50 protein-coding genes (1 of these 50 running past the window's edge) are annotated in these 57,671 nt (G+C 56.4%); 26 read left to right on the forward strand and 24 right to left on the reverse strand.

Annotation, left to right across the window (positions count from 1 at the left end):
• The 4 genes from PHD44_RS04420 to PHD44_RS04435 all read right to left on the reverse strand — a co-directional run.
• A partial coding sequence (locus PHD44_RS04420; protein ID WP_300188443.1) for an LLM class flavin-dependent oxidoreductase occupies positions 1-693 on the reverse strand: 693 nt, incomplete at its 3' end.
• Positions 690-1,736, reverse strand: coding sequence for an ABC transporter substrate-binding protein (locus PHD44_RS04425; RefSeq protein ID WP_300188445.1), 1,047 nt, complete (start codon positions 1,734-1,736; stop codon positions 690-692). The genes PHD44_RS04425 and PHD44_RS04420, both read right to left, overlap by 4 nt.
• Positions 1,733-3,631 (reverse strand): TonB-dependent receptor, encoded by a 1,899-nt coding sequence (locus tag PHD44_RS04430; protein ID WP_300188447.1) that lies wholly within the window; start codon positions 3,629-3,631, stop codon positions 1,733-1,735. The genes PHD44_RS04425 and PHD44_RS04430 overlap by 4 nt, the downstream gene beginning before the upstream one ends.
• Positions 3,632-4,245: 614 nt before the next feature.
• Complete coding sequence (locus tag PHD44_RS04435; protein WP_300188449.1) at positions 4,246-5,427, reverse strand: methyl-accepting chemotaxis protein; 1,182 nt, start codon at positions 5,425-5,427, stop codon at positions 4,246-4,248.
• 228 nt (positions 5,428-5,655) lie between these two features.
• On the opposite strand from PHD44_RS04435, the gene PHD44_RS04440 reads away from it, so the two are divergent.
• The 8 genes from PHD44_RS04440 to PHD44_RS04475 all read left to right on the forward strand — a co-directional run bounded on the left by PHD44_RS04440 (position 5,656) and on the right by PHD44_RS04475 (position 15,983).
• Positions 5,656-6,528 (forward strand): squalene/phytoene synthase family protein, encoded by an 873-nt coding sequence (locus PHD44_RS04440; RefSeq protein WP_300188452.1) that lies wholly within the window; start codon positions 5,656-5,658, stop codon positions 6,526-6,528.
• Between the two features lie 34 nt (positions 6,529-6,562).
• On the forward strand, positions 6,563-7,318 hold the full coding sequence (locus PHD44_RS04445; protein ID WP_300188454.1) for an SDR family NAD(P)-dependent oxidoreductase: 756 nt from the start codon (positions 6,563-6,565) through the stop codon (positions 7,316-7,318).
• A gap of 42 nt (positions 7,319-7,360) precedes the next feature.
• Positions 7,361-7,543: a PLDc N-terminal domain-containing protein gene (locus tag PHD44_RS04450; protein ID WP_367182004.1), complete on the forward strand. Its 183-nt coding sequence runs from the start codon at positions 7,361-7,363 to the stop codon at positions 7,541-7,543.
• Between the two features lie 49 nt (positions 7,544-7,592).
• Entirely contained in the window at positions 7,593-9,065 is a 1,473-nt protein-coding gene (locus PHD44_RS04455; protein WP_300188457.1) for a helicase HerA-like domain-containing protein, read from the forward strand.
• A gap of 262 nt (positions 9,066-9,327) precedes the next feature.
• Positions 9,328-11,997, forward strand: coding sequence for a pyruvate dehydrogenase (acetyl-transferring), homodimeric type (aceE, locus tag PHD44_RS04460; protein WP_300188459.1), 2,670 nt, complete (start codon positions 9,328-9,330; stop codon positions 11,995-11,997).
• An 84-nt stretch (positions 11,998-12,081) separates the two neighbouring features.
• Positions 12,082-13,404 (forward strand): dihydrolipoyllysine-residue acetyltransferase, encoded by a 1,323-nt coding sequence (aceF, locus tag PHD44_RS04465; protein ID WP_300188461.1) that lies wholly within the window; start codon positions 12,082-12,084, stop codon positions 13,402-13,404.
• A 180-nt stretch (positions 13,405-13,584) separates the two neighbouring features.
• Complete coding sequence (gene lpdA / locus PHD44_RS04470; RefSeq protein WP_300188463.1) at positions 13,585-15,357, forward strand: dihydrolipoyl dehydrogenase; 1,773 nt, start codon at positions 13,585-13,587, stop codon at positions 15,355-15,357.
• 428 nt (positions 15,358-15,785) lie between these two features.
• Positions 15,786-15,983: a transposase gene (locus PHD44_RS04475; RefSeq protein WP_300188465.1), complete on the forward strand. Its 198-nt coding sequence runs from the start codon at positions 15,786-15,788 to the stop codon at positions 15,981-15,983.
• On the opposite strand, the gene PHD44_RS04480 is transcribed toward PHD44_RS04475, so the two are convergent.
• Positions 15,967-16,137 carry a hypothetical protein gene (locus PHD44_RS04480; RefSeq protein ID WP_300188468.1) on the reverse strand — a complete coding sequence of 57 codons (171 nt, stop codon included), beginning with the start codon at positions 16,135-16,137 and terminating at the stop codon, positions 15,967-15,969. The genes PHD44_RS04475 and PHD44_RS04480 overlap by 17 nt on opposite strands.
• Before the next feature lie 488 nt (positions 16,138-16,625).
• On the opposite strand from PHD44_RS04480, the gene PHD44_RS04485 reads away from it, so the two are divergent.
• Complete coding sequence (locus PHD44_RS04485; protein ID WP_300188471.1) at positions 16,626-17,111, forward strand: low molecular weight protein-tyrosine-phosphatase; 486 nt, start codon at positions 16,626-16,628, stop codon at positions 17,109-17,111.
• Between the two features lie 22 nt (positions 17,112-17,133).
• Here PHD44_RS04485 and PHD44_RS04490 read toward each other — a convergent pair whose 3' ends face one another.
• A complete protein-coding gene (locus PHD44_RS04490; RefSeq protein ID WP_300188473.1) occupies positions 17,134-18,543 on the reverse strand; it encodes an amino acid permease in 1,410 nt (469 codons plus the stop codon).
• 238 nt (positions 18,544-18,781) lie between these two features.
• Here PHD44_RS04490 and PHD44_RS04495 point away from each other — a divergent pair, with 238 nt between their 5' ends.
• The 5 genes from PHD44_RS04495 to folE2 all read left to right on the forward strand — a co-directional run bounded on the left by PHD44_RS04495 (position 18,782) and on the right by folE2 (position 23,292).
• Entirely contained in the window at positions 18,782-19,111 is a 330-nt protein-coding gene (locus tag PHD44_RS04495; protein WP_300188476.1) for an exodeoxyribonuclease VII small subunit, read from the forward strand.
• Complete coding sequence (locus tag PHD44_RS04500) at positions 19,104-20,033, forward strand: polyprenyl synthetase family protein (protein WP_300188477.1); 930 nt, start codon at positions 19,104-19,106, stop codon at positions 20,031-20,033. Before PHD44_RS04495 ends, PHD44_RS04500 begins: the two co-directional genes overlap by 8 nt.
• A complete protein-coding gene (dxs, locus tag PHD44_RS04505; RefSeq protein ID WP_300188480.1) occupies positions 20,033-21,964 on the forward strand; it encodes a 1-deoxy-D-xylulose-5-phosphate synthase in 1,932 nt (643 codons plus the stop codon). Before PHD44_RS04500 ends, dxs begins: the two co-directional genes overlap by 1 nt.
• Entirely contained in the window at positions 21,961-22,407 is a 447-nt protein-coding gene (gene queD / locus PHD44_RS04510; protein WP_300188482.1) for a 6-carboxytetrahydropterin synthase QueD, read from the forward strand. Before dxs ends, queD begins: the two co-directional genes overlap by 4 nt.
• Before the next feature lie 90 nt (positions 22,408-22,497).
• Positions 22,498-23,292: a GTP cyclohydrolase FolE2 gene (folE2, locus tag PHD44_RS04515; RefSeq protein ID WP_300188485.1), complete on the forward strand. Its 795-nt coding sequence runs from the start codon at positions 22,498-22,500 to the stop codon at positions 23,290-23,292.
• Between the two features lie 210 nt (positions 23,293-23,502).
• Here the strand turns inward: folE2 and PHD44_RS04520 are convergent, their stop codons facing one another.
• Complete coding sequence (locus PHD44_RS04520; protein ID WP_300188488.1) at positions 23,503-24,309, reverse strand: TatD family hydrolase; 807 nt, start codon at positions 24,307-24,309, stop codon at positions 23,503-23,505.
• Between the two features lie 134 nt (positions 24,310-24,443).
• Between PHD44_RS04520 and PHD44_RS04525 the strand changes: the two genes are divergently transcribed.
• The 4 genes from PHD44_RS04525 to PHD44_RS04540 all read left to right on the forward strand — a co-directional run bounded on the left by PHD44_RS04525 (position 24,444) and on the right by PHD44_RS04540 (position 29,566).
• Positions 24,444-25,262 carry a MotA/TolQ/ExbB proton channel family protein gene (locus PHD44_RS04525; protein ID WP_300188490.1) on the forward strand — a complete coding sequence of 273 codons (819 nt, stop codon included), beginning with the start codon at positions 24,444-24,446 and terminating at the stop codon, positions 25,260-25,262.
• A gap of 11 nt (positions 25,263-25,273) precedes the next feature.
• Positions 25,274-26,254, forward strand: a complete 981-nt coding sequence (locus tag PHD44_RS04530; RefSeq protein WP_300188493.1) for an OmpA family protein — start codon at positions 25,274-25,276, stop codon at positions 26,252-26,254.
• A 20-nt stretch (positions 26,255-26,274) separates the two neighbouring features.
• Positions 26,275-26,754 (forward strand): HIT family protein, encoded by a 480-nt coding sequence (locus PHD44_RS04535; RefSeq protein WP_300188495.1) that lies wholly within the window; start codon positions 26,275-26,277, stop codon positions 26,752-26,754.
• 205 nt (positions 26,755-26,959) lie between these two features.
• The gene (locus PHD44_RS04540; protein WP_300188498.1) at positions 26,960-29,566 is read left to right on the forward strand and encodes an EAL domain-containing protein; all 2,607 of its coding nucleotides are present in this window, start codon (positions 26,960-26,962) and stop codon (positions 29,564-29,566) included.
• A 93-nt stretch (positions 29,567-29,659) separates the two neighbouring features.
• On the opposite strand, the gene polA is transcribed toward PHD44_RS04540, so the two are convergent.
• Entirely contained in the window at positions 29,660-32,467 is a 2,808-nt protein-coding gene (gene polA, locus PHD44_RS04545) for a DNA polymerase I (RefSeq protein WP_300188500.1), read from the reverse strand.
• A 136-nt stretch (positions 32,468-32,603) separates the two neighbouring features.
• On the opposite strand from polA, the gene PHD44_RS04550 reads away from it, so the two are divergent.
• The 4 genes from PHD44_RS04550 to PHD44_RS04565 all read left to right on the forward strand — a co-directional run bounded on the left by PHD44_RS04550 (position 32,604) and on the right by PHD44_RS04565 (position 35,786).
• Entirely contained in the window at positions 32,604-33,323 is a 720-nt protein-coding gene (locus PHD44_RS04550) for a TIGR00730 family Rossman fold protein (protein ID WP_300188501.1), read from the forward strand.
• Between the two features lie 134 nt (positions 33,324-33,457).
• Entirely contained in the window at positions 33,458-34,423 is a 966-nt protein-coding gene (locus PHD44_RS04555) for a homoserine kinase (RefSeq protein WP_300188504.1), read from the forward strand.
• Positions 34,416-35,432, forward strand: coding sequence for a tRNA dihydrouridine synthase DusB (gene dusB / locus PHD44_RS04560; protein WP_300188505.1), 1,017 nt, complete (start codon positions 34,416-34,418; stop codon positions 35,430-35,432). The genes PHD44_RS04555 and dusB overlap by 8 nt, the downstream gene beginning before the upstream one ends.
• 30 nt (positions 35,433-35,462) lie before the next feature.
• Positions 35,463-35,786, forward strand: coding sequence for a helix-turn-helix domain-containing protein (locus PHD44_RS04565; RefSeq protein WP_300188507.1), 324 nt, complete (start codon positions 35,463-35,465; stop codon positions 35,784-35,786).
• A 213-nt stretch (positions 35,787-35,999) separates the two neighbouring features.
• Here PHD44_RS04565 and PHD44_RS04570 read toward each other — a convergent pair whose 3' ends face one another.
• Entirely contained in the window at positions 36,000-36,737 is a 738-nt protein-coding gene (locus PHD44_RS04570) for a ThiF family adenylyltransferase (protein ID WP_300188510.1), read from the reverse strand.
• 168 nt (positions 36,738-36,905) lie between these two features.
• On the opposite strand from PHD44_RS04570, the gene PHD44_RS04575 reads away from it, so the two are divergent.
• Together PHD44_RS04575 and PHD44_RS04580 are read left to right on the forward strand one after the other, a co-directional pair.
• Positions 36,906-40,166, forward strand: coding sequence for an EAL domain-containing protein (locus tag PHD44_RS04575; protein WP_300188513.1), 3,261 nt, complete (start codon positions 36,906-36,908; stop codon positions 40,164-40,166).
• Entirely contained in the window at positions 40,166-41,434 is a 1,269-nt protein-coding gene (locus PHD44_RS04580; RefSeq protein ID WP_300188516.1) for a multifunctional CCA addition/repair protein, read from the forward strand. The genes PHD44_RS04575 and PHD44_RS04580 overlap by 1 nt, the downstream gene beginning before the upstream one ends.
• 337 nt (positions 41,435-41,771) lie before the next feature.
• Here PHD44_RS04580 and PHD44_RS04585 read toward each other — a convergent pair whose 3' ends face one another.
• The 3 genes from PHD44_RS04585 to ampD form a co-directional block, all read right to left on the reverse strand.
• Positions 41,772-42,356: a histidine phosphatase family protein gene (locus tag PHD44_RS04585; protein ID WP_300188518.1), complete on the reverse strand. Its 585-nt coding sequence runs from the start codon at positions 42,354-42,356 to the stop codon at positions 41,772-41,774.
• Positions 42,357-42,376: 20 nt separating this feature from the next.
• On the reverse strand, positions 42,377-43,264 hold the full coding sequence (ampE, locus tag PHD44_RS04590; protein ID WP_300188521.1) for a regulatory signaling modulator protein AmpE: 888 nt from the start codon (positions 43,262-43,264) through the stop codon (positions 42,377-42,379).
• Between the two features lie 63 nt (positions 43,265-43,327).
• Positions 43,328-43,888, reverse strand: coding sequence for a 1,6-anhydro-N-acetylmuramyl-L-alanine amidase AmpD (gene ampD, locus PHD44_RS04595; protein WP_300188523.1), 561 nt, complete (start codon positions 43,886-43,888; stop codon positions 43,328-43,330).
• Between the two features lie 494 nt (positions 43,889-44,382).
• On the opposite strand from ampD, the gene PHD44_RS04600 reads away from it, so the two are divergent.
• Together PHD44_RS04600 and PHD44_RS04605 are read left to right on the forward strand one after the other, a co-directional pair.
• Positions 44,383-45,291 carry a DMT family transporter gene (locus tag PHD44_RS04600; protein ID WP_300188525.1) on the forward strand — a complete coding sequence of 303 codons (909 nt, stop codon included), beginning with the start codon at positions 44,383-44,385 and terminating at the stop codon, positions 45,289-45,291.
• A 56-nt stretch (positions 45,292-45,347) separates the two neighbouring features.
• A complete protein-coding gene (locus PHD44_RS04605; RefSeq protein WP_300188527.1) occupies positions 45,348-45,743 on the forward strand; it encodes a carboxymuconolactone decarboxylase family protein in 396 nt (131 codons plus the stop codon).
• Positions 45,744-45,753: 10 nt separating this feature from the next.
• On the opposite strand, the gene PHD44_RS04610 is transcribed toward PHD44_RS04605, so the two are convergent.
• The 12 genes from PHD44_RS04610 to PHD44_RS04665 form a co-directional block, all read right to left on the reverse strand.
• A complete protein-coding gene (locus PHD44_RS04610) occupies positions 45,754-46,314 on the reverse strand; it encodes a CinA family protein (RefSeq protein ID WP_300188530.1) in 561 nt (186 codons plus the stop codon).
• 17 nt (positions 46,315-46,331) lie between these two features.
• Entirely contained in the window at positions 46,332-46,739 is a 408-nt protein-coding gene (locus PHD44_RS04615; RefSeq protein ID WP_300188531.1) for a YchJ family protein, read from the reverse strand.
• Positions 46,732-47,022, reverse strand: coding sequence for an MTH1187 family thiamine-binding protein (locus PHD44_RS04620; RefSeq protein WP_300188534.1), 291 nt, complete (start codon positions 47,020-47,022; stop codon positions 46,732-46,734). The genes PHD44_RS04615 and PHD44_RS04620 overlap by 8 nt, the downstream gene beginning before the upstream one ends.
• A gap of 207 nt (positions 47,023-47,229) precedes the next feature.
• On the reverse strand, positions 47,230-48,123 hold the full coding sequence (locus PHD44_RS04625) for a nuclease-related domain-containing protein (RefSeq protein WP_300188537.1): 894 nt from the start codon (positions 48,121-48,123) through the stop codon (positions 47,230-47,232).
• 48 nt (positions 48,124-48,171) lie between these two features.
• Positions 48,172-49,674 carry a class I SAM-dependent DNA methyltransferase gene (locus PHD44_RS04630; protein ID WP_300188540.1) on the reverse strand — a complete coding sequence of 501 codons (1,503 nt, stop codon included), beginning with the start codon at positions 49,672-49,674 and terminating at the stop codon, positions 48,172-48,174.
• A 68-nt stretch (positions 49,675-49,742) separates the two neighbouring features.
• Entirely contained in the window at positions 49,743-50,585 is an 843-nt protein-coding gene (locus tag PHD44_RS04635; RefSeq protein ID WP_300188543.1) for a DUF3037 domain-containing protein, read from the reverse strand.
• Positions 50,582-51,325, reverse strand: coding sequence for a HipA family kinase (locus PHD44_RS04640; RefSeq protein WP_300188546.1), 744 nt, complete (start codon positions 51,323-51,325; stop codon positions 50,582-50,584). The genes PHD44_RS04635 and PHD44_RS04640 overlap by 4 nt, the downstream gene beginning before the upstream one ends.
• Entirely contained in the window at positions 51,322-52,767 is a 1,446-nt protein-coding gene (locus PHD44_RS04645) for a restriction endonuclease subunit S (RefSeq protein ID WP_300188549.1), read from the reverse strand. Before PHD44_RS04645 ends, PHD44_RS04640 begins: the two co-directional genes overlap by 4 nt.
• Positions 52,764-53,396: a hypothetical protein gene (locus PHD44_RS04650; RefSeq protein WP_300188551.1), complete on the reverse strand. Its 633-nt coding sequence runs from the start codon at positions 53,394-53,396 to the stop codon at positions 52,764-52,766. Before PHD44_RS04650 ends, PHD44_RS04645 begins: the two co-directional genes overlap by 4 nt.
• A gap of 80 nt (positions 53,397-53,476) precedes the next feature.
• Positions 53,477-53,806 carry a GIY-YIG nuclease family protein gene (locus PHD44_RS04655; RefSeq protein ID WP_300188554.1) on the reverse strand — a complete coding sequence of 110 codons (330 nt, stop codon included), beginning with the start codon at positions 53,804-53,806 and terminating at the stop codon, positions 53,477-53,479.
• 51 nt (positions 53,807-53,857) lie between these two features.
• Positions 53,858-56,728, reverse strand: a complete 2,871-nt coding sequence (locus PHD44_RS04660; protein ID WP_300188557.1) for a type I restriction-modification enzyme R subunit C-terminal domain-containing protein — start codon at positions 56,726-56,728, stop codon at positions 53,858-53,860.
• 476 nt (positions 56,729-57,204) lie between these two features.
• Positions 57,205-57,671, reverse strand: partial view of a lytic transglycosylase domain-containing protein gene (locus tag PHD44_RS04665; protein ID WP_300188560.1) — the 3' portion only. Its footprint extends 55 nt past the window's final position; the window shows 467 of its 522 coding nt (coding positions 56-522); the start codon falls outside the window, past its right edge — the gene reads right to left on this strand; it ends in the stop codon at positions 57,205-57,207.

Raw genomic sequence — 57,671 nt, forward strand, 5'->3', positions numbered from 1 at the left:
ACGGGCAATGTCGATCTGTTCGTGCACATAAATGCCACGAACCAGCATCAGATTTGGTGCGTGTCCGGCCATGCGCTGATAGGTTTGCACCGACTCGGCTACGCGAGCCTGTTGCCAAAACTGAGCCGCCATCAAACCCATGTGCCAGCGGGCGGCCTGTGCAATCGCCAGCGGGTCGCGCGTGGCGAGATACAGCGGCACGGTTGCAAGCCCTTGGGGATATGGCGTCAGATAGACCGGCTGGCGCTTGTCGTGCAACACTACCCCCTTCCCTTCAAGCCAGTCATGCAACGCAGGTAACGAAGAGATCAGCCGTTCAGCGCGAATTTCATTTGCCTGCCAGATATTTTGATGCGCCAGAAACGGCCCGCCTTTTGCCAGACCGATTTTGATGCGCTGCGGCGCGAGCACCCATAACATCGCAATGATTTCGGCAATATCCAGGGCATCGCGCTGCCCCAACAGGAGTGCTGCGGTGCCAAAGGCAACTCGCTGCGTTCTGGCAAGCGCATGGGCGATAAAGAGCTCGGGGCGCGGCGTGGGGCTGTCTGGCTGACCATGATGCTCGGTCAGCCAGACGCAATCGATACCGACCAGTTCGGCATACTCGACGAGGCTCAATTGCTCTTGATAGCGGCGGGTCACATCAGGAATATCGTCGGCATCCACATGTAAAATTAATCCGATCTTCATCCGGCGGATATTCCTGCTTGTTGTCCTGGATTTAACATGTACGACAACTGATCAGGCGTCATGTCCACAGCAAAAAAAGCGTGCATAAACGTTTTTGTCAGCTCGCGCAGATCAAAGCGATGATGCGCGGGGTAGAGTTGATCGTAAAGCCAGAAAGCGGCCAGTATCCGCATGAACGACGGCGGCCGATCAATCCAGCGAAACGGCACCTGGGGAGCAAGCAACACCTGATTTGCCTTGACTGCCATCAGATCGGCATATCTCGGATCGGCGTGAAACGCACGGTAGGCGGCAACGTCCTGCGTGAGCACCCAAGGCGGATTCATTCTGAACAGTGTTTCTATCGAAATACGCACCATGCCGAAGCCATCATTTTTCTGTCCGGGGCAAACCATCGGATTGGTGACATGCAGCAAATCCAGCACCTCGGCGTGCAGGGACCCCGGGCACTCGCTCGCCAGGCCATCGTTTTGTTCAGCGTAATAGATGACCGGCGCGGGCTTGGGCATGGGCAAGGTTTTAAGCTGGGCAAGCAGGTTTTGGCACATATCGGCGACCGGTTGCACCCGATCTGAAATACCGAGCCAAACGCCGAGCTGTCGGATAGCATCCGGGTAATCATAAACCGTGTTCAAAACCAGATTCTTAACAGGAATGCCCAGCTTTTTCAGCTGGCTTTCGCTGACATTCGTCCCGACGGAAACGGCACCGGAAACAATCGCCAGATCAGGATGATTCGCCAGCAGCACTTCCACATTCGGCGTTTTACCCTGCCCGAAAAAACCGCCAATAACGGGTTTATTCAAGATGGCATCGGCAAAATAACCCCGGCTTTGCGTTGGTGGCGGAAAATTCCAGCCAATGAAGGATTCCGGCGCCAAAGCGGCCAGGAGGTAACTGACGACCGGATTGGCGCCATATACCCTTTGCGGTGTTGCCCCGAATCCAAGACGAGGCAAAGCCAAGAAAGGCGCGGCAACCAACCCGCGCAAAAATACCCGCCGTGTGTGCAGGCTGGCTGATGTTGCGTGGCGCTTACTCAAAACCGGGCCTCGATGTCGCCGTAGAAGGTGCGTCCTGGTTCCGGAAAGCCCTCGGTGATCTGGTAATTGCGATCGGTCAGATTGCTCACACCGGCGCGAACCGTCCAGTTCGGGTTAATGTCATACCGTGCACGCAAGGCCACCGTGGCATAGCCTGCTGTCGGTTGCAGTCCATTGGTCGCGGTTTGACGCGAGGAATAGGCATGCACTTCAGCGTCAAACGTCCACTTAGCAAGCGGGAACCAGGACAAATCAACAAATCCGCTATGGCGTGGGGTGCCCGTTGCAACCAACCCTGCCGCGCCGAGTGTGCGCGCAAGATAACTGTAATTACCAGAGAGCGCGAACTGATTACCCAACGGCGTGGATAAGGTCAGTTCCGCCCCGCTGTTTTTGGCATTGCCCACATTCTGGTTCTGACCCACGTCCGGCGTCAGTGCGACCATTTCAATCGCATCGGAAAGACGGCTCGTGAAAATCGTCGCGGAATACCCTGTGGAACCGAACACCGTTCCTTTAACACCGGCCTCGTAGGTCGTCACCGTTTCCGGGCCAAGGTTTGGATTGGGTATGGAGCTTCCCAAACGATAGGAGAAAATATCCTTGATGGTCGGGAAATGGGTTTTGTGCGCCACGCCGACATGGAATTCCTGACCAAAGGCGTCATGTGTCAATACCGCCTGAAGGTTATTGGCTCCGCGTGCATTGGCGACTGCCATATCCCTGACCTGGGTTTGCGCTTTGTTCGCGTACTCCTGCGCCTGGGTGATTTTTTGGCGATCGTAGCGATAAGCCAGCGTTAAATGCGTTTTATCACCCAATGCGATGCGGTCCTCGATCCCCGTGCTGTAAATATGGCTTTTGAACTCAAGCCAGGCCGAATCGTATTTTTGTGCGTCCGTTGCCAGATCACGTTCCCGGTGAACATCGTATTTTGCCTGCCCCATCAGTTTGATTTCGTGAGTACCAAACTGTCGATCCCACTCCAGGCCACCGCCCGTGCTGTGGTCGTCGTATTGAGAGTTGAAGGCATACTTTTTGGTTTGCGTCGTGTAGCTATTGTTATCAAACGACCGCAGAGCGTTTTTGAAGGTGTCGTAATACAAACGGGTTTTGAGCACACCGCCCGCCACGGCTGTTTTGCCTAAGTAGTAATAACCGTTTTTCTTCCATTCGGGCCATTGCCAGTACCGCGTGGGACCGACCGTACCGGTGTATGGCGGCGATCCTTTATCCCCCGTAGTACCGTAATAAGAAAGCGTGTACTCATCGTTCGCATTGGGTGTGAACCCCAGTCGTAAATTACTGTTCGTAATTCGTGAATAGGCATTCAAACGGGAGCCGTCTGGCTGAATCGCATTGGCCTGATAGGCGCTCGAAAGTGGGAAATTGCCTGAACTGGCATGCTCGATGCCACCTTGAACGTAAAAAAGATTATTCGGACGACTCGATAGCTGAACACCCTCGTGCCGTGAAAAAACACCATCCTTACCCATGCTGCCACCGGCATCGACACGGCCGGACAAAGGCTGCGTGGGGCGCTTGGTGACCAAATTGATACTGCCGCCCATATTGTTCGGCCCGTACATCAAGGAACTGAGCCCCTTTGAAACGACCACCTGCGATAAATCCCCTGTCAAAAAGCGGGAAAGATCGATGTTGCCGTCATAGGGCACATACACAGGCACCCCATCGATGTTCAGTGTGGTTTGCGTGGAATCGAACCCGCGAATATAAACCTGATCTTCATTGCGCTGCCCGCCACTGGACATAACAACGCCGGGAACATCCTTGAGCGCTTCAGCCAGATTCAACTGATTGCGATCCCGCATCGTCGAGGCATCAATCACCGTGGCGCTGGGATCTCCGGCGGGCAGCATGTGATTGGCATTCACATCCACCTGACCCAGGTCAAAAACATCATCAGCCCATACTGAAGAGGGTGCGAGCGTGGCGAAAACCGCCGTGGCAATCAACCGTTTATTCAACAAACGGGGCAAAAAACGAAAACAAGTTGCACGACAATTTGGCAAGCGAATCATAGCTACGGAACATCCTGGTCAGTGATGGTAAGAAATTGGCCTTTATTCGATATGTTTTAAAGTATATATCGAAATATAAAGCGGAGGCTAGCTTGCTGTTTGCCATGACCTCGTCGTTGCACCAGGAGCTTGTCGGACTTTAGGGAAGCGCTGATTTATTCCAAGGATGGAATAAATCAGCATTTACTTTGGAATCGAAGCAAACATCCAGTGTACTGTTTCGCTCTTGGAGGCATATTCAGTGAATCACTGGCCTCAGGACACGATTTTTTATAGATATTCAGTAACTTAACTAATCAAGAAACCCATTAGAGACGGCGCGTTCAATGAAGCAATGTGCTGACCTTTGTCCATAAATAAAAAACACCTCGAATAACCTCATGGATGGGTTTTTTCGAGGTGCCTTGACAGTTTGTTGAATCGAATGACGATGACCACAAACGGAAGATTTATACCGAAACGGTGTGTTAAATCCTGAAACCGCTGACCAGTGAACCCAGCTTTTGCGCATCCTGCTGCACGCTGGATACCGCAACCTGCGCCGCCGACATATGTTCGGCGTTGGCAGTGATCACGTCGATCAAGGCGTGCAGATCGGCATTGAGCTGCTCGATGGTTTCCTGATGTTCCTGACTGTTGCTTTCCACGCTCAACGTGGCCGACACGGAATCGTCGATGGCAACCAGGACTTGCGCCAACTCACCTTGCGCCGCGCTCATCGCCGCTTCGGCCTGCCGGGAATAATTCACGACTTCACTCATGGTCTGATCCGTTTGACCCACCTCGCGGGTCAAGCGTTCCATGACTGCCGAAATCTGCACGGTGGCATCCTGACTGCGCAGCGCCAACGCACGAACTTCTTCAGCTACCACAGCAAATCCCCGCCCATGCTCACCCGCGCGGGCGGCTTCAATCGCCGCATTCAGTGCCAACAGGTTGGTTTGGTCGGCTACCGAGCTGATGGTGCGTGTCATGGATTCGATTTCTTCCTTGGCCGACACCAGAGAATGGATGTGCCGGGTGGCCGTATCAACGCGGGCAAGTGCGGAATGAATCGAATCGACACTGCGGCTGATCTGCCCCTGACTCTGCTCGGAACGGGACTGCATCGCCACCGCCTGCTGGCCCACTCGTTGCAACGCACTGCGCAGTTCGCTCCCGCTCTCGGCGAGCCTGGAAACCTCAACCAGCACCCGATCACGTTGTGACTGCACACGATTCTGCTCGGTCATCACCTGACTGATGCGGTGATCGAGCGTATTGGCCGCTTCCTGCATCGATGCACTGCCGTGGTTGATGTCGCCGATCTGGCGATGCAGCGTGTCGATCATGCCGTTGAAACTATCAGCTATTTCGCCGATGGCATCGTGGCTCTCCAAGTCGCATTTACTCGTCAGGTCGCCTTGCCGTACAGAGCTGGCCAGAATGGCCATTTTCGATAACTGCCGCAGCAATACGAGTTCTGCCACCCAGTAATTCACAAAGCCGACGGTAATGCCCGCTGCCACACAACCCAACACGAACCAGCTCAGCATCCCTTCCCGGAAGTTGACGAAGAAACTCGCAAAAACCGGGAATACGGCGCCCATACCAAACCCCATGGCGATAAAGGACCATTTAAGGCGCCGCAAGATACTCTTTTTTTTCATGGATACTCCGATAAAAACCTGACGAAGCAAATGGATACATCAGCTTGACGCCCACATCCGGATGCCGATGCCCCAATCCAATTGTGTGTGATGGTGTCAGAGCGTTATCGTCACACAGGCGAAATACTTTAGCCAATTGATCGGCTATATCCTGCATCATCCAAGCCTGATCCCGCGCTTGGACATTTCTGGATGCCCCCGAACAGCCTCGTTGCTATGATGCCCGCCATGAATCTACACAACCCCACGAGTCACGATGCCGAGTGCGAACGGATTGCCCGCCCGATTGGCAGCGGCTTTCGTTATGCCAGCCTGCCGCTGCGTGGCCGGGATCTGTACGCGATTACGGCGATCAAGGCGCTCGACAAAAGTTTGGAAGAGATCGTTCAGACCGTGGCCGAACCGCAGGTTGCCCGATCCAAGCTCGATTGGTGGCGTGCCGCCTTGCATCAGGCGACCACCGAAGCCAGCAGCAACCACCCGGTTCTGATTTCACTGCTTGAATCGACGCCCCCCGCCACCCTTGAAAAAATGGTTCCGCATCTGGAATCTCGACTGGGTAGCGCGCTTTTGGCGCTGGATTATCAGGGATTCGATACCGAAGCGGATCTGACAGCCTATCTCGATGCCAAAGGCGGCGCCCTGTTCCGGCTGTACGCCCAGGCGCTCGATCTGCCTGAGGAAACGACGATCAAGCTCGGCGCACTCGGCGCCCTGGGTCATCGCATCGACAACCTGCAGTGGCTGGGGCGCAATGTCGCTCGTGGCTTCATTTACCTCTCTGCGGAGCAACTTCAAAAGCACGGCGTCAATGAGGCGGATTTTCACCGCCCAGATCGATCCACTCGCCTGGCACCCTTGCTGCAAGCGGAATATGAACACATCCGTGCAGAGCACAACCGGCATCTGCTTGAACTCAAACAAACCTGTCGTCGGCCACCCGCTTTTTTCCGCGCGCTGATCGCACTCGACCAAGCCCGCCTTGTCCACCTTCACCGCAGTGGATTGCGCCTGCTGGACGAGCGTCCCGAACGTTCCCCTTTTGCACAACTGCTCACCGCCTGGTGGGCCACCAAGCGGTCGCCGCGGCCATTGCGTTGAACCGCCTGAAAAAACATGGAATTGAGATAACAATATGCACAGCGAAAAAACAGAAGCATTTGCCGGTCGAATCGTCGTCATCAACGGCGCCACCGGCACGATCGGCGAAGCCATGTCATTCGCGCTGCAACGACAAGGCGCGCAGTTGATCCTGTTCGGGCGCAAAAGCGACCGACTCAACCACTTGGCCGATGAACTCACCGCCGAGTTGGGTGCCGAGGCCGAACACCGCGCGCCTGTCATTCAAACCGTGGATTTTTCAGGTGCCGCCGTTGAGGATTACCAGACACTGACCGATGCAATTGAAAACAACTTTGGCCGGATCGACATCCTGATTCACGCCATGGGCCAAGGCGGGCAACTGAGCCCGTTGGCCTACAGTGATCTGATGAAATTCCAGGAAAGCCTGCACCTGAATCTGATTGCCCCGTTCGCACTCACCCGCAGTCTCTGGCACCTGCTGGAGCAACCCGGGAAACAGGCACAGGCCAATCGCGCTCAGGTTTTGTTTTTCACGGATCGAGGCACCCCCGCCTTCGGCAACGCCTACACACTTGCCCACGCCGCACTCGCCCGCATGATCGATCAATGGGCGAATGAAACGACCAGCGTGCGCATCAATGGGCTGGACCCCGGCCCGACCCATAGCGGCCTGCGGCAGTACCGATTCCCCGGCGAAGCGCAATCGGAACGCGCCGATGTTTCGGCCATGCTGCCCACCGCGCTCGCTTTGCTGGCCGACGAACAGGCCCACGGACAATTGATTCGTCTGCAACCGGATCGGATTTGATATATTGCCAATGCTTTTTAATAAAAGATGAAGGGAAATCCCATGTTTTCAATGCAAGTCGGCGGTCTGTTTGGCTTTATTATTCTCGCGCTCGACATCTGGGCCATAATCCGCGTGATCCAGAGTAATGCAGGTGCGGGCGTTAAAACGCTTTGGGTGTTACTGATCCTCTTCCTGCCCGTTTTGGGCCTCATCCTCTGGGCACTGCTAGGCCCCAAAGGATAAAGCCGATCCGATTGAATCGAAGCGCCCTTGCACTGAAAGGACCAGACAGATGAGCGAACACGCCCCCTCGATTCTGCTTGGAGCCGGAACACAGCCGGCCACCATTCAAACCCGCATGATCAACCGGCACGGTTTGATCGCAGGGGCCACGGGCACTGGCAAGACCGTGACCCTGCAAGTATTGGCGGAGCAGTTTGCCCGGCTCGGCACCCCCGTGTTCGTGGCGGACATCAAAGGCGATTTGTCCGGCATCGCGGCCAGCGGCAAGCCCCACCCCAAAATCAGCGCCCGTGCCGAAAAGATGGGCCTCGAGCCCATGCACTTCCAGGCCAATCCGGTCATCTTCTGGGATGTGCACGGTGAAAAAGGTCACCCCTTCCGACTGACGATTTCCGAAATCGGGCCTGTTGTTCTGGCCCGGCTGCTGGGTTTGAATGAGCTTCAGGAAGACGTGCTCAACATGGCATTCCAGATTGCCGACGATCAAGGCCTGCTGCTGCTCGATTTCAAGGATTTCGAGGCCTTGCTGCGCCACCTCGATGAAGCGGGCGATGAATACCAATCGCAATACGGTCGCATCTCCAGCGCCAGCTTGGGCGCCATCATGCGCGCCGTCACCGGCTTCAAGCGCGAAGGGGCGGAACATCTCTTCGGCGAGCCGGCCATCGCCCTCGATGATCTGCTCATTGAATCCGACACGGGCGCGGGCATGATCCACGTGCTGGCGGCGGATCGGCTTTATCGGGAAAGCCCCAAGGTCTATGCCGCCTTGTTGCTCTGGCTACTCTCGGAATTATTCGAGCAGATGCCCGAGGTCGGCGATCTCGATGCACCCAAATTCGTACTGTTCTTCGACGAAGCGCACCTGTTGTTCGACGATGCCCCCAAACCGCTGATCGACAAAATCGAGCAGGTGGTTCGTCTGGTTCGTTCCAAAGGCGTGGGCGTTTATTTCGTCACGCAAAATCCGCTCGATCTGCCCGAAACCGTATTGGGCCAACTCGGTAACCGGGTACAACATGCGTTGCGCGCGTTTACGCCGCGCGACCAAAAAGCCGTGCGTGCCGCCGCGCAGACCTTCCGCAGCAACGAGGCGGTCGACGTGGAAACGGTCATCACCCAGCTTGGCGTGGGCGAAGCACTGGTTTCCTGTCTGGATGCCAAAGGCATGCCGACACCGGTTGAGCAGGTGCTCATGCGCCCGCCCATGAGCCGTATCGGCCCGCTCACCGATGAAGAACGCGCGGCCATCATGCAACGCTCACGTTACCGGGGGCGGTTCGACACGCCGGTGGATCGCGATTCCGCGTTCGAGATGCTCAAAAAACGCACTGAAGAAAAGCACCAACAGATCCAACTCAGCGCACAAAACGCCCAAGACGAAAAAAATGCGCAATCCACCGCTCGAACCAGCCGCCGACAAACGCCGATGGAGGCGTTCATCAGCAGTACGGTTCGTGCCATCGGCAGCCAGATCGGACGCCAACTGATCCGCTCGCTCCTCGGCAGCTTGAAACGCTAAAAATGGCAAACCGGTAACGGGAAATACACAGCGGCGAGGGACAATCGGCAAAAATTTCCGCATAATGCGACCCGATGCGCCGACAGAATCGACCGTTCGAGTTTGAGGCTGCCTGTTTACCCCAAGGCGAGGTTATATGCCCCGCCCAGTACCGAATGTCTGCAGCGAGCGCCTGTTGCGCCGTCGACATCGCCCCACATGATGATATGAGTGCTGTGCCTGTCACCTGCAGGTGACAGGCCGATTCCAAAGGAGTATCCGAGTGACTGCATACCAAGATCAAGACCCGCAAGAAACCCGCGAATGGCTCGAAGCCTTAGAGGCGGTCGTGGCCGTCGAAGGCACAGACAAGGCGCGGCACCTGATCGGCAACCTGATCGAGGCGGCTCGCAAACACGGCATCGACACACCCTATTCGGCGACCACGCCGTACATCAACACCATTCCCGCAGAAAAAGAGCCGACCTACCCCGGTGATCGCCAACTGGAACAGCGCCTGCGCGCGTTGATTCGTTGGAATGCCATGGCCATGGTCGCTCGGGCGAACAAACACACCTCCGTAGGTGGCCATATCGCCACCTTCCAGTCCAGCGCCACCATGTACGAAGTGGGTTTCAACCACTTCTTCAAGGGTCACGATCACCCCGATGGGGCCGACATGGTGTTCTTCCAGGGTCACGCCTCGCCGGGCATGTACGCACGCGCCTTTCTCGAAGGCCGCATCAGCGAAGAACAACTCGCCAATTTCCGTCAGGAAGCGCATCTCGATGGCGTTTCCTCCTATCCGCACCCCTGGCTGATGCCGACCTTCTGGCAGTTCCCGACCGTATCGATGGGTCTTGGCCCATTACAGGCCATCTATCAGGCGCGCTTCATGAAATACATGGACGCCCGCGGCATGGCGAAGATGAACACCCGCAAGGTCTGGGCATTCCTCGGTGACGGCGAGATGGACGAACCGGAATCCACCGGCGCCATCGGCTTGGCCGTGCGCGAAAAACTCGACAACCTGGTGTTCGTCATCAACGCCAACCTGCAACGCCTCGACGGCCCGGTGCGCGGGAACGGCAAAGTGGTTCAGGAACTGGAAGGCAGCTTCCGGGGTGCGGGCTGGAACGTCATCAAGGTACTTTGGGGGCCGGGCTGGGACGTCCTTCTGCAAAAAGACACCTCCGGCAAGCTCATGCAGTTGATGATGGAAACGGTCGACGGCGAATATCAGGCCTACAAGGCCAAGGATGGCGCTTTTGTCCGCAAGCATTTCTTCGGCAAGTACCCGGAAACCGCTGAACTCGTCAAGAACATGACCGACGAGGAAATATTCGGCCTGACCCGCGGCGGTCACAGCCCACGCAAGATGTATGCGGCCTACAAGGCGGCCACCGAACACAAAGGCCAGCCGACCGTCATCATCGCCAAAACCATCAAAGGTTATGGCATGGGGCCATTCGGCGAAGGCGCGATGACGGCGCACAACCAGAAGAAGCTGGATGTCGACGGCCTCAAATACTTCCGCGACCGCTTCGGCCTGCCCATTTCCGATGCGCAACTGGAAAACGACGTTCCCTTCTACAAACCGGAAGATAGCCACGAACTGATCAAATATCTGCACGAACGTCGCAGCGCGCTGGGCGGCTACCTGCCCAGCCGAGTGGATCGCGCAGCTGCCCTGCCGACACCGGAACTGTCTGCTTTCGACATGATTCTCAAAGGCACGGCCGATCGCGAAATGTCGAGCACCATGCTGTTCGGCCGGATTCTCGCCATCATCTTGCGTGATAAAGAACTCGGCAAACGCGTCGTCCCGATCATCCCCGATGAAGCCCGCACCTTCGGTCTGGAAGGCCTGTTCCGTCAGGTCGGCATTTACGATCCGGCGGGGCAACTGTACGAACCCGTCGACTCCGATCAGGTGTCCTGGTACAAGCAGGCCACCAATGGTCAGGTATTGCAGGAAGGTATCAACGAAGCCGGCTCCATGTCCTCTTGGTTGGCCGCGGCGACCGCCTACGCCAACTACGGCGAGGCCATGATTCCGTTCTATATCTACTACTCGATGTTCGGCTATCAGCGCGTGGGTGATCTGGTCTGGCTGGGTGGCGACATGCGCGCGCGCGGCTTTATCGTTGGCGGTACCGCTGGTCGCACCACGCTGGAAGGCGAAGGCCTCCAGCATCAGGACGGCCATAACCTCGTCTTCTTCAGCGCGGTGCCCAACTGTAAGGCCTATGACCCGACCTACGGCTATGAGATGGCCGTCATCATTCGCGCGGGCCTCAAGGAAATGTTCACCGACAAGAAGGACGTGTTCTATTACATCACCGCGATGAACGAAAACTACCCGCACCCGGCCATGCCGGAAGAGAACCGGGATCAAATCGAGCAAGGCATCCTGCGCGGCTTGTATCCATTCAGCAAATCCAAGGCGAAACACAAGGCGCGTGTTCAGTTGCTCGGCTCCGGCACCATTCTGCGTGAAGTGGAAAAAGCCGCTGCCATGCTGGAAGCGGACTGGAACGTGGCTGCCGATGTCTGGTCGGCCACGAGCTTCAGCGAGCTGGCACGGGATGGCCAAGCCTGCGTGCGTGAAAACCGCCTGAACCCGGAAGCACCGCAAAAAGTACCCTATGTGACGGCTGCACTGGAGCCGACCCAAGGCCCCATCATCGCGGCGACCGACTACATCCATCTGTATACCGAGCAAGTGCGCTCATTCATGCCGCGCCGTTACGTCACGCTGGGCACGGACGGCTTCGGCCGTTCCGATACGCGTGAAGCATTGCGTAAATTTTTCGAAGTGGATGCAGCCAACATCGTGATCACGGCGCTCAAGGCACTGGCGGACGAAGGCACCATCGCCGCGTCGGTTGTCACGCAAGCCATCAAGAAGTACGACATCAACCCGACCCTGGGCATGCCTTCTTCACGTTAAAACGGGATCGTCGATCGCCCCGCTACATGCAACGGGGCGCATCACATGGAACAATTTTGGATTGAACATTTTTGGAGCACGCGTATGACCGTGAAATCAGTCCCCTTGCCGGATATCGGCAACTTCAAAGACTTGCCTGTCATCGAAGTCCTGGTTGCCGTGGGTGACCGGGTTGAAGCCGAGCAATCACTGATTACCCTCGAATCCGACAAGGCCACCATGGAAATCCCCGCGCCGTTCGCCGGCGTGGTGAAAAAGGTGCTGGTCAAAACGGACGACACCGTCAACGTGGGCGACATCATTGTCGAAATGGATGCGGAAGACGCTGCCAGCCCGGCACCGGAACCTGCCAAAGCTGAACCGGCCGCCTCAAGTGTTCCGGCGCCTGAACCAACCGCGCCTGCCCCCGTAGAAGCTGCGCCTGCGGCAGCTGTGGCACCAACACCCGCAGCGGCTCCGGCGAACGTTGAAAACACGCCCATCAACGCACCGACATTTGGCGCCGCGTTCCACGCCAGCCCTTCGGTACGCGCGTTTGCCCGCACGCTGGGCGTGGACCTCGCCAAAGTTACCGGCACCGGTGTGAAGGGACGCATCCAGAAAGACGACGTCACGGCCTTCGTCAAGAATGCACTGACTCAATCGGCAGGCCCTGTGGCAGCGGCTGGCGGCTCCATTCCGCCCCTACCCAGCATCGACTTCAGCCAGTTCGGCGAAATCGAGACCGTGCCGTTATCCCGGATTCAAAAGCGTTCGGGCAAGCATTTGTCTACCTGCTGGCTGAATATTCCGCATGTCACCCAGTTCGATGAAACCGACATCACCGATCTCGAAGCCTTCCGCCAATCGTTGAAAGCTCGGGCGGAAAAAGCCGGCGTCAAGCTCACCCCGCTGGTGTTCATTCTCAAAGCCGTGGCGCGCGCACTCGCCGACTTCCCCAAATTCAACGCCTCACTCGATGCCAGTGGCGAGAACCTGATTCTCAAGAAATACATCCACATCGGCGTGGCTGTCGACACACCCAATGGCTTGGTCGTCCCCGTGATCCGCAACGTCGATCAAAAAGGCCTGTTCGAACTCTCAGCCGAACTCGCCGAAGTCAGTGCCCGAGCACGGGACGGCAAACTCAGCCCGGAGGATATGTCCGGCGGCTGCTTCTCGATTTCCAGCCTCGGCGGCATCGGCGGCACCCAGTTCACTCCGATTGTGAACGGGCCGGAAGTCGCGATTCTCGGCGTTTCGCGCTCGAAAATGAGCCCGGTCTGGAACGGCGAAACCTTCGAACCGCGCCTGATGCTGCCGCTCGCCCTGTCCTACGATCATCGCGTAATCGATGGCGCTCAGGGTGCCCGCTTCATCACGGCCCTCTCGGCTGTGCTGAGCGATTTGCGCGAACTCATTCTCTAAGGAGCCTCTGATGAAATCAGAGGTTCCGTGCGGCACAAGGACGTGCCGCCATTTTCAATCACGTAGGTGGTTGAAAATGAAGCAAGGCAAAAGTCACACCTTTTGCTTTGCGTTCTCTGAGAATTCCAGGATGGAATTATTCAGAGCTTCTCTAAACAGATTCTCACAAGGGACACCGACATGGCATCACTTGAAACCATCAAACTGCCCGACATCGGCGTGTCCGGCAAAGTCGAAATCATCGAAGTGCTGGTTGAAGCCGGGCAAACCGTCGAGGCCGAAACCTCGATGCTCACGCTGGAATCCGACAAGGCCACCATGGAGATCCCGGCGCCAAAATCCGGCAAGATTGTCGAACTGCTGGTCAAGGTCGGCGATCAAGTCGGCACGGGCGACCCCATCGCCACCATGGAATCCGCCACTGAATCCCCGGGCGAATCAGCCCACGCAGCCGCAGAACCGGCACCCAGCGCACCCAAGGCCGAGGCGACTGCTGTCGCAACGGCAGCACCCGTCGCAGCGCCGTCTGATATAAATGCAGATCATCAATGTGAAGTGATCGTTCTGGGCGCAGGCCCCGGCGGCTACACCGCCGCCTTCCGCGCCGCAGATCTGGGCAAGAAGGTCATCCTGATCGAGCGCTATGAAAAAATCGGTGGCGTGTGCCTGAACGTGGGCTGCATCCCGTCCAAGGCCCTGCTGCACGTATCCGGCATTCTCAACGAAACCCGCGAAATGGGCAGTCACGGCATTACCTTTGCCGAGCCGAAAATCGATCTCGATGGCCTTCGCGGCTTCAAGAACGGCGTGATTGACAAGCTCACCGGCGGCCTCAAGCAATTAGCCAAACAGCGCAAGGTCAGGATCCTGCAAGGCGTCGGCCAATTTGCCAGCGCCAACCATATCCGCATTACCGCCGCCGATGGCAGCCAGACGACCGTTCAATTCGAACACGCCATCATCGCCGCCGGTTCACAACCGGTGAAACTGCCCTTCATTCCCCACGACGATCCCCGCGTCATCGATTCGACCGGCGCGCTCGAACTGGCGGATATCCCCAAGCGGATGCTGATCATCGGTGGCGGCATCATCGGGCTGGAAATGGCACAGGTGTATGCGTCGCTCGGCAGCAAGATCACCATCGTCGAACTGGCGGACAACATCATCCCCGGCGCGGACAAGGACCTGGTTCGCCCGCTGCTCAAAGACATCAAGAAACGCTACGAGAACATTTATCTCGGCAGTAAGGTCACCGGCGTCACCGCGACCACCGAAGGCTTGGATGTGACCTTCGAAGGCAAATCCGCCCCGGCAACCGATCGCTTCGACAAGATTCTGGTCGCTGTCGGCCGCTCGCCGAACGGCCGCAAGCTCAACCTGGAAGCGGCCGGTGTCACCGTCGATCAGCGCGGCTTCATACCCGTTGACGCGCGGATGCAAACCAATGTGTCGCACATCTTCGCCATCGGTGACATCGTCGGCCAACCCATGCTGGCCCACAAGGCCGTGCATGAAGGCAAGGTTGCAGCAGAAGTCATCTGCGGCATGAAATCCGCCTTCACGCCCATCACCATCCCGAGCGTGGCCTACACCGACCCGGAAATTGCGTGGGCGGGCAAAACCGAAGATCAACTCAAGGAAGAAGGCATTGCCTATGAAAAAGGCGCCTTCCCCTGGGCCGCATCAGGCCGCTCGCTCAGTATCGGTCGAGATGAAGGCCTGACCAAGGCCCTCTTCTGCGCAGAAACCCACCGCCTGCTCGGCGTCGGCATCGTCGGCCCCAACGCGGGCGAACTGATAGCCGAAGCCGTGCTCGCCATGGAAATGGGCGCAGACATGAGTGATATCGCCCTGACCATCCACCCGCACCCCACCCTTTCTGAAACATTGGGTTTCGCAGCGGAAATGGCCGAAGGAACGATCACGGATTTACTGCCCCCCAAGAAGCGATAAGCCCTCAGTACGCGAATGCCGATGAGGACTAGCTTTTCCCGGCTCAGTTACGATCCAGCCATTCCGGTGACTATCACGGAAAACATTGGCTGATCATCCGCGAAATTTTAGGTTTCCCTAAAAGGTAATAAAAGAGAGGAACATCATGAAAACAAATAGTCGTGCAAAACAACTTCGTTTTGGTTAGCACAGCCAGCCAATTTTCATGCTGCTTAAATTACGTTTAGACCACCAATAGATCTCTCAAATGAAAGTCCGAATTTCACTTTAGAGTAATACTTGTGGCCGAATCCGGCTCAAATTCCACAACAAACGGCCATCTTTCCAAGCAGCATTGCCAGATTTTTGTAAGCTTCCGGCCGCCCCACCTGTTCTGACAGGTAAAGAGTAGGGCACAAAGTTTCCACCTATTTTTAGTGGACACTTTTATGAACCCGACACCATCTGCCCGCCAACGGCGCTACCATCCCGCTGAAATCAAGGCGCAACTGATTACCCTATGTCAGCAACCCGGTGCATCGGTTGCCGGAGTGGCACTGGCGCACGGGGTGAATGCCAACCTATTGCGTCGCTGGATTCCCAGTCTGTCTACACTGTTGTCCTGCAATGTCACCGATGACCGGTAGCCAGACCGGTGAGGTGTAGGTGGTTGATGTGGTGTTCGATGGTGACGTGGTTGGTACTGATGTGGTCGAGGACGAACCCCCCATTGCACGCAGCCAAGCCTAATGACAGTGCCACCAGTGCGCTGGTAGCACAGACTCGAAAATCTTGGGTCATGGTTCATCCACGCGTTATTAATAAGATGAGCGCGTTATGACCGTGCTCCATTGAATTTTGCAATCAATATGTAAAACAGCGTGCAAACTGAGCAGGAAGCCGAGGGAAACAACGTCCAAATTTGACCACCGCCGTTTTGGCGGAAGTCATCCTGGAGTGCTTTGCACGGAAACCATCGGCAAGATTCGCCGTCGAAATCATGTGGGTGGGGAGCCCTTTCTATTTGCTATGTCTCGGTCACTGCGCTCAGGCCGCCTTGCACTCAAGCCGCTAGCGCGGGCTCACGCCTGCTTCGCATTGAGCTGGCGTCAGCCCGTGACGGTTTTTCGAGATACCCACTTATCGGGACATTTGTGGTTCGGAATGGGGGAAACTTTCGACAGATGTGTTCAAAACACCATGATAAGCTACTGATTCAAATAGAGTGAAAACGCATGTTTTTGTGCGTTTTCACGAGGCGAAAAATATACAACAAGATATTGACTTATATGAAAAAAACATCAGTTTTATTCGTCTGCATGGGCAATATTTGCCGCTCACCGACTGCCGAAGCCGTTTTTCGAAAATACGTGGAAGACGCCGATTTAGCAGATGCGGTCGTGATCGACTCGGCGGGCACGCACGCCTATCACATTGGTAATCCACCCGATCAACGCTCGACTACGGTGGCGGCCCAGCGCGGTTATCGAATGGATGTGCTGCGCGCGCGCCAGGTCAGCGCGGGCGATATCGAACAGTTCGATTATGTTCTGGCGATGGATCACGAAAATCTTTCGATTCTCAGGCAATTGGCCCCAAGCCATTTGCGGGACAAGCCCCAGTTGTTCATGTCGTTTGCGCCCGATTACGGGCTGAGCGAAGTACCCGACCCGTACTATGGTGGCCCAAGAGGATTTGATCAGGTACTCGATATGGTCGAGGCGGCCTGCGATGGTTTGGTTCAAGCCATCCGCCAGCACTCGGGCGGACGCTGAGCCAACCGAAGATAAGCCGGAATCAGGCCTTGGGCTCTGCCCCAAGGTGTGAGTGGCGATAGGAATAGGCGAAATAAATCACCATGCCGATGGCCAGCCAGCCGAGGAAACGGATCCAGGTCACAACGGGCAGGAACATCATCAAGGCCCCGCAGGACAGGATGCCCAGAATGGGCAGGGTGTAACCGAAGGGGTTCTTGAACGGGCGCGGCAGCTCGGGCTGACGCATCCGCAAAACAATCACACCGAGGCTGACGAGCACAAACGCGGCCAGCGTGCCGATATTTACCAATTCGGCCAATTCGCCTAACGGCACCAGACCGGCAACGAGTGAAATCACCACGCCACAAATCACGATGATGCGCACCGGAGTCTTTGTATTGGGATGGACGCGCGCCAACTTGGCGGTGAGCAGGCCATCGCGGGACATGGCAAAGATGATCCGCGTCAGTGCGTAATACAGCACGAGCATCACCGTGGTCAGACCGGTAATCACACCCGTCGCGACCAGAGCAGAGGCCCAGTTGTACCCAAGCAATTGCAACGAGTAGGCCACAGGCGAAGAAACATTAAGCTTAGTGTATGACACAACACCCGTGAGCAACCCCGAAACCACAATATAAATGAGCGTACAAATAATCAGTGAAGCGATAATGCCGATGGGCACATCACGCTGGGGGTTGCGCGCCTCCTCCACCGCCGTCGAAACGGCATCGAAGCCCACATAGGCAAAAAACACGATCGACGCCCCGGCCAGAATACCGATCGGTCGGCCATCGTCCGCGTGCTCGAACCAGCCAAACGGGATGAAGGGCGTCCAGTTCTCCGGATGCACATTGAACCCCGCTACTGCGATGAATACGGTGATGGTCAAAAGCTTCACGAATACCATGGCCACATTGACGCGCGCCGATTCCCGCACGCCGATAATGAGCAGAACCATCAGCATGAGGATAATCAGCGACGCGGGCAAGTTGATGATGCCGCCCATCGATGGCGCCTTGGTGAGCGCGGCGGGCAACCCCAATCCGATCGCCGTCAGCGCATTTTCGAAATACCCCGACCAACCGTTGGCCACTGCCGCGACCGAAACGGCATATTCGAGAATCAGATCCCAACCGACCATCCAGGCGATGATCTCGCCGAAAGCGGCATAACTGTAGCCGTAGGCACTGCCGGAACCACCCACTGAGGCGGCCAGTTCGGCATAGGCCAAGGCTGCGAAACCGCTGGCCAGACCCGCCAGAATGAAGGAGATAATGACGGCCGGGCCGGAATAAACGGCGGCCGCAATGCCGGTCAGCACGAAAATACCAGTACCGATAATCGCGCCGATACCCATGAATGTCAGGTCGAAGGCGCCCAGACAACGTTTCAGACCCGAATCACAAAAGGCGGCAGGGCTGGCAGGTTTGGTTCGGAATAAATTCATAAGGCGGCGGGTTCCTTAAATCAAAAATGACCATTGAATTAAAAGATGACCATCTGACGACAATCCCTGTTCCGTCCGATTCTAGCCCGAAAAATGGTGAATTGGTTCAATTTTGTCCCGCACACCACTCGATATCTGCCTTATAACAATCAAGGAATTAATCAGAGGTTCCTTAACGTCCACCCGGTTGACAGCTATAATTGTCGATCCTCTATCATCGACCAGCAGCGAGATTCTCATGGCCGTCCGCAAAACCTCGACCGCCGCGCACACGATTGAAGCCGGGAATCCGGATGTGATCGCTCAATACGAACGTAGCATGAGCGAGCTGGAACAAATCGTCGCCCGGCTGGAACAGGGTGAAACCTCATTGGAGCAATCCCTGGCCGATTACGAGCGCGGAGCCCTTCTGGCCCGACAGTGCGAACAGGCGCTCAAGGCCGCAGAACAGCGAATTGAAGCACTCATGCAGTCCGACGAGGAAGAATCACCGAGGAAAAACGGTAAGAAAGACAATCCAAAACCACAGCCCGACCTGCCGCCAGCCGATGCCTTCTTTGATGTTTGATCACCTCAGGCTTGATATCGCCACCTTCCAATCGTGGCAGCGGGATTTTCAGGCAGCGTTCGAAATCCGGCTCAAACAGCGGCTGGACGACATTCTGGGCGAATCCCCACAGCGGTTGAAAGATGCCATCGGCCACGCCGTCATCGACGGTGGCAAGCGGCTGCGTCCGATGCTGGTGATTCTGGGCGCCAGTCTGGACAACACGCCCGGCGGCCTCCCCGACCCGAACGATCCCCGGCTCGAACAGTTATGGAATGCTGCCGTCGCCATTGAGTTGATCCACGGCTACTCGCTCATCCATGACGACTTGCCAAGCATGGACAACGACGATCTGCGCCGGGGCAAACCCACCGTCCACCGCGCTTTTGATGAAGCCACCGCCATTCTGGCTGGCGATGCGCTGCAGTCTCTGGCTTTCAGTTTGCTTGCAGATGCGCCGAAAACCGATGTTGAGACCCGTCTTCACTGGGTTTCACTGCTCAGCACCGGCGCGAACCGGATGGTGTTCGGCCAGCAACTCGATTTGAATCCACCTGCGCAGATACCGGCATTGGCTGAACTCACCCGGATGCACGAACTGAAAACCGGCGCCTTGCTGTATGCCGCCCTGATGATGGGGGCGAGTGGATGCTCGGCCGAAGATCGCGCAGCGCTGGAAGCATTCATTCGCCCGCTCGGGCTCGCCTTCCAGATCCAGGATGACATCCTTGACGCCACCGGCAGCGCCGAACAACTGGGCAAAACGCCCGGCAAAGATGCGGCCGACCATAAATATTCTTATGTGACAGTGTTGCGACTGGACGCAGCACGCGCCCATCTTAACGCCACCATGCGTGATGCGCTCAATGCCCTCGAACCCATGGGTGCACGTGCCTGTGGCCTGCGCGCCTGCGCCCGCTTTGTTTTGATGCGGGATCATTGATGAGTCACGTGCCCAACGAACCGACCGATTTCAACCTGCTCGATTTGATCGACCAACCGGCCGACCTGCGCCGCCTGCCCAAGCGGCACCTTGTCCAGCTCGCCGCCCAGTTGCGCGCCGAACTGATCGAGCGCGTCGCACAAACGGGTGGTCATCTGGCGGCCAATCTCGGCGTCATCGAACTGACCATCGCGCTGCATTACGTTTTCAACACGCCCGATGATCGACTGATCTGGGATGTCGGTCACCAGAGCTATGGACACAAGATGCTCACCGGGCGCCGCGAAGCCATGTCCGGACTGCGTATGCGGGATGGCATATCCGGTTTCACACGCCGTGCGGAAAGTGATTTCGATCCCTTTGGGACCGGGCATTCCAGCACCTCGATCAGTGCCGCGCTTGGCATGGCAGTCGCGGCCAAATTGCGCGGCGAGGACCACCATGCCGTCGCGGTGATCGGTGATGGCGCACTCACGGCCGGGCAGGCCTTCGAAGCGCTCAACCACGCGGGCGACATGAAGGCGAATCTCTTGGTCGTGCTCAACGATAATGAGATGAGCATTTCCAGGAACGTCGGCGCGCTCAATCAGCACCTCACCCGACTTCGCAGCAATCCGGTTGTGAACAAATTGCGCCAGGGTGGTCAGAACCTGCTGTCTCAAACCGGGCCCTTGGGTGAAATCCTTAACACCACCCGCGTCGGCTTGCGCGATGGCATGAAACACTTGCTGGGCGTTACCAGCCTGTTCGAAGAATTGGGCTTTGCCTACTTCGGCCCGATCGACGGCCACGATCTGCCCCTGCTTGTTGACACGCTGGAGAACCTGCGGCGCCAGACCGGTCCGCGCTTGCTGCACGTTGTCACTCAAAAAGGCCGGGGATTCAACCCGGCAGAACTCGATCCGGTCCGTTATCACGGCGTCGGCAAATTCGATCCGAAAAAAGTAATCAAGCTCGAACCGCAATCCGTCAGCCAAGGCACGGCTCAAAAAACACCGCCACCCAAAACCTGGACAATGGCATTTGGTGACTGGCTCGATACGCAAGGCAGCGATCCGTCGGTCGTCGTGATCACGCCCGCCATGATCGAAGGCTCCGGCCTGGCCGGTTTTGTCGCGCGTCATCCGCAGCGCTGCTTCGATGTCGGCATTGCCGAGCAACACGCCGTCACCTTCGCCGGTGGTCTTGCGGCAGAAGGCATGCGACCTGTCGTCGCCATTTACTCCACCTTCCTGCAGCGCGCCTGGGATCAGGTCATTCACGACATAGCCCTGCAAAACCTGCCGGTACTGTTCGCCGTGGATCGGGCCGGACTGGTCGGGCCGGATGGCGCAACCCATGCCGGCAGCTTCGATCTAGCATTCGGGCAGGCCGTGCCGAATCTGAAAATCGCCGTGCCCGCCGATGCCGCCGATCTTCATGCCGCGCTGGATTGGGGCATTGCTGCCGATTCACCCGTACTGGTGCGTTACCCTCGCGGCGAATGTCCGGCCGATCTCGGTGGCGAAGCCGCGCGCACCCCGTTGGGGCTACGCGTCCGGCGACGGGCAGACGAACCCCGGCGCAGCCTGCTGGTCATCGCGCTGGGCTCCAAGGTGCAAACGGCATTGAAAGCCAGCGCCGATCTGGCAGCCACCGTGGTTGACCTGCGCTGGGCCAAACCCGTCGACTGGCCTGCCCTGCTGCCGCTGATTGAGGAACACGCCGCCTGGATGATTATTGAAGAAGGCAGCAAACTCGGCGGCATCGGCGCCAGCATGATTGCGCACACGACCGAATTGGGCCTGTTCAAACCGGTCAAACACATGGCGCTGCCCGACACGTTCATTGAGCACGGCACTCGTGGAGAATGCCTTGCCGATTGCGGACTTGACGAACGTAGTCTAAACAGTACGATGTCCGATTTTTTACGGCAGGTACTGCCCGCATGAACACCATCGCCTCAACAGCCGCACTTGAGCCAATTTTTGATCGCGTAAACAATCAGTTGGCCGCACCAAACGGGCAATTTTGCCTCACGGTCACCGCGGATTTCGCCGCCGCCCATCAATTGCACGGCTACGAGGGCAACTGCGCGCGATTACATGGCCATAACTGGAAGATCATCGTCGAAGTAACCGGCCAAAAGCTCGATGACGTCGGCATGGTCATCGATTTCAAGGCCATGAAAAAAGCCGCGCGGGAAGCAGCCAAGACACTGGATCACCAGTTTCTGAACCAGATCGAACCGTTTGACCGGATCAACCCGACCGCCGAACACATCGCCGTCTGGTTCTTTGTGGAGTTGAGCCGGATGCTCAACCAGCCCTACGCCCGCGTGAGTGCCATTACGGTATGGGAAAACGATTATTCCGCCGTCACCTACCGTGCCTGACCCAGATGTTATCCAAATCGGGTTCTTGACACGTTTGCTATCCTTTATCCCTTCGTCTTCACCTTACGAATCTGACAGGAATCTTCTCCCATGACCCAGAGCGCCATGCCTGATGTGCAATCTTCATTCGATCCACGCAATATCGAGATCGACCGTGTGGGCATCAAGGCCATCCGGCATCCGCTCACCGTGGTTGATGGCGATTATCGTCAAGCGACAATCGCAGAATGCGAACTGACCGTCGCTCTGCCTGCAGACAAGAAAGGCACGCACATGTCCCGGTTTGTCGCGCTGTTGAATGCCGAGCCGCTGGTTTTATCGCTGGCCACCCTGCCTGACTGGATACGCCGCATGGCCGAATTACTGCACGCGAACACCGCCGATGCGCACTTCAATATGCCGTTCTTCGTGGAAAAATCCGCGCCCGTCAGCGGCCAGAAAGCCCTGATGGACTATCAACTGAGCCTGAGCGGTCATCTGGACGCTCAAGGACAGGTTGAAACCCGGCTTGAACTCGTTGTACCCGTCACCAGCCTGTGCCCCTGTTCCAAGGAGATTTCAACTTATGGCGCGCACAACCAGCGCTCACATGTGACCGTCACGGCCTGCGTCACCGATGCGTCCCTGTCGATTGTCGATTTAATCGGCAAGATTGAAGATCAAGGCTCCTGCGCATTGTGGGGATTGCTCAAGCGACCTGATGAAAAGTTCATTACCGAATATGCCTTCGACCATCCCAAGTTCGTCGAAGACATGATCCGCGACGTGGCAGGCACCTTGGCTGATTACCCCGGCATCGCGGGCTATCGGGTCACCGTAGAAAACTTCGAGTCGATTCACAACCACTCGGCCTGGGCTGTGATCGATCGCCTAGGGAAGCGCTGATTTATTCAGTGCTTCCCGCTTGGGGCAGGATGCCCCAACACGAATAAAGACGTAAGTCTTTGATTCGTGGGAGCCAGCGCGGGCGTGTACCGCGATGAGCGAGCTGATTTGTTCCATGGATGGAATAAATCAGCATTTACCTAGGATCATAATTGCGGGCTTCTCGATAAATTTTCTGGCAGCCCCTGCGCCTTAGTCGCTGCATTTCGGCTAATGGCTACTCAACGCCCCCGGTTGCAGACGGCCACCGAACAGGTCGTTCGCGTTGGCGTCCAGTCGTTCCACGAGCGCGTCTACTTCCATCACAAACAATTTTGCAAGCACATCGAGCTGTTCGACAATGAAGGCAGGTTCATTCGCCTCGCCCCGGTGCGCATGTCCGGGCTGGTTCGGCGCATCGGATTCGAGCAACAATGCCTCGATGGGCAAAGCGCCTAACATGGCCCGCAATCGTGTGGCGCGCGGATGGGTGATTGCCGCGCCGACACCGATATAGAATCCCTGCTCGATCAACTGACGGGCCTGCTGCAACGAGCCGGTAAAACCATGCACGACGCCCCGAAGCGTGGGATGGCGCCGGATGACGGACAGCAACTTATCCGCGGATTTGCGTTCATGCAGAATCACCGGCAGCCTGTGCTGCAAGGCGATATCCACCTGCCCGAGAAAGAGTTCGGTCTGACGCGCCGCATCCGGCATCTTGGGCGCAAAATCCAGCCCGATTTCACCGATCGCCAGCACCCGGTCGCCTTCCTGTTCAATCCAGCGCGCTAAAGCCTTCAGCGCGGCGCTCGGTTCGAGCCGATCCGCCCACCAGGGATGCACGCCATACGCGAGACCAACCGAGACTCCGAGGTTACGAGCCATCTGCGCCACTTCGTTCTGTTTTCCCCACTGATCGGGTGCGACACCCACGCAAAGCAGGCCATCAACACCTGCCTGTCGCATACGCGCCACCACGTCGGCCAATGATCGTGATGCAACCAGATCTTCAAGGTGACAATGTGTATCGAACATCAAATACCAGTTTTGTTATCTATTGAAACCATCACACCGGCACCCTCCACACATTCGGCTCAATAAATCGAGTATTCTGCCGATGACAGAGAACAACCCTGTGATCCCTGAGCACTTGAAATGAGAGCACTGTTTTGAATCCAGCAACCCTGTTAGGCATTTTTGGCGGATTTGGCATTGTCATCGGTGCAATTTTCCTGTCATCGAACCATGTGTCGGACTACTTCAGCCCAACGAGCCTGTTCCTCGTGCTGGGCGGAACGATTGCGGCCACGCTGATCAGTTATCCGTTGCACGAAGTGTTGCGGGTTTTCCGCGTTTTCACGATTGTACTGCGCAACGAGCGTCTGTATACCGAGCGCGATATTGCAGAATTGGTCGATGTGGCCAAACTCAAGTTTCAGGGGCAGATCAACCGAGCAGATGAGAGGCTCACCAAAATCAACAATCCCTTCCTGAGAACCGGGATGCAGATGGTGCTGGACGGCGCATCGAATGAGGACATCATGACCCTGCTGCAATGGCGAATCGGCCGGATGCGCGCCCGCGAACGCGCCGAGGCGCAGATTTTTCGCACCATGGCCGCCTTCGCCCCCGCATTCGGCATGCTGGGCACCCTACTCGGGCTGATCAACATGCTCCATGCCATGGACGCCGCGCACTTCGCGGACATCGGCGTGAACATGGCACTGGCGCTGATCACAACGCTCTACGGCATTCTCCTCGCCAACATGATTTTCAAGCCCATTGCGCTCAAACTGGAACGCCGGACCGAGCAAAGGGTGATGGTCATGAACATGATGGTCGAAGGCGTGATGCTGATGCAGCAACAACGCTCCCCTGCGTTCATCCGCGAAACGCTGCAATCCTTCCTCGCACAGAGCGAAGATGAACTGCGCGAGGGAGCCAGCCAGCCCGGCAAACGTACGGGTTCGGTACGCGGCACACGCTAAGCGCAACAGCCATGAATAGCCAGAAGCCTCCGCCTGATGACACGCTGAACGATCAAGTGACTCAGAGCATCCAGTCGGAGATCGAACTCGCCGAAAAAACAGGCGTGTTTTCACGGCCATGGCACGAAGGTTGGGAAGAAGATGCCCATCTGATCGAAGATGACCAATCGTTCTGGTTGCTTACCATGGTCGATTTGATGACGCTGCTGCTGACGATGTTTGTCCTGCTCGCCGCCTACGCGTATCAGAGCAAGGACAATACCGTCACCATGGTTGCCAGCAGCGGCAGCACGCAGCAGGCACAAAAAGTGGATAAAACCCCCACGCCCCAGACCGGCCCGATGCCAACCACACAAATCTCGCCGGGAGAAACGCCGACCCAGGGCAATATTCCGCAGACTGGCAATGCGCTGATTGGCAAAGCGGGCACACAACCACCGATCAGTCCGAATGAACCCACGGCTAATCCGCCCGTGCCTGCCATGACGGACGAGTCCGTTCAGAATCAGGCCCGTGCCCTGTTCTCGGGCTTAGGCAAAGATGTCGATGTTTCTGTGGTCAAAGGGCGCATTAATCTTCGCGTTAAAGACAATATCCTCTTTTCCTCGGGCAATTCGGCGCTCTCGGCTGCCGGCATACAATTGCTCAAACGTTTGGCTGACCGCCTCAAGGCAGGCGATTATCCCATTGCCGTTCAGGGCCACACGGACAACGTGCCAATCCATACCCTGCAATTTCCCTCTAATTGGGAACTCTCCGCGGCGCGGGCGGCGGCTGTGGTACAAGCACTGATCGCCAGTGGCGTTCAACCGGAGCGGCTTTCGGCCATTGGCTTTGCCGACACGCACCCGATCGCCTCGAACGACACAGCCAGCGGCCGGGCGGAAAATCGCCGGGTCGATCTGGAATTACAACTGCCCGCCAGCATGCTGTCCAAAGTTTTAGCGGGAACCAAACCCGCATCCGCGGCCCAGCCTGCAAGTCAGCCATAAAAGCGAGCAAGGAAAACCCCATGATGCAGCAGACCGATCACCCCCCCGCCAGCACTACTTCCAATGAGGCTGCCTGGAAACTCCATCCGCAATTGCTGGCCGATTCCATACCGGTCACAGAACTGCCCACCTGCGCCATACGTCTGCTCGACGATGCCCGCTTCCCCTGGATTCTGTTGATCCCGCGTGTTGCCGGGCTCACACAATGGTTGGACATGCCACAGGACATCGCCCATCAGGTGCTCGATGAGGTGCACGAAGTCCAACAGGTATTGCAGCAAATATTTACCCCCATCCGCATCAACTTCGCCGCAATCGGCAATCGGGTGGACCAGTTACACATTCACTGCGTCGCCCGTTTCAGCAATGATGCTGCGTGGCCGGATGTTGTCTGGGGGCATGGCGCACGCCAACCCTACAATCCGCTTGATCGACTGACCCGGGCAAACGCAATCGCCGCTGGACTCAAAAGCCACTCTCGGCGACACTCTAGCAATTGAAGGAATGACTGAATAAACTGCTCGCACCGAGCCAATCGAAATTTGTGTTTCAGATTGATGCCATTTCCCTGACGACTGATCGTCACGCGGAAATAACGGCACCTGCCTGTGCCGCAGAACCTCTAGGAAAGGCCTGCACAAATGCAGAGATTCCCTAGGCTTTTCAGAGGTTTCTTGGTCGTAAAACCCATAAGGACAACCGGTTATGCGCATCGTGCCTTTATCGCTCCAATTTTTGATGTTTCTCGGCCTCCAGGTCGCCTTGAGCCTCGGTTTGGTTTTCTATCTCAACACACTCGCCAACAGTAACTTCCAGACGTTCCAGCGTGCGAGTTCGGGGTTTGTAGAATCCAGTAAAACCATCGAAACATTACGGAAATCATTCGCAGCCACCAGTGCCCAGATCGAGCAGATCACAAGCCAGTTTTCGGCGGGGCAGCGAGTAGACGTACGCGATCAGGTACTGGCTCTTCAGCAGGTTGCTGCGGCCATCCGCACCGATACCGCGTTGGCCGGTCTGCGGGGTGTCGCCGGTGCCCAGATCAATGCGCTGTCCAGAAGTATCGATCAGCAGGCACAAGCATTGATCAATGCCGCTGCGGCAACGGCATCTGCCACACCCGCCGAAGTCAAAGACATACAAAGTCAGCTCCGCAAGGAACGCAGTCGCATCATGGTGGACGATTTCGGTGCGTTGATCAGCGCCGCCAATCAGAATCTGGAAGATACCATGGCGCTGTTACGCGGTTCGACCGAATCGTTGAGCAGCCAGTACCAGACCCTGTTGATCCTGTTTATCGTGTTGCAGATCGCCCTGATGATGACGGCTCTGTGGTACTTCAACCACCAGATCAAGCAGTTGGCGGATATTACGGATCGACTGATCGATGGCGAGGCCACCGCTGCCCTGCCCCAGCAAAAACGTCACGATCAGATCGGTCGTCTGGCCCGAGCTGTCCAGCATTTTAGAACCACGCTGATCACCCTTTCCGATTCACGAGAGCAACTCAAAGCCATCCTGAAGAAACACGATCAGGAAACCCTGAGCCGTCGCAAGGCGGAAAAACAGCTCGCACTGACCGCTTCGGTGTTCGAAAACGTGCAGGAAGCCGTTCTCCTGACCGATATTTCAGGGCACGTGACCCGGGCCAACGCGGTGGCTCAGGAGATGCTGCACAGCACGGAGAAACAACTAGCGGCCAAACCCCTGCTCGAATTCCTGCTGGGACATGATGCCGCCGTGCTCGAACCGCTCTGGCGTCAGGTACTGGAACAGGGTTACTGGTCAGGCGAGGTGGAGTTCACCCCGGAAAATGCCCCCACCATCACAGCATTGATCTCGATCAAGCTCATGGGCGAAGCGCGTGAAGGCCGGGGCCATGTGATCTTCGTACTCAGCGATCACACTGAAATTCGGGCACGTGAAGCAAAAATGCGTTTCCTCGCCGAGCAGGACACGGTAACCGGGCTATACAACCGTCACTATTTCATGACACAGGGCGAAAAACGGATTGCGCAGCATCCAAATTCATCGTTCAGCATCGTTTTGATCGGTATCGATAATTTCCGCTCTATCAATGATGCATTGGGTCACCACGATGGCGATCAAGTCCTTGTCGAGATCGGGCGTGCCCTTGCTGCCCTGCTGCCCGCAAGCGCGGTACTGGCGCGTGTCGATGGTGATGAATTTGCCTTCTACTGGACGCCAAAAGATGAACAGAACCAGGAAGAAGAACTCCGCGCATTCGCCGAGCGTGCGCTGGCTGCGGCTCGCCAGCCTATGCATATCAACAGCTATCAGATCACGTTGAAAATCAGCGCGGGGACGAGCACCTATCCCAACGATGGCGACAATATCGAGGATCTGATCAAAACCAACGATATCGCCCTGTCGATGGCGAAGTCAGAAGGCGGTGATCGTCTCTATATGCACGGCGCACAGGCTCAAAACCTTGCGCGGCGACGGTTCATGCTGCAACAGGCTTTGGACAAGGCGCTGGGTAAACGCGAGTTGCGTCTGAGTTACCAGCCACAGGTTTCGCTGGCGAATGGTCAAATCTCCGGCTTCGAGGTTCTGATGCGCTGGCGTCATGGCGGCGAATGGGTTTCCCCGGCAGAATTCATTCCGCTCGCAGAAGAAACCGACACCATTGTGCGCATCACCGAATGGGCCTTCACCGAGGCCTGTAACCGGATTCGCGAGTGGCAGCGGCAAACACAGGATACATTTACGGTCTCGGTTAATTTACCGCCACGCCTGCTGTTAATCGATAAAATCAACGAGCGGCTGGTCAACATTGCAAAGCAGGCCGGCTTACCCCTTTCATCGATCACACTTGAGGTTACCGAGAGCAGCTTCGGCAGCGATCCGAGTCTGATGTCAGACCAATTGCATCGCTTGGCCATGCAAGGCTTCACGATCGCAATCGACGATTTCGGCACAGGCTATTCTTCGTTGGCCTATCTGAGCACGCTGCCCATTTCCAAGATCAAGATCGACAAGAAATTCGTGGATCTGATCAGCGAAGATGCCGAGTCGTGCAAACTCCTCAGATCCATTTTTGCAATGGCCGAATCACTGGAGCTGGATATCGTGGTCGAGGGCGTGGAGACTGTCGACCAATTGGTTCTGCTCAAGAAATTTGATGTGCGCATGGATATTCAGGGATTCGTTTTCGAACCGGCGCAAAACGAGGACTTCTGGGAAGGTTTGTTTCTGGAAGGCAAGCCCCATGTCTATGAAGTTCCGGATTTGCGATCACCCAAGCAGAAGGCTGCCCCGGAGGGCAACAATCCAGTTACATTCAATTAGCAATCCAATTCAACCGATATGGACACGGGGCGAATTTGTTCGTGTTGGGGCATCCTGCCCCAAGCGGGAAACACTGAATAAATCAGCGCTTTCCTAGTGCGCTTCGGCCCAACTTTTACCAACCCCCATACCCACCTCGATGGGCACATTCAATTTTGCAGCCCCTGTCATTTCTGCGCGGATGATCGGCTCGATCTCGGCAACATCAGACTCGGGCACCTCGAAGATCAATTCATCGTGCACCTGCAAAATCATCCGGGCTCGCCCGGGCACCACCAACAGCTTATGCAAGGCGATCATCGCTATCTTGATGATGTCCGCGGCCGTACCCTGCATCGGCGCGTTGATGGCGGTACGCTCGGCGTATTGGCGTCGCTGGCCATTGCGACTGTGAATCTCCGGCAAATACAGGCGGCGACCGAATACGGTTTCCACATAACCCATTTGACGCGCCTGTTGCCGCATCCGCTCCATGTACTTCGCCACCCCGGGATAGCGGGCAAAATACAGATCGATATAGGCCTGTGCCTCGCCACGTGAGACATCAAGCTGCTTGGCCAACCCGAAGGCGGACATGCCATAAATCAAACCAAAATTAATGGCTTTGGCCGCACGGCGCTGATTGTCCGACACCTCGGCTTCCTTGATGCCGAACACCTCCGCCGCCGTGGCACGGTGAATATCTTCTCCGGCGGCAAAGGCTGCGCACAGACGCTCATCCTCGGACAGATGCGCCATAATGCGCAATTCAATCTGCGAATAGTCTGCTGAAATGAGTTTATACCCCGGATCGGCGACAAATGCCTGCCTGATCCGCCGCCCTTCTTCACTGCGAATCGGGATGTTCTGCAGGTTCGGATTGGATGAAGAAAGCCGCCCGGTCGCGGTCACGGCTTGATGAAAGGCACTGTGTACCCGTCCGGTATGGGCATGGATGTCTTCGGGCAATCGGTCGATATAGGTTGATTTGAGCTTCGTGAGCCCGCGGTAATCGAGAATCAATGCGGGCAAGGGATGGCTACCTACCAGCTCGCCAAGCGCCTCTTCGTCGGTCGAAGGCTCGCCTTTTGGCGTTTTCTTGCCCACGGGCAGCTTGAGTTCATCGAACAACAATTCCTTGAGTTGTTTGGTCGATCCCAGATTGAATTCGCGCCCGGCCGCCTTGAACGCGGCCTGCTCCACCGCGGCAATCCGCGCACCGATGGCTTTGCCCTGAATTGCAAGCTCGTCCCGATCCACCCGCACCCCCGCGCGCTCCATGGCCACCAGAACTTCAATCAGCGGTTGCTCGATCTGCTCGTAAACAGAGCGCAAACCAGGCTCGGCGGAGAGTTTCGCCCAGAGGCACTGCTGCAATTGCCGGGTAACATCCGCATCCTCAGCCGCATAAGGGCCTGCCTGCTCAAGGTGAATCTCGGGGAAGCTCAGTGCCTTTGCGCCCTTACCGGCAATATCTTCGAACGTGATGGTCGAACGCCCAAGGTATTTTGCCGCCAGTGAATCCATGTCATGCCGTGTGGCGGTCGAATCCAGCACATAGGATTCGAGCATCGTGTCGAATTTCACGCCACGCAGCGTGATGCCATGATTGGCCAACATGTGAGTGTCGAACTTGGCGTTCTGCATCACCTTGATACGAGATGCGTCTTCGAGCCAGGGCTTGAGATCGGCCAGCACCGTGTCCCGATCCAGTTGCGCCGGTGCGCCGGGATAGTTGTGCGCCAGCGGCACATAAGCCGCGTGATTGTCTTCAATCGAAAACGAAACCCCGACGATCCGGCCATCGAACAAATCCAGTGCATCGGTTTCGGTATCGAAGGCCACCCATTGTGTTTTCTTGTCCACGTTTATGATTTGTTCCAGCCAACGCTGCCAGTCCGCGTCCGTCAGGATGGTTTCGTACATCGGCGGATCATTCAGAGCCAATTGCCCATCATCCGAAGAAGTTTGCTTGGCATCCTGCCCGGGTGCAGGATCGGAAGCCGGGTCCGAAGGCGCTGGTGAAAATTGTCTGCGTAGGGTATTGAGTCCGAACCGCTCCGCCAGCGCCAGAACCTTGTCGACATCCGGGGCCTGCACGGCAAGATCGCTCAAGGAAATGGGCAAGTCGCAATCGGTACGAATCGTCACCAGATCCCGGCCAATGGGCAGAAAATCACGGGCAGCCCGCAATGCCTCGCCCACCTTGCCCTTGATCTGATCGGCATGGGCCATCAGGTTATCCAGCGATTGCCATTCGTTGAGCCATTTGGCGGCTGTTTTCGGGCCGCATCCCGGCACACCGGGGATGTTGTCGACAGTATCGCCGACCAGCGTGAGGTAATCGATGAACTGAGCGGCGGTAATGCCGTATTTCGCCTCGATGGCCGCTTCATCCAGCACCGTGTTGCTCATGGTATTGACCAGACGAATACCCTCGGTCACCAACTGCGCGAAGTCCTTGTCGGCGGTCGCCACCAGCACCGATTCGCCTTTCTGCCGCGCCTGATGCATCAAGGTGCCGATCACGTCATCCGCTTCCACGCCCGGAACGCACAGCAACGGAAAACCCAGCGCACGCACCAGTTCATGCACCGGCTCGATCTGCACGCGCAGGTCGTCTGGCAAGGGTGGGCGCTGTGCTTTGTAGGCAGGATAGATCTTGTCGCGAAAGGTAGGACCGGGCGCATCGAACACCACGGCCATGCGCTCGGGATTTTCCTCTCGCCGAAGTTTCTGCAACATATTGATCACGCCGTGAATCGCACCCGTCGGCGTGCCATCCGGTGCCGTCAGAGGCGGCAGCGCATGAAAGGCGCGGAACAGGAACGAACTGCCATCCACCAGAATCAGCGGACTGGATGGTGCTGGCGAGGCGGGCTCGGCCACAGAGGCCACTTGCGAGGAAAAGAGATCATTCATGGTTGGTCATCGAAATTTGGCTTCAAGGTCGGTACTATGCCACATGCTCTTGGGCATAGGCTGCTGCCACGGGCGATTCGCCCGAGACGGCTCATTCAACCGGGCTAAAAAATAAACCACCAGATGACATCCACGCATGAGTCCAAAAATACCCAATCACCCCTCCCGCCTCGATAAGAGCGAACGACTGAGCCTCGAATCGTGGAAAATCTTCCAGATCATGGCCGAGTTCGTACAGGGCTATGAGACGCTGGCCAGCATCGAACCTGCGGTCACTATTTTCGGCTCCGCCCGATTTGCGCCCGATCATCCCCACTATCTGATGACCGTCGAAATCGCCCGGCTCCTCTCGGACGGCGGTTTTGCGGTTGTCTCCGGTGGCGGCCCCGGCATCATGGAGGCCGCGAACAAGGGTGCGAAGGAAGGTGGTGCGCCGAGTGTCGGTTTGAATATCACCCTGCCGCACGAGCAGCACGACAATCCTTATCAGGATATTTCCCTTCATTTTCAGCATTTTTTTGCGCGCAAGGTCATGTTCGTAAAATACGCCTCTGCCTATGTCGTCATGCCGGGTGGCTTCGGCACGCTGGATGAAATGGCGGAAATTCTCACCCTGGTACAAACCGGCAAGTCCCGCCGCATTCCCATCATTCTGGTGGGCACGGCGTTCTGGAGCGGCCTGCTGGATTGGTTCCGCCAGACACTGCTGCCCGAAGGCACCATCGGGGCGGATGATTTGGATCTGATGACCGTTTGTGATGAGCCACAAACCGTGGTCAATACCATTTTCGATTTCTACCGCAACCGAAATCTGGGCGCGACCGCCGAAGAACAGAAGAAACTGCTCGACCTGTAAGCGACGGAATAGGACGATTCACAGAAACCATTTTTCACATGGGCAGTTTTCGCATACGCTGCCCGCAAAACCAAGAGACCGTCGAACTCGACGCGTCAACGTCTCGCAAAGACCCCAGACCGGAACGAAAGACCATGTCGGTTTTCACCACAGTACACGAACATCAACTCACTCAATTCCTGACGCAATTCGATTGCGGTCGGCTCGTTTCCTTCGTGGGGATCGCGGCGGGTATCGAGAACACCAACTACTTCGTCACCACCGATCGGTACGCGCTGGTGCTGACGCTGTTCGAGCATCATCAACCGGATGAACTGCACTACTTCCTCGACCTGATGGCGTATCTGGCCGAACATGACATTCCGACCGCCCACCCGATGTGCAGCAAAAGCGGCTCCTATCTCGGCGAACTCAATGGTAAACCGGCAGCACTCGTCCGCCGCCTGACGGGCGGATCGCTGGAACACCCCAATACCGAAGAATGCCGCACGATGGGCACCGCGCTCGGACGGATGCATCGTACCAGCCCAGGTTTTGGCGGCTACCGCGCACCCGATCGGGCGTTGCCGTGGTTGCAACAAACCGGTGCAATCCTGGCGAAACATCTTGCCAAAGACATGGAAGGCGAAACCGTCGCCCTGCTTGAGGACGAGCTCAGCTTTCAGCAAAACCACCCGCGCGACCATCTGCCGCAAGGTGCCATTCATGCCGACCTGTTCCGGGATAATGCCCTGTTTGAAAACGGCCGTCTGACGGGCATCATCGACCTCTACTACGCCTGCAACGACGCCTTGGCCTACGATCTGGCCGTTACCGTCAACGACTGGTGTCGCAACGAGCAGGACGGGATTGATGAAACGCGCGCGCGCGCAATGCTGGCCGGTTACCAGGATGAACGCCCGCTCAATGATGACGAACGCGCCGCCTGGCCCGGACTGCTCCGTGCCGCCGCCATGCGTTTCTGGCTTTCGCGACTCAAGGATCAATGCTTCCCCCGCGAAGGCGAAATGACTTATCAGAAAGATCCCGAAGTCTTCCGTCGCCTGCTGATCACCCATCGGGCACAGGCAGACGCCACCCGCGCCTGGCTCAATGGCTGAATCGCTTCCGGTCGGTTCGCATCCTCTGTCGCCCATCATTCTGCACGGGCGAACCGGGGAACCGGTCATCATCGACCCACCGCTGGCGCTCGCCCCCATGGCCGGTGTGTCCGATCGCCCTTTTCGCCAGCTCTGTCGCGAATATGGCGCGGGGCTGGTCGTCACGGAAATGATGAGCGCCAAACCGGAACTACAATCCAGCACCAAAAGCCGCCTGCGACAAATCGACAGCAACGACATCGAACCCCGGGCGGTGCAACTCTTAGGCAATGATCCGTTTGAGCTGGCCGAAGCCGCCCGATTTGCGGTCGCGCAAGGCGCGCAACTGATCGATCTCAACCTCGGTTGCCCCGCCAAAAAGGTGTGCAAGAAAGCGGCAGGATCTGCACTCATGGCCGAGCCCGACACCGTCGCCCGTCTGCTGGACGCGCTGGTGGCCGCGGTCGATTGCCCGGTCAGCATGAAAATGCGTACCGGCCCCGACCGCAACTGGCGCAATGCCGTTGCGATCGCAAAAATCGCCGAAAATGCCGGTATATCCATGCTGTCGATCCACGGGCGCACCCGCGCAGACCGCTACGAAGGTGAAGCGGAATACGACACCATTGCCGAAGTGGTTGCCGCCGTCGACCTGCCCGTGTTTGCCAATGGCGACATCACCACACCGCAAAAAGCGCGGCAGGTAATCGCTCATACGGGCGCTGCGGGCATCATGGTCGGGCGAGGCGCATTCGGTCAGCCCTGGATTTTCTCTGCGCTGAAAGCAGAGCTCACCGGCCAGGCACTCCCCGGCGCACCAGATCGTGCCGAACGCTTTGCTGTCGTCCAAAAACAATTTGAAAAAATCTATCAACATTACGGCGACTCATTAGGAATTCGCATCACCCGGAAGCATCTGGGCTGGTATGCTGCGTCCCTTGATTTGGGTGAAGAAGATCGAGCTGTGTTCAACCGCTTCGAGCACCCACAACAGCAACGCCAATGGTTAGCGCGTCACGCTAACGGATAACCTCCCTTACCCGGCTGAACTAATCCGCTTATGAATGCAAAACCACCCACGGAAGAAATCCCCCTAGCCAACGGCCACTGGCAGTGTCTGAACACGGATGAAGCTCATGGCGACAACCCCGTTCAGCAAGCCGTGCGTGCAGCGCTTGATGCCTTGTGGGAAACGTTGGAAGGCGACCAGCCAAACAATCTCTATGACCTCGTCATCGCGCAGATCGAACGCCCCTTGCTGGAAACGGCGATGATGCGCTGCGATCAAAACCAGTCCCGCGCGGCCGAATGCCTTGGCATCAATCGCAGCACCCTGCGCAAGAAACTCAAACAGCATCAATTACTGCCTGGCGAAGGAATCTGAGACGAGAGCGATTTGACCCGACCCCTTTGCAAAAAGATAGGTCTCCCCCTTTGCAAAAGGGGGAACAAGGGGGATTTGCTGGCCTCGATTTACTGTGGTAAATCCCCCCTGCCCCCCTTTTCCAAAAGGGGGGGGGAAGGATGTGGCTTTTTAAAGGGGGGAGGAAGTAGCTTTGAAAAAGAGATGGACGAGAGGGATTTCATAGCGACGCGCTCAGCTGCAATTCCCCTGCGCCAATAACCGCCGGATAATCTCCCCGGCCACAATGTGACCGAAAATATTCGGCATGTAACTGATCGTGCCATTGACGGCTCTTGGGCGAATGCCGGTGTCGGTGGGTACATGCGGGGCTGGTTTGCTTGGCAGTTCAGTGGAGTACACGACCGGGATATCCAGTGTGCAATCGAGTCGACGAAGGCGCGTGCGCAGTACACGGGCAAGGCCACAACCCTGCACTTCGGCCAGTGTGCCAACCCGCACGGCACGCGGGTCGAGGCGGTTGCCAGCGCCCAGCGCCGTCATGGTCATAATGCCCCGTGCCCGGGCTTCGGCCAACAATACCGCCTTCACGCCAATCGAATCAATGCAGTCGGCAATCGCGTCCATGGGGTGCTGTTCCAGCAATTCGACCACGCCGGATTCTTGCAGGAAATAAGGCAAAGGCACGGTGGTGATGTCATTACGGATCGATGCGAAGCGCGCTACGGCGACCTTGGCCTTGCTTTCCCCGATCACCGCTTCGGTGGAGAGCATTTGCCGGTTGAGGTTCGAACGGCCGAATTTGTCGTGGTCCAGCAGGTACACCGTGCCCACACCGGCCCGCACCAGCGATTCGGCGCACGCGCCACCCACCCCACCCAACCCGGCGACCAGAACCCGTGCCTTGCGCAGCGTTTCCAATCCCCGCGCACCGATCAACAACTCGGTGCGCTCTTCCAATCGTTCCGACATCACTGGTTTTCCAAACAAAAGAAGATCATTATGCGCAAAATTCGCCCGCCTCGGCGACTAACAACTAGAATCAACAATCGTCATGGCTTTTATTGATGGTGTTGATTAAGCTTCACCCATGAATTTTTTTCGCTCAATATAGGCTCTTTATAGGACCTTGACTGCACAATGACCGCTCCCTCGACAAAAAACCAAGACCGGACAGAACCCGATGATCACGGGACCGTTCAGCCCCTTGTCGAGCAGATGGAACGCCAGCAGGCTTTGTTGCAATCCTTGCTTGGGCAGATCGACATCCTCATCTCTGCCGCCGACGAGCATGAGCTGCTGGATGTCGTTTGTACGCAATTATTAGCTTCCGGTTTGTTTGTCGGGGCCTGGCTCGGTCAGGCGGCATCACCCAAAGCAAATGATTTTACGGTGCTCGCGGCGGGCAGTAATGGGCAAACCATTCTGGATGGGCTTACCCAAGATCAACGATCGGCGTTGAGTTCATATCTCGCGAGCGCTCAATTTCAGGATCAAGTACTGATCGAGGAATCTGATCACACCGAGCTCACCGAAGCCTGGCGTCCGTTCGCGCCGGATGATGCACATCTGAGCATATTTTTCATTCCTGTCTTTCGCAATGAATTGCCCTGGGCCGTCCTGGTGGTGGTTCATAGTCACAATCAGGCTTTGGACCGTCTGGTGAGCGGCACCCTGATTCGCCTGGGCGAATTGATCGATACGGCTCTGGGCCAACTGGATTTGCGCAAACAGCTGAGCGAAGAATACGAACGCACCGCGTATCTGGCCTATCATGACGCGCTGACTTCGTTGGCGAACCGCCGTTTTCTCGACGAAGAGCTACCCAAGGCGATGGCACGCGCCGGGCGACATGACCAGTCACTCGCGGTCGTGATGCTGGATATCGATGATTTCAAACCAATCAACGACGAATATGGTCATGCCGTCGGCGATGAACTGCTCGTCTGCTTCGCCAAACGTTTACACAAAACCTTGCGGTCTTCGGATTTGGCCGTTCGCCAGGGCGGCGATGAATTTATTTTGCTCATTGAAGGCATCAACGCCAAAAATGAGCTGACACAGGGGCTTCAGCGCATTCAGGAAAGTCTGGACAAACCCTATGACCTGCCCGAAGGCAGAACCGGCGTCCGGTTCAGCATGGGAGTCACCGTGTTCCCGGAAGACAATTCCCCCCCCGATCTGTTGATTCGACATGCCGATGCGGCGCTGTATGCCAGCAAAGATCGTAAATACGAACGGGATAATCCCTGGGTGTTCTGGCACGAGCTGAGTAATAACGACCAACCCACTTCAGGCGAATTGTTTGATCGCACCCCGGCCTATGGAGCCGAAGCGGCCGCCTTGATCGGCAAAGTATCGGCTGAAATAACACAGTTGACCGAAGGCTTTGTGGATCGGTTTTACCGGGAACTGACTGCCGTAGATGGTGATTCGGCAAGAATCATCTCCTGGCTCAGCGCTGAGGAATATGAACATTTGCGTTCAAGGCAAACCGAGCATCTTGAATTTTTACTCTCGGCTGATCTCACCGAAAAAGCCCACCGCGACAGGGCGCGCAGGGTCGGCGAGATTCACGCCTTCATTGGCGTCTCGGCAAGCAGCCTTGTGCGCGCCATCACCGTGTATATGCATCAATTCGATGATGCCTCGCTTAAATTCCAGCTGGGCCGCAGGGATTTCAACAACTTAGAATCGATCATCACCAGCCGTCTGAGCGTCGAGCTCTCTGAAGAACTCGACGCAGAAGAACTGGTAAGCGCACAATTTCAGGCGGCGCTCAATCAAATCGATGCCTTGAGCAGAGGCAATACATCGTGGCAAAACTTCAACGAGCAACTGCTTGATATTCTCTGCGCGCTTCCGGCCATTAAAGCCGCCTGGATCGGCGCCCCGGATGAACAGGGTCAGTTCATCATTAATTTCGCCCACTACGAGGAAGAGCTCGAAAAGATGCTTGAAGCGTATCCTGACAGGATTGCGCCACCCAGCATTGTTACGCAGGAAACAGATAGGCGGGGATCGACAGGACTTGCCTTCGAAACCGGACAAATTCAACGCATCAATAACTTTGCAACCAGCCCCAGCGCCGAAAGATGGCGGGCCGTGGCACAACACACGGGCATTCGCAGTTCGGTGAGCATCCCTATTCTGGATGCACAACGCCGGACGGTCGCCGTGCTCACGCTCTACGGCGCGTATCCTGGCATGTTTGAAGCATCTCAGCGTGCATCCTTCAGCCATCAGCTTGGTTTTATCGTCAGCCAGACCTGGGGCCAGCTTGATCAGGATTCGAGCGCCAACGTCTCCATTCATGAAATCGACTTGTGGCGTGAAGCCCTTTATGGCGACGGCCTGCGCTTCGTCTACCAACCGATCATCGATCTGAACACCGGGCTACTCAAAAAAGTAGAGGCGCTCGCTCGACTGGATTTACCCGATGGCCGCACCATCATGCCCGGTCAGTTTATTTCCCGGCTCAATGAACGCCAGATCATCCACCTGTTCAAAAAAGGCCTTGAACTATGTTTACGCCAACTGAGCCTGTGGCATCAAAGCAAACACATGAACAGTGTGGGCTTGTCTCTTAATTTGCCCTTGGAAGCGTTACTGCATGAACAGTGTATTGCTTGGGTTCACGATGCGTTAACGCATGCCAATATACCGGCCAGCCATTTATGGCTTGAGGTATTGGAACACTCCGAAACGCTGGATCACGAGTTCATGTTTCAACAAATGCAAAAGTTGCATGAACTTGGTGTGCATCTGGCCATAGATGATCTGGGCGCAGGTTACAGCAGCCTGATCCGCATGAACAAGATGCCGTTTGATACCGCCAAGATCGACCAGGCGATTATCCGCTCGGCGTATGACGATCCGCCCCGGATCATCAAATTCATCGGCGCCTTGATTCGAATGACGCAACTGATTGATTTGGAAGTTGTCGCGGAAGGACTGGAGCACCCGGATCTCATCGAAGTCGCAAGAATACTTGGCGCCGAGCAGGGACAGGGCTATGGCATTGCTTTTCCCATGACACCTGTGCAACTCGAAAACTGGCTTAAAAACCACGGAGCCAATCAACCCAAGGGCTACCCAATAACACCCATGGGCGCCATGGCCGCGCACATACTGCTGACCGAAAATGCAACCCAAAAGTGTATCCATGTCCTGGATGGGAACGACCCTGTCGTGTGCCCGGTACATCAGTTTATCGAACAGAACGGTTTGATCGACAGCAAAATTGATCGTGCGCATCGAGCGATTCATACCACCAATCAAAAAAATCAGAAGCTCTATACGAAGCGAGTGAATAAGTTCCAAGCGCTGTTTAGCAGGTTGATCGTCGAGCCGCCCCCCAAAATCGACGAGGGAAAAACCTTGTCGAATGACACGCAATAATGGATGCCCCGCAAACACTCAACTGCCTGATCGTCGGTGGCGCGGTGCGTGATCGGCTGCTGGGTCGCCCCGTCCATGATCGGGATTGGGTGGTGCTGGGCAACACGCCCGAGTCGATGCGTGCGCAGGGTTTTTTGCCGGTGGGTAACGATTTTCCGGTTTTTTTACATCCAAAAACCCGTGAGGAATACGCCCTCGCGCGTACCGAGCGCAAATCCGGGCGCGGCCATCAAGGTTTCACCTTCCACGCCGCCCCCGACGTAACGCTCGAAGACGATCTGCAACGACGCGATTTAACCATCAATGCCATGGCGCAAACTGCCGATGGCACACTGATCGACCCGTTCGATTTCAAAAGTGATCTTGATGCCCGCATCTTGCGCCACATCGGCCCCGCCTTTGCCGAAGACCCCTTGCGCGTGCTGCGCGTCGCCCGCTTTGCCGCTCAACTGGCGCCCTTCGGCTTCACACTGGCACCCCAAACCCGTGACCTGATGCTGGCAATGACCGCCAATGGCGAGCTCAACGACCTGACCGCCGAACGGGTTTGGCAGGAAACCCAGAAGGCACTGGCCAGCCCCGCGCCCGCCCGTTACTTCGATATTCTGCGCGATGTCGGCGCGCTGGCCGTGCTGTTCCCGGAAGTCGACGCCCTGTTCGGCGTGCCGCAACCGGAGAAATACCACCCCGAAATCGACAGTGGCATCCACACCCTGCTGGCGCTGACCGCCGCCGCCAGACTAACCGAAGACGTCGGCATCCGCTTCGCCGTGCTGTGTCACGATCTGGGCAAGGCACTGACGCCACCGGAAGAATGGCCACGGCACATCGGCCATGAAGCCCGTGGCGTGGCCCCTGCCACCGCACTCTGCGAACGGTTACGCGTGCCCAAACCCATCAAGGAATTGGCGATTCTCGTCACCGCACAACACGGCCGGGTGCACACATCAATGGAAATGCGCCCGGCTACTCTGGTGGATCTGATCGAGTCACTCGATGGATTAAGACGACCAGAACGGATGGAAGCAGTGCTGCTGGCCTGCCACGCCGATGCGCGCGGGCGTTTGGGCTCGGAAAACTGCGCTTACCCGCAAGCCGACCGCGTCCGTGCAGCCGCTGAGGTGATCCGTTCTGTCTCACCACAAGCGTTTGTCGCTCAAGGACTGAAAGGGCTTGCCATCAAAAACGCCCTGCATCAGGCGCGGGTGCGTCTCTTGGCCGAGCAACTGCCGCGAGAAGCAGAGACGGATCAAAAAGCATCTGATTGAACCCCGCATGCCCAGCTAAGTGAGTATGATCCGGCATGCTTTGCATTCGCTGCGGGGGCTTGTGCCTGCTCCGCATTATCCAACGCCGTTCCTGACGGCGCTTGTCCCATCAAGGGAGATTGAGATCACGGCCTCACACCCTCACCCCGACCCTCGCCCATCAAGCGAGAGGGGGACACTTGGCTCACCCGCGTTGTGTGAAAGCGTGTCAGGAAAATGCTGCATGCCCATTTCGTCCCCTCTCCCCTTGTGGGAGAGGGTTAGTGTGAGGGGTTAAAACCAATCTCAACGCCTGACATGCCATCCTGCAAAACCAAGGATGGCCTGAGCGCCGTACTCAACCGTTCAGCAATTCCACCAAAGAAGGCTGCCCGTCGCGCCACCGAAGACGCAGCAGGCAGGCATATTCGGTATCGACATAATGCGTGGCGATCGGCTGGGCCTTGAGTGCCCAGACCGCGGCCACACGGATGACGACGGCATGGCCGATGATCAGGATTTTCCCGCCCGCTTCCCCGGCACTGGCGTGCTTCGCGAGTGCGGTGGTCACCCGTGAAAAGAAGGCATCCATGCCCTCTCCGCCCTCGGGCATTCTGTTGACGGGATCGGCCTTGTACGCCAGATAATCGGCCATGAATTCTTCTTTGACTTCACGGTGACTCAGACCTTCCCAGCGGCCGAACCCGCGCTCGCGCAGGTTGGCGTCGATTAGAAGCGGCAGCCCACGCTCGGCGGCAAGCGCTTCGGCAAATGCCCGGCAACGGATCAGCGGGGAAGAAACGATTTTCGTCCAGTTCGCCTTGCCCGCCGACTCCTGTGCCGCCACACGCTCGCGCATCTGCGCCCATCCCCGCTCACTTAACGGATCGTCGATCCGATCACCGCGATAACGTTTACCACCAACCGGTTCGCCGTGGCGCATGAGGTCAATTTCCACCCGCATCAATGCAACCAACCGGAAAGCGTGAGCATGGCAACGACACCCAAGCCGATCAAAAGCGCCCGCAGAACAAGTGCCGAGGCATTTTTGTACCAGCGGGACTGATCGGCCAGGCAAGCCTCACCCTCGGCACAATCATCCTCGCGCTCGAGCTCCAAAGCCGCGTGGCCCACTCGCCCGACCAAAGCGGCATTTTTTTGCGCCAGGGACGCCTCGTTTTCATCCCCGCCATTGATCCAGGCATCGAGTCCACGATTGAAACCACCCGCCAGCAACAACAGGACAGCATAGAGCCGAGCAACGGGCCAATCGAGCACGGCCTGCACCCGACCCGGCAGGTTCATCCCGCCCGATTCCGTTGACGTCGGCCGGGCCAGCCAATCGGAAAGTCGATAGAACACAGCGCCCGCCGGACCGAACACAACAAACCAGAACAACACGGCAAACCATTCCTGAAAACCAAGCGCGATGATCCGCTCGGCGAGTTGCTGGGTCGTGGCCGTTTCGGCATCCAGCGAGGTGCCTTCCGCCAGTTTGGCACGGCAGTGCGCTGCGCCCGCCTCGTCTTCATGCTCACAGGCTTCGTGCAGGGCTGTCACCTGTTGGTTTATCTGCCGTGGAGCCAGCAGGAGCAACAGTACGACGATTGAAATCAGCAGATAGAAGATCAGCCCGAAGGGCGAGCTCCCCAGCGATGACATGAGCCAGGCAATCAGCAATGGGAACACAATCCAGATCAGACCCAGTGTCAGAGGGGCACCGAGTGTTTTCGAAAGTCGATCGCGAATGCTCAATACCTGATTTTCGATGGCCCGGTCGGCCCGCATATCATCGAGCGTCGTCCAGAAGCGTTCCAGAACCATCACGACAATCAGGATCAACAGTTTCATAACGATGGCTCCGTGGGGAAAAATCAGGTTAAAAACGTGGCCTTGCCTGCATTCGGCCGTGCATCAGGCGACACTAAGACCATCCGGCAGCCGCCCGGCCAGATGGCCCCAGTTGAACGCCGGCCCCGGGTCTGTCTTGCGGCCCGGCGCGATTTGCTCGTGCCCGCGCACGTCGGCGAGATCAGGATAGCGCTGCTTCAATGCCACCAGCACTTCCAGCAACTGATCGTATTGCACCGAGGTGTAGCGGTCGGTATCCGTGCCTTCAAGCTCGATGCCGATCGAATAATCGTTGCAGCGCTCCCGGCCGTTGAATTCCGACTCCCCCGCGTGCCAGGCCCGGCGCGTGAATGGCACGAACTGGATCATCGAACCGTCCCGCCGGATAAACACATGTGCCGACACCTGAAGGTGGGCGATTTGTGCATAGTACGGGTGCTCATTCGGGTCCAGTGTTCCGGTGAACAACTGCTCAACGCCATCTCCGCCATACTCGCCCGGCGGCAGAGAAATACCGTGCACGACAACCAGCGAGATGGCCATGTTCGACGGCCGATCATCGCAAAAAGGGGAACGGACATAACGCACGCCGCTTAATGTTTCGGTTTTTGGATCAACGATCATAATTGCCTCCAGATGAATCCATTCAAAGACACTCGCATTTTAACGCTTGCCATTCTACATTGCCTGATCTTATGTACTGAGCCTCGCACCCGCTGCATGAAATCGGGCTGAGTGAAACCAGTAACAAAAAGCTCACTAAGGTCTGCACAAATGCAAAACTGTTCCAAATCCCCATCGTTTACAAAGAGCGAGGCGCAACTGTTCAAAAAGCTGCGGACACGCCCCCTTTGAAAAAGGGGGACAGGGGGGATTTGCCGAGTCATACCCACTGCCCTAGGTAAATGCTGATTTATTCCATCCATGGAATAAATCAGCTCGCTCATCGCGGTACACGCCCGCGATGGCTCTCACGAATCAAAGACTTACGTCATTGTTCGTGTTGGGGCATCCTGCCCCAAGCGGGAAGCACTGAATAAATCAGCGCTTCCCTAAAAACTCTGCTTGTATGCACACCCTCCCAAGCACCTGATAACTTTCCTGTTCTGGAGAACACCATGAATCTTGCGGGCGTGTATGCCTTGATCATGCTTTCAACCCTCTTCTGGGGCGCGAACTTCGTGCTGGCCGGATTTGTCCTCGGCGATATTTCTCCGCAATGGTCCGCTGCGTTACGCTTTGGTCTGGCTGCGCTGATCCTGCTGGGCGTGGCCCTCAGCCAGAAAGCCCCTTTGGCCGCGCTGATCCGTCAACACGGCGCCAGCTACCTCACGCTGGGCATTATCGGTGTGGCGGGGTTCAACCTGCTGTTCTTCTTCGCTCTGCAAACCACCAGTGCCGACAACGCAGCGCTGATCATGGCCACCAATCCCCTGCTGACCACCTTTCTGGCCTGGTTGATTCTCGGCGAGCATCCCGGCTGGCAACGCCTGATCGCCTTGCCGGTGGCGTTGCTGGGCGTCACGGTGGTAATTTCCGATGGCCATCTGGCTCACGTGCTTGATCTGCATATCGTTCTGGGTGACTGGCTGATGCTCGCCGCGAATCTGTGCTGGGCGTTTTACAATGTATTGAATCGCCGACTGATGCCCAAAACGGTCAGCCCGACCGTCAACACGGCACTGATCGTATCGGCGGGCGCGCTGGTTTTACTGGTCGTGGCCGGATTCAACCCGCAAGGGCTTCACCCGCTCTCGCTGCAAGCCGGCTTTGCCATGGCCGGGCTGGTCATTGGCGGCACCGTACTCGCCTACCTGCTCTGGAACACCGGCATCGCCCGTCTGGGCGCGGGCCGCACGGCCCTGTTCATGAACCTGATTCCGGTCTTCGCCATGCTGAGCGCCATCACCATCGGCACCTACCCCACGCCCATGCAGTTGCTGGGCGGCGCGATTGTGTTCAGTGGTTTGCTCATCAGCATGATCCCGTACCGGAAAAAACCGTCTGTCCTACTTGAAGCGGCCTGATCAATTCGGACAAAATCTTGCCAACCATCAAAGTCCAAGATCATAGGAGATCTGCCATGTCATCAGAACGAGTCGAACGCGGTATGGATATCTTGCGGCAGATCAACCCGCAATCGGCGCAGGCGCTTTTTTCCGAGCTGGAATCCATCGCCCCGGATCTGAGCCGCTTCGTCGCCGAATTTGCCTACGGCGACATCTATGCCCGCCCCGGCCTTGGCTTTCGCGAGCGCGAAATGATCACCGTGGCCGCCCTCACCGCTCAGGGCAATGCCGCACCGCAACTCAAATCGCATATCGTCGGCGCGTTGAATTCGGGCTGCACCGAACAGGAAATCATTGAAATCATGCTCCAGATGGCGGTGTACGCCGGATTTCCCGCCGCCATCAACGGCATCATGGCTGCCAAAGAGGTCTTCACGGCCCGAAAGGCACATGAAGCTGATCCCGGCTAAAATCTCTGGTTTACTGAGAACCTTGTCGCACTTGGCCTTGAGCGTGCTCAATCACCCCGTTCAAGGCGGCCACCACCGCTTGCTGGCGAACGGCTGCCCGATCACCATCGAACTGGAACCGGGTCGCCCACGCGTCGCTGCCCTCGCCCGGGGTTGATGAATCGGCCCGAAACCGCCACGCAATCCAGACCGTACCCACCGGCTTTTCCGCCGAGCCGCCACCCGGCCCCGCAATCCCGCTGATCGCCACCGAATAATGGGAAGAACTATTCGCCAACACACCGGCAGACATTGCCAGCACGCACGCCCGACTCACCGCGCCGAATCGCTCGAATACCGACTCCGGCACGCCAAGCAACCGGGTCTTGGCCGCATTGCTATAAGTCACAAAGCCACATTCGAACCAACCCGAGCTGCCCGCCACCTCGGTGATCGCCGCTGCCAAACCGCCGCCTGTGCAGGATTCGGCCACGCTGATCATCTGCTGGTTGGCCGCCAGCACAGCGCCCAATCGACCAGATAGGCGCAACAACTCGGCCATTGGGTTTTCCATCGACGAATCAAGACTCACGCCGCTCACCTCACTCTTCACGGTGTCATCACACCATCCACATAAAACCAGCGGCCCTGCTCCTTCACGAACCGGCTACATTCATTTAGGCGTTGCGCCTTGCCACCGCCCACACGCCAGCGCGCCACGAAACACACCACACCCCGCTCATCGGTCGCACCGCCCGCCTCGACCCTGTCGATTCGCAACCCCAGCCACTTCGTCGGTTCGTCCTGATCCAGATCAAGCGACGGGGGCCGCGTTGAGGTATGCCAACTCGCCAACAGATACGGCTCGTTGACCAGAAAAAACGCGGTATAGCGTGAACGCATCAACTGCTCGGCCGTCTCGGGCAAGGCGCCCTGATCGATAAAACGACCACAGCAAACCGCATACGCCTTGCCGGAACCGCAGGGGCAGGATGAGGGAAAGGATTGCTCAGCCATCGTTGCGCAATACCTTGCCCGCCAGCGTCGGTTCCTTGTCCGTTCGGGTTTCAAGTTTCAAATAACTCACCAGCCGCACGCTGCCCTCACGATGCAAGACTTCATGCACCTCCGCCACCGCAGCCAGAATCGCATTCATATCGCCCTCGATATTCGTGCCGGAAGCATGCGTCTCAACCAGGAAATCATGCGCCTTGAGCAACCCGACCACGCGGGTCACCTCATCACGCACCGACACCCCATGGCCAATGGGAATCACTTGTAGTTCGGCTGTGGCTTTCATGTCGGGGATTCTCCGAAATTTTGAATTCAAAAAGATATTATCGGGACTGCCCAGTTGTTCAGAAGAGCGAGCCAATTAGGCACCCTTGGCCTACCCCAACCAAGACACCACTCCATCGCATTCTAAATTCTAGAATTCAGAACGACAGACCCAACAGCGTGATAGACAGCCCACACACCAGCAGCACGGAGCCCACAGAGCCGCGCGTTAAGTCTGGGCATACGCCTTGGCTGCGACATTGCGGCAGCGTTGATCCAGTTGATGGACAATCTGTTGAATCAACTTATCAGGCAATGGTGTCTGACGGAGACTCGATAAAACCTTCTCTGGATTTTTCCCGTTAAGCACAGGCATTCCCTCTCGACTAGTTCGTTCGATAAACCAACCGGGTAGAGCCAATACAGGCCGAACGCCCACAGGCTCGCCCACTGCACTGGAAAGCCACTCCTGAAGCCATTTCGCTTGTCTTTCCGCCTGTTCCAATGGCTTCGTTTCCGTCCAGCCAGGAAATTCGAGTCGCTTACCGTCGTAACGCACCTTCCACGAATTATCCGTTTTCTGATCTGGTTTCGCCCGCCCTTTCGTCTCAACGGCAAAAACGCCATTAGGCCCCACGACAACATGATCGATATTGAATTTCTCGGCAGGCAGGTCATGAAAAACCCAATAACCGTGCCGAAGCAATTGGTTAAGCTCCTGCCCCACTGCCATTTCGGCCTCAAGACCTAACCGGTAATTCAATGCAGTACGCGCCAGTCGCAGAATTTGAACAACGCAATAGGCAATAACTCCACAACCGAGCAAAAAGTATATGAGCACAGAGAAAGCCGGCATCGACTTGTGGTTATAAAAACCGTACGACAGATAAAGAGAAAACAACAATGAGGGTGCGAAGAACGCGCCCAGAAGATACCCATCCATGTCCAATCTCATATCTTCGAGCTTTGCTTCGACTGATTGCCCCGGAGCCCGCAACAAATCACGCGTCAACGGTGTTCGTTTGCGTGTTGCCTTGCTCCGCTTCAACCAAAGATAAACGCTACCGAACACCGCTCCAAAGGGCAGAGCAAAAACCAAAAACGGCATTAACACCCATTCCACATCATGCTCCTTTGCCGCTTGGCCTGATCGGGTCTATTCACACCCGAATCAAATTGAATCCACTTCGATTAGTTCGCCGCCCACATCCCCCAAAATCTCCCGGAACTGTTCCAGTGCGGCTTCCAGGTCCTCCACGATTTCCGCGGCAATCACTTCGGGGGCGGGCAGGCTGTCTGAGTCGGATAGCGACTCATCCCGCAGCCAGAAGATATCCAGGCTTGCCTTGTCGCGGGCGATCAGCTCTTCATAGTCATAGGCGCGCCAGCGACCATCGGGGTTGTCCTCCGACCATGTTGGTTGGCGGTTGTGACGGTTTTCCGGGTGATAGCACGCCACGAACTCGTCCAAATCCTCCCGTTTCAGTGAATTGGTCTTGAGCGTGAAATGCATGTTGGTGCGCAGGTCGTAGATCCACAGCTTGCGGGTCCATGGAGTTTCACTGGCGGGCTTCTTGTCGAAAAACAATACATTCGCCTTCACGCCCTGGGCATAGAACAAACCGGTGGGTAGACGTAACAGGGTATGAACGTCGCAATCGTGCAGCAGTTTGCGGCGGATGGTCTCGCCTGCCCCGCCTTCGAACAGCACATTGTCCGGCAGCACCAGAGCGGCGCGGCCGTTCTGTTTCAACAACGTCTTCACATGCTGCACGAAGTTGAGTTGTTTGTTCGACGTAGTGGCCCAGAAGTCGTCGCGTTCGACCGTGTCGCGCTCCTTACTGACTTGCCCACCCTCGCCCACGATGGTCGTACTGCTCTTCTTGCCGAATGGCGGATTGGTCAACACTAGATCGAAGCGATCACCTGGATCGGCTGCCAACGAATCGCCGACCGCAATCGGCTCGAATTCCTGGCTGCCGATGCCGTGAAGCAGCATGTTCATCGCACACAGACGGGCGGTGGCCTGCACCAGCTCCCAACCCTTGAAACTCTCTCCGCGCAGTTTCTTTTTCTCCGCCGAAGTCATGTTGGGGTAATGCTTCACCACATAGTCGTGCGCCGCCAGCAGGAAGCCACCCGTGCCACAGGCCGGGTCGCTTACAGTCTCACCCGGCTTCGGCGCCATCACATCCACAATCGCCTGAATCAGCGGGCGCGGCGTGAAGTACTGACCCGCGCCAGACTTGGTGTCCTGCGCGTTTTTCTCCAGCAGACCTTCGTAGGCATCGCCCTTCACGTCGGCGCTCATCGACACCCAGGTTTCTTTGTCGATCAAATCAACGATCAACCGCCGCAACTTGGCCGGGTCCTGGAACTTGTTTTGCGACTTGGTAAAGATAAGTCCGAGCAAGCCCTTCTGCTTGCCCAGTTCTTCCAGTGTGTGACGATAGTGGTCGAACAACTCATCGCCATCCTTCTTCACCAAGCTGGGCCAGTCATAACCCGTAAGTACCGGGCTGGGTTGGTTATAAGGCGGGCGGCTGCGCTCGTCGGCCATCTTGAGAAACAGCAGATAAGTAAGCTGCTCGACGTAGTCGCCGTAGCTCATGCCGTCGTCGCGCAGCACGTTGCAGTAATTCCAGAGCTTCTGGACAATCGTTGCGGTATTCATGACGACTCCATAACCCGCTCATAGGTATGCACGGGTCTGAATTTATAACTAAGGGAGAACTGAATCGTTCAGAGCGTAGTGGCAGCGAAGGACAGAATGTCATCCTTGTTCGCAAAAGGCGTCACGATCACATGTTCACGCTGCAGATCGTCGACGATGCCCTCGAAAGCCCGTTCACGCGCATCGTTCGTCTTAGGCCCCTGCACTGCAAACAAAACTTGTTCTGGCAACAACGCGCGTTTGCGCAACTGACGGACACGCATAATCCATTGATCACCGTGCTCGATAATTTTGGTCGGCTGATCATGCGCCAAATGCAGCGGTTTAATGGCCTTGAGTGGCTGGTCATCGCGCTGCTCCACAAACGGGAACGCCACGTGATATTCCTCATCACCAATATCTACCCGTTCAAAACGCTCCACCAAGCTCGCTTGAGAAAGCAACTTGCGCAACCCGCGCTCCATAACCGTTTCCTTGTATTCGCGCGTAACAAAGTTTCGTTCGACATAATGACCGTACAGTTCATTCAACGCGGTAGGCAAGTCATCGGCTAATAAGGCTCGAGGCTCGCTGAACTTGATCACCGTCTCGCGTGGTCGGACGATCTCGGCGAAAAGATTTCGGGCAAAATCCACATCGTTGAATTTGAAGCGCTTATCAAAGCCATGCTGACGCAACAAGGCTGCCGCGCGTTCGAGTTCCTCACGAACATTCTTCATCGTGTTCTTGAACACCAGCGCATCCAACTGCTCGAAAAAATGCGTAACACGGGCGTGTTTCTGAACCATCAGCTTGAAGGCGAAATGACGTGCTGCCGGTGCTATCAGGACGATACCCACGTTGGCAAATTCACCTGTCTCCACAAAGGGCGTGAAGCGAACAATCGCGTATAGGCAGGGTATTTTCTTCATCTCAGGCTCCAAAACCCATTGTTCCGGCAACGCAGCAACATGCGCTTTACAGCATCAAAATCAAAACCGGTCGGTACTGTTTGCTCGTCGTCAACGAACAACCACTCGGGTGGAACAGTATTGCAGATGTCCGCCCAATCAGCCATCACCTGCATGAAACGATCTGCGTAAGCCTGTTGCATCACCCAGTCATGGAAAAGCGTATTGGACTGTACCCAGAATGCATGGACATCAATGAACTCATCATCCGTACAGGTGAGATCAAAAGCCTGATTGTGGTCAATCACGACCAGTGCTTCTTGCGAGACATCCCAGAACAGATTCGGGTTGCCACCCAAATCGCTCAAGGAGCGATCCGCATTGCGCACCCACCAGTCAAAAGCCAGCACGTCACGTTGCGTACCATCGGGCACATGGAATAGATGACTCTTCGAAAGTTCAACCACGGGCCGCTTGCACGAACCGAAGGCCAGCCCCACACCCAAATCGTCAACATCTTCCCGCATAGCGATGGAAAGCAATTCCTCGGGAACATGCACAAGCCGGAAAGGAGCAACCGGCAACCCAAGCCGTAACGCTAAATGCCCGGCGACCCACTCACAAATTTGACTGTGCCGGGTCGCACCGCGACCCTTGACGAAATAAACCTGATCATCCGCTCCACGGCAGATAAAGGGCCGAGTTACGCCCTGCTCGGAACGACCGATAATTTCGATAATCTCGACAATTTCCGTGCTCAAACCACACGCTCCCGTAAAACATCCGCTGACAACAAGTCACCGGAAAAAGCCCGGCTCAGGATGGACTGGCGCAGGCGTTCGGCGCGCTTGAGGTTGGCGTCCACTTGGGCCTCTGTTTCGCGCAGGAGGGAGAGGCGACGGTCGACTTCGGCGACGATTCTGTCCTGTTCTGTAATTGGTGGAATCGCAATTGCCGTCACTTTCAGCTTGTTAAGCGTGAGTCGGGTAATTGCGACACCAGCAATATTTGCGAGCATTCGGTCCCTGACAATTGTGCTGTTCAGATACGCAACTAAATAGTCAGGACTCACCAAAGGAAGAGCTCTAAATACGCCAACGCTAGAAAGGAGCGAAAAGGGTTCATCAAGTGTGTTTTTGGCGGTGAGCCCAGTGTTTACTCCGTCCTTGACGTATAAGACGTCATCTTTCCTGACGTCGCAGCGCGCATAGATCTCGTCGTGGGTTGCTTTGTCCACATAGGTAATGTCTTCTAAAGCCAGCCTGAATTCGCGCACGTTTTTGGACGTTATGTATTTGTACTCGCCGTGGGGATAGTTCTTAGGTGAGTGATGCGTGCCGTCTGTGATCTTCACGCAAGCTTGGTCTAGACTCGCCCACACCCACCCCTCCGGCAATTCGGGAAGATTGGTGGTGTCGGGAGCGGTGGGATCTTTGTATTTGCCCTTGCCTTGCCATTGGCTGCGGCGGGTTTCGAGGATGCGTTGCAGGAGTTGTTTGCCGGTCTCGTAGCTGCGGCCTTCGCGGCGGGCGCGTTCGGCTTCGGTTTCGACGAGGCGGCCTTCGACGGCGGCTTTGAGGACGGCGGCTTTGTAGCGCTTAAGGCTGGCCTTGACACGTTTGAGGTTGGCGACGGCTTCGTCGAGGCGGGAGAATTGTTTTTCGATTTCCGCGACGATGCGTTTTTGTTGGTCGAGGGGTGCTACTGGAATCGTACTCTGCTTCAGATAAGTCGTGGATACACGCTTTTGACCCACAGCCCCGGTCATGTACCGTTCCGCTTCACCACGAAATATCTGGCTCGAAACGTAGTAGTAAATGTACATTGCATCCATACCCGACTTGGGACGGAGAACGTGGAATTCGGTGGATCCGAATCCGTAGCCATTCACCAACTTGGGAACAACGGCCATCTTTCCGTTTTCCATGCAGGGCGTGATTTTTGCAAACAGCACGTCCCCTTCAAGGAAAGCAGTAAATCCCTTTTTCACCTCGCCCGCTGGGCGTGTTTCCTCGACGCGAATTGAGCCATCCGCAGCGCCGACAGCTGGCATCGGAACAAACGAAACCGGTAAGTCATCGGGTATCACGGCCTTATCGACACGCGGATTAACGTCGGCGATTTCTTCGATGGTCATAACCGGCCAATCACGTTTGCCTGTTGTTTCAAGTGCGTAGCCCGCGCGCGTCTCTTCGACTTTCATGCAGCCAAGTTCTCGTTCAATTGCTCAATAAGCGTATTCAACTCATCACCGAACAGTTGATGCAACCTGCCCGGTCCAACTTTGTCATTTCGACCAAAGGGAGAAATCTTGTTTTCAGGTCGCATCAGGATTCCTCCCTTTGGTCGGAATGACAGCCTTGTAAAGCCTTGTAAAGCCGCTTGTCGCGCGGTCGTTTCGGGTTGCGTCAGGGCTCCTCTCTTTGATAGGAATGACAGGGCAGGCCGAGGTCGCGCCGCAAGACTCTTATTCAATTGCTCAATAAGCGTATTCAACTCATCACCGAACAGTTGATGCACCCTGCTCAGCCCAACTTTGTCATTTCGACCAAAGGGAGAAATCTTGTTTTCAGGTTGCATCAGGATTCCTCCCTGTGGTCGGAATGACAGCCTTGTAAAGCCTTGTAAAGCCGCTTGTCGCGCGGTCGTTTCGGGTTGCGTCAGGGCTCCTCTCTTTGATAGGAATGACAGGGCAGGCCGAGGTCGCGCCGCAAGACTCTTATTCAATTGCTCAATAAGCGTATTCAACTCATCACCGAACAGTTGATGCACCCTGCTCAGCCCAACTTTGTCATTTCGACCAAAGGGAGAAATCTTGTTTTCAGGTTGCATCAGGATTCCTCCCTGTGGTCGGAATGACAGCCTTGTACAGCCTTGTAAAGCCGCTTGTCGCGCGGTCGTTTCGGGTTGCATCAGGATTCCTCCCTTTGGTCGGAATGACAGGGCAGGTCGAGGTCTTCGCCGAGGTCGCGCCATTCCGGATTAACCTGGATGACAAGAGCGTTCTTCTTTTCTCTCCGCCATTTCTTGATTTCCTTCTCGCGGGCAAGCGCAACATGAACTTCAGGTGTTTCTTCGAAATACACCAGTTTGTACACGTTATATTTCTCCGTGAAGCCTTTTACGACATGGGTTCGATGTTCATGAACCCGGCGCAAGAGGTCGTTGGTCATGCCGACGTACATCACTTTGTTGTTCCAGTTGGTAAGCAGGTAGACGAAATAGCGGTGTTCACGAGGCACGGGATTCCTCCCTAAGGTCGAAATGACATACGGGGGGCGATGACAACGTGTTCAAGCCGCCAAGCTCTCATTCAATTGATCGATCAGGCTATTCAGTTCATCGCCGAAGAGTAGATACACCTTGCCAAGTCCTCCATGTTGCGAGAACGGCGCATATTCAAAATCGTCCGGTTCGATGCCGAGGTTGGCAGCAATGTGATCGCGTATCATTTCCAGCCAACGCAACTGTTCCGAGTTAAATGGCTTACCGGCATTCTCCTGTGCAGCCAGCCATGTCTTGAAGTTGGCATCGACGCGTTCGGGGAACGGTATCAGTTCATTGTCCTGATGAATGGCGAAGCGCACGAGGGAAACCAGATCGGTGAGAATACGTTGGCCGCTGGCGCCCTTGACCTTGCTTTTTTCCAGCGCGGCGTAGGCCTGCCAGAGTTGGGATTCGTTCCACAGATACGGTGGCGCTTCGATGCGGTCGGCGAGGTCTTTCACGGCTTCGAAAGTGAGGCGCTGTTTGTAGGGCTGGCTGTAGAGGATATGCAAGGCGGTGATTTCGTCTTTGTTGTCGGCGATGAATTGCTCGAAGGATTGCACCAAGCCTTTGGCGCGGTCGAGTGCGGCGGCACTGAAACCGGCTTCGATGACCTGATCCTGACTGACGTGGTCGATGGTGATTTCGTTCTTGGCTTTGATGTCGAGAATGAGTTGGCGCAGCGCGGGATCACACAAGGGTTTGGCAGCCTGTATGCGATCCCGCCCCGCCGCACCTGAATGGGTATCGGGGTCGAGCGAAGCGACGAGTTGATGCGCCAAGTCCTTGAGACCAAAGCCACCGCTGGCGACGCGAATTTTGGCGTCGTCTTCGGCGCTGATGCGGTGTTCCATCCGCGCCAGACGACCGGCAATACTGGTGATGACATCGTCTTCGGTATTGCCGAACGCGACGGCTTGTAGCAAGCGCTCGAAGCTGACGCTGGGTTTTTTCTCCATCGGGCGGGCATCGGTCTTGTCCTGCTCGCACACGCCGACGGCATCGACAATCACGAAGTGATCCTTGGCTTTGGCGTCCGGCGTGACGGCCTTGAGGTCGTCGGGTTTGATGACGCGCACACCACGGCCCTTCATCTGTTCGAAGAAACCGCGCGACTTGACGGCGCGCATGAACATGACGATTTCCACCGGCTTGATGTCGGTGCCGGTGGCGATCATATCGACCGTAACCGCAATGCGTGGCATAGGGCTGTTACGAAATGCCTTGATGAGTTCCTTGGGCGTGGCACCGGTGGTGCGGTAGGTGATCTTCTGGGCGAAATCGTTGCCCTTGCCGAATTCCTCGCGCAGGATTTCGACGATGTTTTCGGCATGGTTATCGTCCTTGGCGAAGATGAGGGTTTTGGGTACCCAGTCGCCGCTTCGACCGGGGAAAATTTCGCTGAACAGCTTGTCGCGGAAGGTGCGCACGATGGTGCGAATCTGATCGGGCGTGACCACGGCGCGGTCGAGCTGGTTGGGATCGTAGGCGAAGTCGTCATCGAGTTCTTCCCAGCGGGTCTTGCGGGTTTCCCGATCACGTTTTTCCACGTAATAACCCGCTTCGACCTTACCGCCCTGTTCGGTAATGGCGGTTTTGATGCGGTAGACGTCGTAGTTGACGTTGACGCCGTCGGCCACGGCCATTTCGTGGTTGTATTCCATCACCAGATTCTGGTGGAAGAAACCGAACGTCTGTTTGCCGGGCGTCGCGGTGAGGCCGATGAGATAGGCATCGAAATATTCCAACACCTGCGCCCACAGGTTGTAGATGGAACGGTGGGCCTCGTCGGTGACGATGATGTCGAAGGTTTCAATAGGAATGCTCGGGTTGTATTCAATGGGCTCCGGGCTTCGCAGGAGACCGGCATACGGCGTTGCGGCGCTCGCGGCACTGCTCATTGACTCACCAGTCAACTCCGCTGCTCGCTCACCCCTCGCCTTGTCTGCCAGCCCCCTGCTGTGCCCGCCATTGGTAAGCAGATCACCCAGTTCATAAATCGCCAGGTCTTCCAGATCAGCTGGCAGGTCTTTCCCCTTGAGCATGGAGTACATGCGCTGGATGGTGCAGATGCAGACACGGGCGGTGGTGTCGATCTGGTTGCCCTGCAAGCGCTGGACGATGTATTCCTCACTGAACTTGAAGTTGTTGTAGGGCGAGACGTATTGCTGGAATTCTTTCAGGGTCTGATCGGCGAGATTGCCGCGATCGACCAGGAACAGAATGCGCCGCGCCCCGGCAAACTTGATCAAACGGTAGATGAAGGAAATCGAGGTAAATGTTTTGCCCGAACCGGTCGCCATCTGGATCAACGCACGTGGGCGGTTTTCCTTCAGCGATTGTTCGAGATTTCTGATCGCTTTGATCTGCGCGGGCCAGAGCCCATCTTCCACCAACGGCGGCATGGTTTGAAGCTTGCCAAGGAAGGTTGCGCCTTCAGCCATATAGCCTGCGGGGGCTTCCTGTACACTGTTTTGCGTCGTGCCCAACCATTCGGCGAGCAGCTCCGGCGTGTGAAAGGCGAATACCGACCGCGAGCGTGGCACCGGATCAAGACCGTTGGTAAAACGGGTTTCAACGCCAGTGGACTGATAGGAAAACGGTAACGGGTTGCCCCAACGCGGCAAGCCAGTTGGTAACCCTTGCGTGTACTTGGTCGATTGAGTTTCGACGCCGGTCAGGGTGACGCCTTCTTTTTTGGCTTCGATCACACCGGCTGCTTTTCCATCCACATACAGCAGATAGTCGGCAAAGCCTTGACCAGGCAAGGGAAATTCACGAATCGCTACGCCGCGCGCCGCATGGATATGAGCGGCGGCAGCGTCCTGCACGAGCCACCCCGCCGCATGCAGCAGCCGATCAATGCTTTCCCTGGCCTGTTGTTCCGGTTGAGTCATAACCTGACGTGATCTCTTGACTACGTTTCATGGCGACGTTGCGATGTGTCGCTGCATCATCGCATAAATGAGCAGACGTATAGCAGGGTTATCGAAAGCAAAACGGCATCAGATTGGCCGTGGGCACGCTCAATTCTGGGAATTTATTCACCGGTCACTCGGCTGTTGCACTTATCCCGATAATCCCGTGCTGATCTCGTACAATACCGGGCTTCAATTCGGATTAAGACGATTCCATTCGAACCAACTGCGAATACGAGTAGATACACCCCGTGACCGAAGTCGATCTCAGCCAACATACCCCGATGATGCAGCATTAGCACTTAAATTACTGTAATGCCATGTTTTATATGCATTTAAATCACCAGATGTCTAATACAAAACATGGAATTACCATCGAATAAGACCTCTGTGCAACAAGATTTCTATTTCGAGTTTTAGACAAGAAACCCTAGTTTTTTACACTCTAGTTGTGGCTAATGTTTTTCATCCCACTCCACCACACTGCCAGACTGGATGGCCGAAGCCAATCCAGCAAAATCAGGACGCACCACCTGCTCTTGCGTCACCTTTGCCACATAGCCGTTGGCAAACCCCTTGCTGAAGTTGCCGGTGTTGTAGGCCGAAATTGCGCGTCGGAGCGATTGCTGCCCTTGGCCAATGTCCTTTACTGCTTTTTGGTAAAAGCTCTGCAATATCTGTGCGCCTGCCTTGATGTTAGTGCAAGGATCAAATACCGCGTCCACACTCAGATTCAACGAGGTTAGGTTTTTTACATTAACCTGCATCAAACCCATGTCGATGTTGTAACCCATCCCGATTAGTCGGTTCGCTTCTTTGATGGCTTCAGCCTGATTCGCAGGCTGGCGTGGTAAAACATAATCCCCATTGATACCAATCCGCCACGGATTACCACCCGATTCGACCCGCACAATGGCAGCGA

This window comes from Halothiobacillus sp. (assembly GCF_028710545.1).
Taxonomy (GTDB): domain Bacteria; phylum Pseudomonadota; class Gammaproteobacteria; order Halothiobacillales; family Halothiobacillaceae; genus Halothiobacillus.

Bases quoted from the DNA above. Each gene is read 5' to 3' on its own strand.
- PHD44_RS04435 (WP_300188449.1), bottom strand. From the start codon at position 5,427: ATGAAAAAAAAGAGTATCTTGCGGCGCCTTAAATGGTCCTTTATCGCC.
- PHD44_RS04440 (WP_300188452.1), top strand. From the start codon at position 5,656: ATGAATCTACACAACCCCACGAGTCACGATGCCGAGTGCGAACGGATT.
- PHD44_RS04445 (WP_300188454.1), top strand. From the start codon at position 6,563: ATGCACAGCGAAAAAACAGAAGCATTTGCCGGTCGAATCGTCGTCATC.
- PHD44_RS04450 (WP_367182004.1), top strand. From the start codon at position 7,361: ATGTTTTCAATGCAAGTCGGCGGTCTGTTTGGCTTTATTATTCTCGCG.
- PHD44_RS04455 (WP_300188457.1), top strand. From the start codon at position 7,593: ATGAGCGAACACGCCCCCTCGATTCTGCTTGGAGCCGGAACACAGCCG.
- aceF (WP_300188461.1), top strand. From the start codon at position 12,082: ATGACCGTGAAATCAGTCCCCTTGCCGGATATCGGCAACTTCAAAGAC.
- lpdA (WP_300188463.1), top strand. From the start codon at position 13,585: ATGGCATCACTTGAAACCATCAAACTGCCCGACATCGGCGTGTCCGGC.
- PHD44_RS04475 (WP_300188465.1), top strand. From the start codon at position 15,786: ATGAACCCGACACCATCTGCCCGCCAACGGCGCTACCATCCCGCTGAA.
- PHD44_RS04480 (WP_300188468.1), bottom strand. From the start codon at position 16,137: ATGACCCAAGATTTTCGAGTCTGTGCTACCAGCGCACTGGTGGCACTG.
- PHD44_RS04485 (WP_300188471.1), top strand. From the start codon at position 16,626: ATGAAAAAAACATCAGTTTTATTCGTCTGCATGGGCAATATTTGCCGC.
- PHD44_RS04490 (WP_300188473.1), bottom strand. From the start codon at position 18,543: ATGAATTTATTCCGAACCAAACCTGCCAGCCCTGCCGCCTTTTGTGAT.
- PHD44_RS04495 (WP_300188476.1), top strand. From the start codon at position 18,782: ATGGCCGTCCGCAAAACCTCGACCGCCGCGCACACGATTGAAGCCGGG.
- PHD44_RS04500 (WP_300188477.1), top strand. From the start codon at position 19,104: ATGTTTGATCACCTCAGGCTTGATATCGCCACCTTCCAATCGTGGCAG.
- dxs (WP_300188480.1), top strand. From the start codon at position 20,033: ATGAGTCACGTGCCCAACGAACCGACCGATTTCAACCTGCTCGATTTG.
- queD (WP_300188482.1), top strand. From the start codon at position 21,961: ATGAACACCATCGCCTCAACAGCCGCACTTGAGCCAATTTTTGATCGC.
- folE2 (WP_300188485.1), top strand. From the start codon at position 22,498: ATGACCCAGAGCGCCATGCCTGATGTGCAATCTTCATTCGATCCACGC.
- PHD44_RS04520 (WP_300188488.1), bottom strand. From the start codon at position 24,309: ATGTTCGATACACATTGTCACCTTGAAGATCTGGTTGCATCACGATCA.
- PHD44_RS04530 (WP_300188493.1), top strand. From the start codon at position 25,274: ATGAATAGCCAGAAGCCTCCGCCTGATGACACGCTGAACGATCAAGTG.
- PHD44_RS04535 (WP_300188495.1), top strand. From the start codon at position 26,275: ATGATGCAGCAGACCGATCACCCCCCCGCCAGCACTACTTCCAATGAG.
- PHD44_RS04540 (WP_300188498.1), top strand. From the start codon at position 26,960: ATGCGCATCGTGCCTTTATCGCTCCAATTTTTGATGTTTCTCGGCCTC.
- polA (WP_300188500.1), bottom strand. From the start codon at position 32,467: ATGAATGATCTCTTTTCCTCGCAAGTGGCCTCTGTGGCCGAGCCCGCC.
- PHD44_RS04550 (WP_300188501.1), top strand. From the start codon at position 32,604: ATGAGTCCAAAAATACCCAATCACCCCTCCCGCCTCGATAAGAGCGAA.
- PHD44_RS04555 (WP_300188504.1), top strand. From the start codon at position 33,458: ATGTCGGTTTTCACCACAGTACACGAACATCAACTCACTCAATTCCTG.
- dusB (WP_300188505.1), top strand. From the start codon at position 34,416: ATGGCTGAATCGCTTCCGGTCGGTTCGCATCCTCTGTCGCCCATCATT.
- PHD44_RS04565 (WP_300188507.1), top strand. From the start codon at position 35,463: ATGAATGCAAAACCACCCACGGAAGAAATCCCCCTAGCCAACGGCCAC.
- PHD44_RS04570 (WP_300188510.1), bottom strand. From the start codon at position 36,737: ATGTCGGAACGATTGGAAGAGCGCACCGAGTTGTTGATCGGTGCGCGG.
- PHD44_RS04575 (WP_300188513.1), top strand. From the start codon at position 36,906: ATGACCGCTCCCTCGACAAAAAACCAAGACCGGACAGAACCCGATGAT.
- PHD44_RS04580 (WP_300188516.1), top strand. From the start codon at position 40,166: ATGGATGCCCCGCAAACACTCAACTGCCTGATCGTCGGTGGCGCGGTG.
- PHD44_RS04585 (WP_300188518.1), bottom strand. From the start codon at position 42,356: ATGCGCCACGGCGAACCGGTTGGTGGTAAACGTTATCGCGGTGATCGG.
- ampE (WP_300188521.1), bottom strand. From the start codon at position 43,264: ATGAAACTGTTGATCCTGATTGTCGTGATGGTTCTGGAACGCTTCTGG.
- ampD (WP_300188523.1), bottom strand. From the start codon at position 43,888: ATGATCGTTGATCCAAAAACCGAAACATTAAGCGGCGTGCGTTATGTC.
- PHD44_RS04600 (WP_300188525.1), top strand. From the start codon at position 44,383: ATGAATCTTGCGGGCGTGTATGCCTTGATCATGCTTTCAACCCTCTTC.
- PHD44_RS04605 (WP_300188527.1), top strand. From the start codon at position 45,348: ATGTCATCAGAACGAGTCGAACGCGGTATGGATATCTTGCGGCAGATC.
- PHD44_RS04615 (WP_300188531.1), bottom strand. From the start codon at position 46,739: ATGGCTGAGCAATCCTTTCCCTCATCCTGCCCCTGCGGTTCCGGCAAG.
- PHD44_RS04620 (WP_300188534.1), bottom strand. From the start codon at position 47,022: ATGAAAGCCACAGCCGAACTACAAGTGATTCCCATTGGCCATGGGGTG.
- PHD44_RS04630 (WP_300188540.1), bottom strand. From the start codon at position 49,674: ATGAATACCGCAACGATTGTCCAGAAGCTCTGGAATTACTGCAACGTG.
- PHD44_RS04635 (WP_300188543.1), bottom strand. From the start codon at position 50,585: ATGAAGAAAATACCCTGCCTATACGCGATTGTTCGCTTCACGCCCTTT.
- PHD44_RS04645 (WP_300188549.1), bottom strand. From the start codon at position 52,767: ATGAAAGTCGAAGAGACGCGCGCGGGCTACGCACTTGAAACAACAGGC.
- PHD44_RS04650 (WP_300188551.1), bottom strand. From the start codon at position 53,396: ATGCAACCTGAAAACAAGATTTCTCCCTTTGGTCGAAATGACAAAGTT.
- PHD44_RS04660 (WP_300188557.1), bottom strand. From the start codon at position 56,728: ATGACTCAACCGGAACAACAGGCCAGGGAAAGCATTGATCGGCTGCTG.